This is a genomic window from Catenulispora sp. MAP12-49, from assembly GCF_041262705.1.
Classification (GTDB): domain Bacteria; phylum Actinomycetota; class Actinomycetes; order Streptomycetales; family Catenulisporaceae; genus Catenulispora.
Genome location: NZ_JBGCCP010000032.1, coordinates 55,889 through 109,968, shown reverse-complemented (window position 1 = coordinate 109,968; position 54,080 = coordinate 55,889). Strand labels below are relative to the sequence as shown.

The 54,080-nt window shown below is 68.8% G+C and carries 64 protein-coding genes and 1 pseudogene (1 of these 65 cut by a window edge); 56 read left to right on the top strand and 9 right to left on the bottom strand.

What is annotated here, in order from left to right:
- Window positions 1-17 precede the first annotated feature (17 nt).
- The 3 genes from rplL (at window position 18) to ABIA35_RS38610 (ending at window position 8,382) form a co-directional block, all read left to right on the top strand.
- Window positions 18-401: a 50S ribosomal protein L7/L12 gene (gene rplL / locus ABIA35_RS38620; protein ID WP_370337299.1), complete on the top strand. Its 384-nt coding sequence runs from the start codon at window positions 18-20 to the stop codon at window positions 399-401.
- A gap of 593 nt (window positions 402-994) precedes the next feature.
- Window positions 995-4,471, top strand: coding sequence for a DNA-directed RNA polymerase subunit beta (rpoB, locus tag ABIA35_RS38615; protein WP_370337301.1), 3,477 nt, complete (start codon window positions 995-997; stop codon window positions 4,469-4,471).
- A gap of 32 nt (window positions 4,472-4,503) precedes the next feature.
- A complete protein-coding gene (locus ABIA35_RS38610) occupies window positions 4,504-8,382 on the top strand; it encodes a DNA-directed RNA polymerase subunit beta' (protein WP_370337303.1) in 3,879 nt (1,292 codons plus the stop codon).
- A gap of 92 nt (window positions 8,383-8,474) precedes the next feature.
- Here ABIA35_RS38610 and ABIA35_RS38605 read toward each other — a convergent pair whose 3' ends face one another.
- Entirely contained in the window at window positions 8,475-8,825 is a 351-nt protein-coding gene (locus ABIA35_RS38605) for a hypothetical protein (protein ID WP_370361220.1), read from the bottom strand.
- Between the two features lie 111 nt (window positions 8,826-8,936).
- Between ABIA35_RS38605 and ABIA35_RS38600 the strand changes: the two genes are divergently transcribed.
- The 7 genes from ABIA35_RS38600 (at window position 8,937) to ABIA35_RS38570 (ending at window position 15,139) form a co-directional block, all read left to right on the top strand.
- Window positions 8,937-9,350, top strand: coding sequence for a hypothetical protein (locus tag ABIA35_RS38600; protein ID WP_370337307.1), 414 nt, complete (start codon window positions 8,937-8,939; stop codon window positions 9,348-9,350).
- A 543-nt stretch (window positions 9,351-9,893) separates the two neighbouring features.
- Window positions 9,894-10,268 carry a 30S ribosomal protein S12 gene (gene rpsL / locus ABIA35_RS38595; RefSeq protein ID WP_012785148.1) on the top strand — a complete coding sequence of 125 codons (375 nt, stop codon included), beginning with the start codon at window positions 9,894-9,896 and terminating at the stop codon, window positions 10,266-10,268.
- Window positions 10,268-10,738: a 30S ribosomal protein S7 gene (rpsG, locus tag ABIA35_RS38590; RefSeq protein WP_012785149.1), complete on the top strand. Its 471-nt coding sequence runs from the start codon at window positions 10,268-10,270 to the stop codon at window positions 10,736-10,738. Before rpsL ends, rpsG begins: the two co-directional genes overlap by 1 nt.
- Window positions 10,739-10,775: 37 nt before the next feature.
- Complete coding sequence (fusA, locus tag ABIA35_RS38585) at window positions 10,776-12,893, top strand: elongation factor G (protein ID WP_370337310.1); 2,118 nt, start codon at window positions 10,776-10,778, stop codon at window positions 12,891-12,893.
- A gap of 88 nt (window positions 12,894-12,981) precedes the next feature.
- A complete protein-coding gene (gene tuf / locus ABIA35_RS38580) occupies window positions 12,982-14,175 on the top strand; it encodes an elongation factor Tu (protein ID WP_370337312.1) in 1,194 nt (397 codons plus the stop codon).
- A 168-nt stretch (window positions 14,176-14,343) separates the two neighbouring features.
- The gene (locus ABIA35_RS38575; protein ID WP_370337314.1) at window positions 14,344-14,562 is read left to right on the top strand and encodes a hypothetical protein; all 219 of its coding nucleotides are present in this window, start codon (window positions 14,344-14,346) and stop codon (window positions 14,560-14,562) included.
- Window positions 14,563-14,572: 10 nt separating this feature from the next.
- On the top strand, window positions 14,573-15,139 hold the full coding sequence (locus tag ABIA35_RS38570; protein ID WP_370361219.1) for a hypothetical protein: 567 nt from the start codon (window positions 14,573-14,575) through the stop codon (window positions 15,137-15,139).
- Window positions 15,140-15,148: 9 nt separating this feature from the next.
- Here ABIA35_RS38570 and ABIA35_RS38565 read toward each other — a convergent pair whose 3' ends face one another.
- Complete coding sequence (locus tag ABIA35_RS38565; RefSeq protein WP_370337318.1) at window positions 15,149-15,334, bottom strand: type II toxin-antitoxin system prevent-host-death family antitoxin; 186 nt, start codon at window positions 15,332-15,334, stop codon at window positions 15,149-15,151.
- A gap of 143 nt (window positions 15,335-15,477) precedes the next feature.
- On the opposite strand from ABIA35_RS38565, the gene ABIA35_RS38560 reads away from it, so the two are divergent.
- From ABIA35_RS38560 to ABIA35_RS38435, 26 genes are all read left to right on the top strand, one after another.
- Window positions 15,478-15,663 (top strand): hypothetical protein, encoded by a 186-nt coding sequence (locus ABIA35_RS38560; RefSeq protein ID WP_370337627.1) that lies wholly within the window; start codon window positions 15,478-15,480, stop codon window positions 15,661-15,663.
- 557 nt (window positions 15,664-16,220) lie between these two features.
- Window positions 16,221-16,529, top strand: coding sequence for a 30S ribosomal protein S10 (gene rpsJ, locus ABIA35_RS38555; protein WP_012785157.1), 309 nt, complete (start codon window positions 16,221-16,223; stop codon window positions 16,527-16,529).
- Window positions 16,530-16,540: 11 nt separating this feature from the next.
- Window positions 16,541-17,188: a 50S ribosomal protein L3 gene (gene rplC, locus ABIA35_RS38550; RefSeq protein WP_370337320.1), complete on the top strand. Its 648-nt coding sequence runs from the start codon at window positions 16,541-16,543 to the stop codon at window positions 17,186-17,188.
- Between the two features lie 2 nt (window positions 17,189-17,190).
- Window positions 17,191-17,844, top strand: coding sequence for a 50S ribosomal protein L4 (gene rplD, locus ABIA35_RS38545; RefSeq protein WP_370337323.1), 654 nt, complete (start codon window positions 17,191-17,193; stop codon window positions 17,842-17,844).
- Window positions 17,841-18,176 carry a 50S ribosomal protein L23 gene (gene rplW / locus ABIA35_RS38540; protein ID WP_370337325.1) on the top strand — a complete coding sequence of 112 codons (336 nt, stop codon included), beginning with the start codon at window positions 17,841-17,843 and terminating at the stop codon, window positions 18,174-18,176. The genes rplD and rplW overlap by 4 nt, the downstream gene beginning before the upstream one ends.
- Window positions 18,176-19,012: a 50S ribosomal protein L2 gene (gene rplB / locus ABIA35_RS38535; RefSeq protein WP_370337327.1), complete on the top strand. Its 837-nt coding sequence runs from the start codon at window positions 18,176-18,178 to the stop codon at window positions 19,010-19,012. The genes rplW and rplB overlap by 1 nt, the downstream gene beginning before the upstream one ends.
- Window positions 19,013-19,024: 12 nt before the next feature.
- A complete protein-coding gene (rpsS, locus tag ABIA35_RS38530) occupies window positions 19,025-19,306 on the top strand; it encodes a 30S ribosomal protein S19 (RefSeq protein ID WP_370337329.1) in 282 nt (93 codons plus the stop codon).
- Complete coding sequence (rplV, locus tag ABIA35_RS38525) at window positions 19,299-19,691, top strand: 50S ribosomal protein L22 (RefSeq protein WP_012785163.1); 393 nt, start codon at window positions 19,299-19,301, stop codon at window positions 19,689-19,691. Before rpsS ends, rplV begins: the two co-directional genes overlap by 8 nt.
- Window positions 19,691-20,572: a 30S ribosomal protein S3 gene (gene rpsC / locus ABIA35_RS38520; RefSeq protein ID WP_370337331.1), complete on the top strand. Its 882-nt coding sequence runs from the start codon at window positions 19,691-19,693 to the stop codon at window positions 20,570-20,572. The genes rplV and rpsC overlap by 1 nt, the downstream gene beginning before the upstream one ends.
- The gene (gene rplP, locus ABIA35_RS38515; protein ID WP_012785165.1) at window positions 20,572-20,991 is read left to right on the top strand and encodes a 50S ribosomal protein L16; all 420 of its coding nucleotides are present in this window, start codon (window positions 20,572-20,574) and stop codon (window positions 20,989-20,991) included. The genes rpsC and rplP overlap by 1 nt, the downstream gene beginning before the upstream one ends.
- On the top strand, window positions 20,991-21,215 hold the full coding sequence (gene rpmC, locus ABIA35_RS38510; RefSeq protein WP_194896210.1) for a 50S ribosomal protein L29: 225 nt from the start codon (window positions 20,991-20,993) through the stop codon (window positions 21,213-21,215). The genes rplP and rpmC overlap by 1 nt, the downstream gene beginning before the upstream one ends.
- Window positions 21,212-21,493 carry a 30S ribosomal protein S17 gene (rpsQ, locus tag ABIA35_RS38505; RefSeq protein WP_370337334.1) on the top strand — a complete coding sequence of 94 codons (282 nt, stop codon included), beginning with the start codon at window positions 21,212-21,214 and terminating at the stop codon, window positions 21,491-21,493. Before rpmC ends, rpsQ begins: the two co-directional genes overlap by 4 nt.
- Window positions 21,494-21,579: 86 nt before the next feature.
- Window positions 21,580-21,948, top strand: coding sequence for a 50S ribosomal protein L14 (gene rplN, locus ABIA35_RS38500; protein ID WP_012785168.1), 369 nt, complete (start codon window positions 21,580-21,582; stop codon window positions 21,946-21,948).
- Between the two features lie 12 nt (window positions 21,949-21,960).
- Window positions 21,961-22,320, top strand: coding sequence for a 50S ribosomal protein L24 (rplX, locus tag ABIA35_RS38495; RefSeq protein WP_370337618.1), 360 nt, complete (start codon window positions 21,961-21,963; stop codon window positions 22,318-22,320).
- A 1-nt stretch (window position 22,321) separates the two neighbouring features.
- A complete protein-coding gene (gene rplE, locus ABIA35_RS38490; RefSeq protein WP_370337336.1) occupies window positions 22,322-22,894 on the top strand; it encodes a 50S ribosomal protein L5 in 573 nt (190 codons plus the stop codon).
- Between the two features lie 4 nt (window positions 22,895-22,898).
- Window positions 22,899-23,084 (top strand): type Z 30S ribosomal protein S14, encoded by a 186-nt coding sequence (locus tag ABIA35_RS38485; RefSeq protein WP_012785171.1) that lies wholly within the window; start codon window positions 22,899-22,901, stop codon window positions 23,082-23,084.
- 94 nt (window positions 23,085-23,178) lie between these two features.
- A complete protein-coding gene (rpsH, locus tag ABIA35_RS38480) occupies window positions 23,179-23,577 on the top strand; it encodes a 30S ribosomal protein S8 (protein WP_012785172.1) in 399 nt (132 codons plus the stop codon).
- Window positions 23,578-23,595: 18 nt separating this feature from the next.
- Window positions 23,596-24,138 carry a 50S ribosomal protein L6 gene (gene rplF / locus ABIA35_RS38475; RefSeq protein WP_370337339.1) on the top strand — a complete coding sequence of 181 codons (543 nt, stop codon included), beginning with the start codon at window positions 23,596-23,598 and terminating at the stop codon, window positions 24,136-24,138.
- Complete coding sequence (gene rplR, locus ABIA35_RS38470; RefSeq protein ID WP_370337341.1) at window positions 24,138-24,521, top strand: 50S ribosomal protein L18; 384 nt, start codon at window positions 24,138-24,140, stop codon at window positions 24,519-24,521. The genes rplF and rplR overlap by 1 nt, the downstream gene beginning before the upstream one ends.
- A gap of 31 nt (window positions 24,522-24,552) precedes the next feature.
- Window positions 24,553-25,188, top strand: coding sequence for a 30S ribosomal protein S5 (rpsE, locus tag ABIA35_RS38465; RefSeq protein ID WP_370337343.1), 636 nt, complete (start codon window positions 24,553-24,555; stop codon window positions 25,186-25,188).
- Window positions 25,189-25,193: 5 nt separating this feature from the next.
- Window positions 25,194-25,376 (top strand): 50S ribosomal protein L30, encoded by a 183-nt coding sequence (rpmD, locus tag ABIA35_RS38460; protein ID WP_012785176.1) that lies wholly within the window; start codon window positions 25,194-25,196, stop codon window positions 25,374-25,376.
- 1 nt (window position 25,377) lies between these two features.
- Window positions 25,378-25,818, top strand: coding sequence for a 50S ribosomal protein L15 (gene rplO / locus ABIA35_RS38455; protein WP_370337345.1), 441 nt, complete (start codon window positions 25,378-25,380; stop codon window positions 25,816-25,818).
- 819 nt (window positions 25,819-26,637) lie between these two features.
- Window positions 26,638-27,984, top strand: a complete 1,347-nt coding sequence (gene secY, locus ABIA35_RS38450) for a preprotein translocase subunit SecY (protein ID WP_370337347.1) — start codon at window positions 26,638-26,640, stop codon at window positions 27,982-27,984.
- Window positions 27,985-28,075: 91 nt separating this feature from the next.
- Window positions 28,076-28,753 (top strand): adenylate kinase, encoded by a 678-nt coding sequence (locus tag ABIA35_RS38445; RefSeq protein WP_370337349.1) that lies wholly within the window; start codon window positions 28,076-28,078, stop codon window positions 28,751-28,753.
- A gap of 45 nt (window positions 28,754-28,798) precedes the next feature.
- Window positions 28,799-29,626, top strand: a complete 828-nt coding sequence (gene map / locus ABIA35_RS38440) for a type I methionyl aminopeptidase (protein ID WP_370361218.1) — start codon at window positions 28,799-28,801, stop codon at window positions 29,624-29,626.
- Between the two features lie 85 nt (window positions 29,627-29,711).
- Entirely contained in the window at window positions 29,712-30,470 is a 759-nt protein-coding gene (locus tag ABIA35_RS38435) for a sensor domain-containing protein (RefSeq protein ID WP_370337353.1), read from the top strand.
- 78 nt (window positions 30,471-30,548) lie between these two features.
- Here ABIA35_RS38435 and ABIA35_RS38430 read toward each other — a convergent pair whose 3' ends face one another.
- The 3 genes from ABIA35_RS38430 to ABIA35_RS38420 form a co-directional block, all read right to left on the bottom strand.
- Complete coding sequence (locus ABIA35_RS38430) at window positions 30,549-32,678, bottom strand: MMPL family transporter (protein WP_370361217.1); 2,130 nt, start codon at window positions 32,676-32,678, stop codon at window positions 30,549-30,551.
- Window positions 32,679-32,755: 77 nt separating this feature from the next.
- Complete coding sequence (locus ABIA35_RS38425; RefSeq protein ID WP_370337357.1) at window positions 32,756-33,433, bottom strand: response regulator; 678 nt, start codon at window positions 33,431-33,433, stop codon at window positions 32,756-32,758.
- Between the two features lie 101 nt (window positions 33,434-33,534).
- Window positions 33,535-34,659: a sensor histidine kinase gene (locus ABIA35_RS38420; RefSeq protein WP_370361216.1), complete on the bottom strand. Its 1,125-nt coding sequence runs from the start codon at window positions 34,657-34,659 to the stop codon at window positions 33,535-33,537.
- 115 nt (window positions 34,660-34,774) lie between these two features.
- On the opposite strand from ABIA35_RS38420, the gene ABIA35_RS38415 reads away from it, so the two are divergent.
- The 8 genes from ABIA35_RS38415 (at window position 34,775) to rplQ (ending at window position 39,704) form a co-directional block, all read left to right on the top strand.
- Window positions 34,775-35,398 carry a DUF1707 domain-containing protein gene (locus ABIA35_RS38415; RefSeq protein ID WP_370337361.1) on the top strand — a complete coding sequence of 208 codons (624 nt, stop codon included), beginning with the start codon at window positions 34,775-34,777 and terminating at the stop codon, window positions 35,396-35,398.
- A gap of 357 nt (window positions 35,399-35,755) precedes the next feature.
- The gene (gene infA / locus ABIA35_RS38410) at window positions 35,756-35,977 is read left to right on the top strand and encodes a translation initiation factor IF-1 (RefSeq protein WP_012785186.1); all 222 of its coding nucleotides are present in this window, start codon (window positions 35,756-35,758) and stop codon (window positions 35,975-35,977) included.
- 131 nt (window positions 35,978-36,108) lie between these two features.
- Window positions 36,109-36,222 (top strand): 50S ribosomal protein L36, encoded by a 114-nt coding sequence (gene rpmJ / locus ABIA35_RS38405; protein WP_009740505.1) that lies wholly within the window; start codon window positions 36,109-36,111, stop codon window positions 36,220-36,222.
- A gap of 186 nt (window positions 36,223-36,408) precedes the next feature.
- Complete coding sequence (gene rpsM, locus ABIA35_RS38400) at window positions 36,409-36,789, top strand: 30S ribosomal protein S13 (RefSeq protein ID WP_012785187.1); 381 nt, start codon at window positions 36,409-36,411, stop codon at window positions 36,787-36,789.
- Between the two features lie 74 nt (window positions 36,790-36,863).
- Window positions 36,864-37,274 carry a 30S ribosomal protein S11 gene (gene rpsK, locus ABIA35_RS38395; protein WP_012785188.1) on the top strand — a complete coding sequence of 137 codons (411 nt, stop codon included), beginning with the start codon at window positions 36,864-36,866 and terminating at the stop codon, window positions 37,272-37,274.
- A 20-nt stretch (window positions 37,275-37,294) separates the two neighbouring features.
- The gene (rpsD, locus tag ABIA35_RS38390; RefSeq protein WP_012785189.1) at window positions 37,295-37,921 is read left to right on the top strand and encodes a 30S ribosomal protein S4; all 627 of its coding nucleotides are present in this window, start codon (window positions 37,295-37,297) and stop codon (window positions 37,919-37,921) included.
- 111 nt (window positions 37,922-38,032) lie between these two features.
- Entirely contained in the window at window positions 38,033-39,058 is a 1,026-nt protein-coding gene (locus tag ABIA35_RS38385; RefSeq protein ID WP_012785190.1) for a DNA-directed RNA polymerase subunit alpha, read from the top strand.
- 121 nt (window positions 39,059-39,179) lie between these two features.
- Complete coding sequence (gene rplQ / locus ABIA35_RS38380) at window positions 39,180-39,704, top strand: 50S ribosomal protein L17 (protein ID WP_370337365.1); 525 nt, start codon at window positions 39,180-39,182, stop codon at window positions 39,702-39,704.
- A 73-nt stretch (window positions 39,705-39,777) separates the two neighbouring features.
- Here the strand turns inward: rplQ and ABIA35_RS38375 are convergent, their stop codons facing one another.
- On the bottom strand, window positions 39,778-40,254 hold the full coding sequence (locus ABIA35_RS38375; protein WP_370361215.1) for a hypothetical protein: 477 nt from the start codon (window positions 40,252-40,254) through the stop codon (window positions 39,778-39,780).
- 66 nt (window positions 40,255-40,320) lie between these two features.
- Here ABIA35_RS38375 and truA point away from each other — a divergent pair, with 66 nt between their 5' ends.
- On the top strand, window positions 40,321-41,175 hold the full coding sequence (gene truA / locus ABIA35_RS38370) for a tRNA pseudouridine(38-40) synthase TruA (RefSeq protein WP_370361214.1): 855 nt from the start codon (window positions 40,321-40,323) through the stop codon (window positions 41,173-41,175).
- Here the strand turns inward: truA and ABIA35_RS38365 are convergent.
- On the bottom strand, window positions 41,153-41,719 hold the full coding sequence (locus tag ABIA35_RS38365) for a DUF6886 family protein (protein ID WP_370337371.1): 567 nt from the start codon (window positions 41,717-41,719) through the stop codon (window positions 41,153-41,155). The two genes, truA and ABIA35_RS38365, sit on opposite strands and share 23 nt — an antisense overlap.
- Before the next feature lie 9 nt (window positions 41,720-41,728).
- Entirely contained in the window at window positions 41,729-42,214 is a 486-nt protein-coding gene (locus ABIA35_RS38360; protein WP_370337373.1) for an NADPH-dependent FMN reductase, read from the bottom strand.
- A 56-nt stretch (window positions 42,215-42,270) separates the two neighbouring features.
- Here ABIA35_RS38360 and ABIA35_RS38355 point away from each other — a divergent pair, with 56 nt between their 5' ends.
- From ABIA35_RS38355 to glmM, 4 genes are all read left to right on the top strand, one after another.
- On the top strand, window positions 42,271-43,932 hold the full coding sequence (locus tag ABIA35_RS38355; protein WP_370361213.1) for an ABC-F family ATP-binding cassette domain-containing protein: 1,662 nt from the start codon (window positions 42,271-42,273) through the stop codon (window positions 43,930-43,932).
- A 200-nt stretch (window positions 43,933-44,132) separates the two neighbouring features.
- Window positions 44,133-44,576: a 50S ribosomal protein L13 gene (rplM, locus tag ABIA35_RS38350; protein ID WP_370337377.1), complete on the top strand. Its 444-nt coding sequence runs from the start codon at window positions 44,133-44,135 to the stop codon at window positions 44,574-44,576.
- A 48-nt stretch (window positions 44,577-44,624) separates the two neighbouring features.
- Complete coding sequence (rpsI, locus tag ABIA35_RS38345; protein ID WP_370337379.1) at window positions 44,625-45,149, top strand: 30S ribosomal protein S9; 525 nt, start codon at window positions 44,625-44,627, stop codon at window positions 45,147-45,149.
- A gap of 147 nt (window positions 45,150-45,296) precedes the next feature.
- Window positions 45,297-46,640 carry a phosphoglucosamine mutase gene (gene glmM / locus ABIA35_RS38340; RefSeq protein ID WP_370337381.1) on the top strand — a complete coding sequence of 448 codons (1,344 nt, stop codon included), beginning with the start codon at window positions 45,297-45,299 and terminating at the stop codon, window positions 46,638-46,640.
- A gap of 140 nt (window positions 46,641-46,780) precedes the next feature.
- On the opposite strand, the gene ABIA35_RS38335 is transcribed toward glmM, so the two are convergent.
- Entirely contained in the window at window positions 46,781-48,100 is a 1,320-nt protein-coding gene (locus tag ABIA35_RS38335; protein WP_370337383.1) for an ATP-dependent 6-phosphofructokinase, read from the bottom strand.
- 231 nt (window positions 48,101-48,331) lie between these two features.
- On the opposite strand from ABIA35_RS38335, the pseudogene ABIA35_RS38330 reads away from it, so the two are divergent.
- The 7 genes and pseudogenes from ABIA35_RS38330 to ABIA35_RS38300 all read left to right on the top strand — a co-directional run.
- Window positions 48,332-49,309, top strand: a pseudogene (locus ABIA35_RS38330) (ABC transporter ATP-binding protein); the annotation flags it as partial.
- A gap of 247 nt (window positions 49,310-49,556) precedes the next feature.
- Window positions 49,557-50,513 (top strand): ABC transporter permease, encoded by a 957-nt coding sequence (locus tag ABIA35_RS38325; protein ID WP_370337385.1) that lies wholly within the window; start codon window positions 49,557-49,559, stop codon window positions 50,511-50,513.
- The gene (locus ABIA35_RS38320) at window positions 50,510-51,496 is read left to right on the top strand and encodes an ABC transporter ATP-binding protein (RefSeq protein WP_370337387.1); all 987 of its coding nucleotides are present in this window, start codon (window positions 50,510-50,512) and stop codon (window positions 51,494-51,496) included. Before ABIA35_RS38325 ends, ABIA35_RS38320 begins: the two co-directional genes overlap by 4 nt.
- A gap of 13 nt (window positions 51,497-51,509) precedes the next feature.
- Window positions 51,510-52,304 (top strand): ABC transporter permease subunit, encoded by a 795-nt coding sequence (locus ABIA35_RS38315; protein ID WP_370361212.1) that lies wholly within the window; start codon window positions 51,510-51,512, stop codon window positions 52,302-52,304.
- 28 nt (window positions 52,305-52,332) lie between these two features.
- On the top strand, window positions 52,333-53,172 hold the full coding sequence (locus ABIA35_RS38310) for a helix-turn-helix domain-containing protein (protein WP_370361211.1): 840 nt from the start codon (window positions 52,333-52,335) through the stop codon (window positions 53,170-53,172).
- A gap of 265 nt (window positions 53,173-53,437) precedes the next feature.
- Window positions 53,438-53,941 carry a SigE family RNA polymerase sigma factor gene (locus ABIA35_RS38305; protein ID WP_370337393.1) on the top strand — a complete coding sequence of 168 codons (504 nt, stop codon included), beginning with the start codon at window positions 53,438-53,440 and terminating at the stop codon, window positions 53,939-53,941.
- 14 nt (window positions 53,942-53,955) lie between these two features.
- Window positions 53,956-54,080, top strand: partial view of a hypothetical protein gene (locus ABIA35_RS38300; protein ID WP_370361210.1) — the 5' end (the start) only. 832 nt of this gene lie beyond the right edge of the window; 125 of the gene's 957 nt are visible here — the first part of the coding sequence; its start codon is at window positions 53,956-53,958; its stop codon lies off the right edge, out of view.

Here is a 54,080-nt window from a genome sequence, read left to right as displayed (position 1 = left end):
GAGAAAGGACGCCTACCATGGCGAAGCTCAGCAACGACGAGCTGCTCGAGGCTTTCAAGGAGATGACTCTGATCGAGCTCTCCGAGTTCGTGAAGCTCTTCGAGGACACCTTCGACGTCAAGGCTGCCGCCCCGGTCGCCGTGGCCGCCGCCGGCCCGGCTGCCGCCGCCGCCGAGGCCCCGGCCGAGCAGGACGAGTTCGACGTCATCCTCGAGGGTGCCGGCGAGAAGAAGATCCAGGTCATCAAGGTCGTGCGCGAGCTGACCTCGCTGGGTCTGAAGGAGGCCAAGGACCTCGTCGACGGCGCTCCGAAGCCGCTGCTGGAGAAGGTCACCAAGGAAGTCGCCGACAAGGCGAAGGAGGCCCTCGAGGCCGCCGGCGCCGGCGTCTCCGTGAAGTAGTTCTTCTTCACGGCGCGAGCCATTCGAAGGACCCCCGGGGTTTCCCGGGGGTCCTTCGTGTCTGTCGGCGTGACCAGTGTGATCACCGTGCGCGGCGGGCTTGCGACAGCACTGATCCCCGGACGCCTCTTGACGTCGGCCCAGCTACGCGGGATTCTGCGGTACGTCAGCGCGATACAGCTGGCCTCCCCGGCCACGGCAGCGCGAGGCAGGGCCGGGGAGGAAAAAAGGTGCGAAGGGCGGACTCGGGGCCCGTGTCGGCGGCGACAACTGTCGGTCGACCCGGCTAGTCTGTCCGTCTGTTGCCCGACGCGTCGGGGCCTCCGATGAGGGGGTCTGCCGGCCCGCGTCAGGCCTATTAAGGCACGGGCTGGACAGGCGTGGCCGAGATGGCTACACTGTTCGTTTGCGCTGCCTTTCTGCATGCCTTGTTCTGTCAACGGCCTCGTGAAACCCCGTCCACCACCCGGCACCGGTGCCCATTACACCGCCGCCGACCTGGGGTTTCGCTGAATCCGTCGGCGGGTAGGGATACAGGTCCACCGGTAGCGCTAAGGACAGCCAGTCCAGTCCGAGCCCCGGAAGGACCCCTCTTGGCCGCCTCGCGCACCGCCCAGAACATCACCAAGAACGCCGCCCGCCGCATCTCCTTCGCGAAGATCAAAGAGCCGCTCGAGGTTCCGAACCTGCTCGCGCTGCAGACGGAGTCCTTCGACTGGCTCGTCGGCAACGCCACCTGGAAGGGCCGCGTTTCCGAGCAGCAGGCCGCAGGCCTCGACGTGCCCACCACCTCGGGTCTGGAGGAGATCTTCGAGGAGATCTCCCCGATCGAGGACTTCCAGGGCACCATGTCGCTGACGTTCCGCGACCACCGCTTCGAGCCCGCGAAGTACTCCATCGACGAGTGCAAGGACCGCGACTTCACCTTCGCCGCCCCGCTGTTCGTGACCGCCGAGTTCACGAACAACGAGACCGGCGAGATCAAGAGCCAGACCGTGTTCATGGGCGACTTCCCGCTCATGACCAACAAGGGCACCTTCATCATCAACGGCACCGAGCGTGTCGTGGTGACCCAGCTGGTGCGCTCCCCGGGTCTGTATTTCTCGCAGGACATCGACAAGACCTCCGACAAGGACGTCTTCAACGCCAAGATCATTCCGAGCCGGGGCGCCTGGCTGGAGTTCGAGATCGACAAGCGCGACATGGTCGGCGTGCGCGTCGACCGCAAGCGCAAGCAGCACGTCACCGTGCTCCTGAAGGCCCTGGGCTGGGACGACGCCCGGATCCTGGAGGAGTTCGGCGAGTACGAGTCCATGCGCCAGACGCTGGAGAAGGACCACACCGCCGGCCAGGACGAGGCGCTGCTGGACATCTACCGCAAGCTGCGCCCGGGCGAGCCGCCGACGCGCGAGGCCGCCCAGACCCTGCTGGACAACCTGTACTTCAACCCCAAGCGCTACGACCTGGCCAAGGTCGGCCGCTACAAGATCGACAAGAAGCTGGGGCAGGCCAGCGGCATCGACAACACGGTGCTCACCGAGGACGACATCGTCAACGCGATCAAGTTCCTGGTGAAGCTGCACGCCGGCGAGACCGAGATGGACCCGCAGGTCGAGGGCGCGCCCTCGGTCGTCGTCGAAGAGGACGACATCGACCACTTCGGCAACCGCCGCCTGCGCAGCGTCGGCGAGCTGATCCAGAACCAGGTCCGCACCGGCCTGGCCCGCATGGAGCGCGTCGTCCGCGAGCGCATGACCACGCAGGACGTCGAGGCCATCACGCCGCAGACGCTGATCAACATCCGGCCGGTCGTGGCCTCCATCAAGGAGTTCTTCGGCACCAGCCAGCTCTCGCAGTTCATGGACCAGACCAACCCGCTGTCCGGTCTGACCCACAAGCGCCGGCTGAACGCGCTGGGCCCCGGTGGTCTGTCCCGTGAGCGGGCCGGCTTCGAGGTCCGCGACGTGCACCCCTCGCACTACGGCCGCATGTGTCCGATCGAGACGCCGGAAGGCCCGAACATCGGCCTGATCGGCTCGCTGGCCTCCTACGGCCGGATCAACGCCTTCGGCTTCATCGAGACCCCGTACCGCAAGGTCGTCGACGGCAAGGTCACCGACCACATCGACTACCTCACCGCGGACGAGGAGGACCGGTACGTCGTGGCCCAGGCCAACGCCCCGGTCCGGGACGACGGCTCCTACACCGACGAGCGCGTGCTGTGCCGCCGCAAGGGCGGCGAGATCGAGATGATGGCCCCGGCCGACATCGACTACATGGACGTCTCCCCGCGCCAGATGGTGTCCGTCGCGACCGCGATGATCCCGTTCCTGGAGCACGACGACGCCAACCGCGCCCTGATGGGCGCGAACATGATGCGCCAGGCCGTGCCGCTGCTGCAGTCGGACTCGCCGTACGTCGGCACCGGCATGGAGTACCGCTGCGCGGTCGACGCCGCCGACGTGGTGACCGCCGACAAGGGCGGCGTGGTGACCGAGGTCTCCGCCGACCTGGTGACCGTCGCCAACGACGACGCGACCACCAGCGTCTACCGGGTCGCCAAGTTCCGCCGCTCCAACCAGGGCACCTCCTTCAACCAGAAGGTGATCGTCGCCGAGGGCGAGCGGGTCGAGATCGGCTCGGTGCTGGCCGACGGACCGTGCACCCAGGACGGCGAGATGGCCCTGGGCAAGAACCTGCTCGTGGCGTTCATGCCGTGGGAGGGCCACAACTACGAGGACGCGATCATCCTGTCGCAGCGCCTCGTGCAGGACGACGTCCTGTCCTCGATCCACATCGAGGAGCACGAGGTCGACGCCCGCGACACCAAGCTGGGCCCGGAGGAGATCACCCGGGACATCCCGAACGTCTCCGAGGAGGTCCTGGCCGACCTCGACGAGCGCGGCATCATCCGGATCGGCGCCGACGTCGTCCCCGGCGACATCCTGGTCGGCAAGGTCACGCCCAAGGGCGAGACCGAGCTCACCCCCGAGGAGCGGCTGCTGCGCGCGATCTTCGGTGAGAAGGCCCGCGAAGTCCGCGACACCTCGCTGAAGGTGCCGCACGGCGAGCAGGGCAAGATCATCGGCGTCCGCATCTTCGACCGCGACAGCGGCGACGAGCTCCCGCCGGGCGTCAACCAGCTGGTCCGGGTGTACGTGGCGCAGAAGCGCAAGATCACCCACGGCGACAAGCTGGCCGGCCGCCACGGCAACAAGGGCGTCATCGCCAAGATCCTCCCGGTGGAGGACATGCCGTTCCTGGAGGACGGCACCCCGGTCGACATCGTGCTGAACCCGCTGGGTGTGCCCTCGCGCATGAACCCCGGCCAGGTGCTGGAGACCCACCTCGGGTGGATCGCCGCGACCGGCTGGGACATCGGCGAGGGCCAGGCCGAGTGGCAGGAGCGCCTGCGCTCCATCGGCGCGGACAAGGCCGAGGCCCGGACCAAGGTCGCGACCCCGGTCTTCGACGGCGCCCGCGAGGACGAGATCACCGGTCTGCTGGGGAACACCCTGAAGACCCGCGACGGGGTCCGGCTGGTGGACAGCACCGGCAAGGCCCGGATGTTCGACGGCCGCTCCGGCGAGCCGTTCCCGTACCCGATCTCGGTCGGCTACATGTACATCCTGAAGCTGCACCACCTGGTGGACGACAAGCTGCACGCCCGCAGCACCGGCCCCTACTCGATGATCACGCAGCAGCCCCTGGGCGGTAAGGCCCAGTTCGGCGGCCAGCGGTTCGGCGAGATGGAGGTGTGGGCGCTGGAGGCCTACGGCGCCGCCTACGCGCTGCAGGAACTGCTCACCATCAAGTCCGACGACGTCCTGGGCCGCGTGAAGGTCTACGAGGCCATCGTCAAGGGCGACAACATCCCCGAACCCGGCATCCCCGAATCCTTCAAGGTGTTGATCAAGGAAATGCAGTCGCTGTGCCTCAACGTCGAGGTGCTCAGCAAGGACGGCACCATGATCGAGCTGCGCGACACCGACGAGGACGTCTTCCGGGCGGCCGAGGAACTGGGCATCGACCTGAGCCGGCGTGAGCCGTCCAGTGTCGAAGAGGTCTGATCGAACGAGTCATCGAGGAGGATAGAAACCACATGCTTGACGTCAATTTCTTCGACGAGCTCCGTATCGGTCTGGCGACTGCCGACGACATCCGCACCTGGTCCTACGGCGAGGTGAAGAAGCCGGAGACCATCAACTACCGCACCCTGAAGCCGGAGAAGGACGGGCTCTTCTGCGAGAAGATCTTCGGCCCGACCCGGGACTGGGAGTGCTACTGCGGCAAGTACAAGCGGGTGCGCTTCAAGGGCATCATCTGCGAGCGCTGCGGTGTGGAGGTCACGCGGGCCAAGGTGCGCCGTGAGCGGATGGGCCACATCGAGCTCGCCGCCCCGGTGACCCACATCTGGTACTTCAAGGGTGTGCCGTCCCGGCTGGGCTACCTGCTGGACCTGGCGCCGAAGGACCTGGAGAAGGTCATCTACTTCGCCGCCTACATGATCACCGAGGTCGACAACGAGCGGCGCACCCGCGACCTGCCCTCGCTGGAGGCCAAGGTCTCCGTCGAGCGCCAGCAGGTCGAGAACCGGCGCGACGCCGACGTCGAGGCCCGGCAGAAGAAGCTGGAGGAGGACCTGGCGGCCCTGGAGGCCGAGGGCGCCAAGGCCGACCAGCGCCGCAAGGTCCGCGAGGGCGGCGAGCGGGAGATGAAGCAGCTGCGCGACCGCGCGCAGCGCGAGATCGACCGTCTCGACGAGGTCTGGTCCCGCTTCAAGTCGCTCAAGGTCCAGGACCTGGAGGGCGACGAGATCCTGTACCGGGAGATGCGTGACCGCTACGGCACGTACTTCTCGGGCTCGATGGGCGCCGCCGCGCTGCAGAAGCGGCTGGAGACCTTCGACCTGGACGCCGAGGCGGAGTCGCTGCGCGACACCATCCGCAACGGCAAGGGCCAGAAGAAGACCCGTGCCCTCAAGCGCCTGAAGGTGGTCGAGGCCTTCCGCTCGACCAACAACTCGCCGTCCGGCATGGTGCTGGACTGCGTGCCCGTGATCCCGCCGGACCTGCGTCCGATGGTGCAGCTGGACGGTGGCCGCTTCGCGACCTCCGACCTGAACGACCTGTACCGCCGCGTGATCAACCGGAACAACCGCCTCAAGCGGCTGCTGGACCTGGGCGCGCCGGAGATCATCGTCAACAACGAGAAGCGGATGCTGCAGGAGGCCGTGGACTCGCTGTTCGACAACGGCCGCCGCGGCCGCCCGGTCACCGGACCCGGCAACCGTCCGCTGAAGTCGCTGTCCGACATGCTCAAGGGCAAGCAGGGCCGGTTCCGCCAGAACCTGCTGGGCAAGCGCGTCGACTACTCGGCCCGTTCGGTCATCGTCGTCGGCCCGCAGCTCAAGCTGCACCAGTGCGGTCTGCCCAAGCAGATGGCGCTGGAGCTGTTCAAGCCCTTCGTGATGAAGCGGCTGGTGGACCTGAACCACGCGCAGAACATCAAGTCCGCCAAGCGGATGGTGGAGCGCGCGCGGCCGGTCGTGTGGGACGTGCTCGAAGAGGTCATCGGCGAGCACCCGGTTCTGCTGAACCGCGCCCCCACGCTGCACCGTCTGGGCATCCAGGCCTTCGAGCCGCAGCTGGTCGAGGGCAAGGCGATCCAGATCCACCCGCTGGTCTGCACCGCGTTCAACGCCGACTTCGACGGCGACCAGATGGCGGTGCACCTGCCGCTGTCCGCCGAGGCGCAGGCCGAGGCCCGGGTCCTGATGCTGTCCTCGAACAACATCCTGTCCCCGGCGCACGGCCGGCCGATCACCTCGCCGACGCAGGACATGGTCCTGGGCATCTTCTTCCTCACGATGGACCGTGACGGGATGAAGGGCGAGGGCCGGGCGTTCGGCTCGATCTCGGAGGCCATGATGGCCTTCGACAACCGCGAGCTGGACCTGCAGGCGCCGATCGAGCTGCGCATCTCCGAGGCCGTGCCGCCGCGGGGCTGGGTGGCGCCGGAGGGCTGGGAGACCGGTCAGCCGTTCCGCCTGAAGACCTCGCTGGGCCGGGCGCTGTTCAACGAGCTGCTGCCGCTGGACTACCCGTACGAGAACCGCGAAGTCGCCAAGAAGCAGCTCTCGGCGATCGTCAACGACCTGGCCGAGCGCTACCCCAAGGTGACGGTCGCGGCGACCCTGGACAACCTGAAGTCCGCGGGCTTCTACTGGGCGACCCGCTCCGGCGTCACGGTGTCCGTCGAGGACATCGTGGTCCCGCCGAAGAAGGGCGAGATCCTCGAGGGCTACGAGGCTCAGGCCGCGAAGATCCAGAAGCAGTACGAGCGCGGTCTGGTCACGAAGGAAGAGCGCAACCAGGAGCTCATCTCCATCTGGACCAAGGCCACCAACGACGTCGCCGACGCGATGCAGGCGAACTTCTCGAAGACGAACCCGATCTTCATGATGGTCGACTCCGGAGCGCGCGGTAACTTCATGCAGATGCGGCAGATCGCCGGTATGCGTGGACTGGTGTCGAACGCCAAGAACGAGACCATCCCGCGTCCCATCAAGGCGTCCTTCCGCGAGGGCCTGTCGGTCGTGGAGTACTTCATCTCCACGCACGGCGCCCGCAAGGGTCTGGCCGACACCGCGCTGCGCACCGCCGACTCCGGGTACCTCACCCGGCGTCTGGTGGACGTCTCGCAGGACGTGATCATCCGTGAGGAGGACTGCGGTACCGAGCGCGGCATCGTGATGCCGATCGCTTCCCGCGGCGCCGACGGCCGGCTGATCAAGGACGAGAACGTCGAGAACTCGGTCTACGCGCGCAACACCGCCGAGAAGGTCGTCGTCGACAAGAAGACGATCCTGGACGCCGGCGTGGACCTGGGCGACGTGGCGATCGACAAGCTGATCGAGCACGGCGTGGCCGAGGTCAAGGTCCGCTCGGTCCTGACCTGCCAGTCCAAGGTCGGCACCTGCGCGATGTGCTACGGCCGCTCGCTGGCCACCGGCAAGCTGGTGGACGTGGGCGAGGCCGTCGGCATCATCGCCGCGCAGTCCATCGGCGAGCCCGGCACCCAGCTGACGATGCGCACCTTCCACACCGGTGGTGTGGCCGGTGACGACATCACGCAGGGTCTGCCGCGTGTCATCGAGCTGTTTGAGGCCCGCACGCCCAAGGGCGTGGCGCCGATCGCCGAGGCGGCCGGCCGGGTCCGGATCGAGGACACCGACAAGACCCGCAAGCTGGTCATCACCCCCGACGACCCGTCGGTGGAGGAGGTCGCCTACCCGGTCAGCAAGCGCACGATGCTGCTGGTCTCCGACGACCAGCACGTCGAGGTCGGGCAGGAGCTCACCAAGGGCACCATCAACCCGCACGACGTCCTGCGCATCCTGGGCCAGCGCCAGGTGCAGATCCACCTGGTGGCCGAGGTCCAGAAGGTGTACCGCAGCCAGGGTGTGCCGATCCACGACAAGCACATCGAGATCATCGTCCGGCAGATGCTGCGCCGGGTGACGATCATCGAGGCCGGGGACGCCGAACTGCTCCCGGGCGAGCTGGTCGAGTTCAGCCGCTTCGAGACCGAGAACCGCAAGGTGATCGCCGAGGGCGGGCACGCGGCCTCCGGGCGTCCGCAGCTGATGGGTATCACGAAGGCCTCGCTGGCCACGGACTCGTGGCTGTCGGCGGCCTCCTTCCAGGAGACCACCCGGGTCCTGACCGACGCGGCGATCAACGGCAAGTCCGACTCGCTGCTCGGCCTGAAGGAGAACGTGATCATCGGCAAGCTGATCCCGGCCGGGACCGGCATGCCGCGCTACCGGAACATCAAGGTCGAGCCGACCGAAGAGGCGAAGGCCCAGATGTACACGCTGGTGGGCTACGACGACGACTACTCGTCGTACAGCTTCGGCAGCGGCTCCGGCCAGGCGGTTCCGCTGGAGGAGTACGACTTCGGCGGCTACAGCGGCTGAGGTCGGGCCCCTGATGGGCCTGTAGATCGCTGAAAGGGCGGTCGTTCCCCGGTGGGGGAGCGGCCGCCCTTTCGGCGTCACGCGACAGCGGCTCAGGCGAACCCGCGCCGCGCCCAGCCGCCGAACAGCCGGCGCTCCTGCTGCTTGGCACGCACGGCGGACACCAGGCTGAACGCGGACAGCGCGGGATCGCCGCGCAGTTCCTCGAGCTGCCGGCGCAGGACCTCCTCGGAGGATTCGGAGTCGGTGGGCACCAGCGCCCCGGACTTCAGCAGCTCTGTCAGAACTCGATCAAGGTGCTGCTCCAGTTTCCCGGCCGGCCGGTCGACCAGCTGGGCCACATGGGATATCGGCAGGCCTTCGCGGTAGCGGAAGACCAAGGCCGCGCGCGTGGTGACGGCCAGCGCGCCGAACTGCTTCTGGAAGACTTCTTGCTCTGTCATCGTTTTCCCCCGTCCTGAGGACCATTCCGCTACTTAGATGCGCGAGACGTGGTTCAGGTTCCTGATGGGTACTCTGAATGTGTCGCCTGTGGCCTGAAAATCGGAGTGCCGATGAACGAGCAGCCCGAGGTCGGGCGTCCCAACTACAGCGCCGGAGGCAGCCGGCCCTCGGCCGGTCCGGTGCCGCGTCAGGGCGGCGCCTACCCGCCGGACCAGGGCGCGCGGGTGGACCTGCGCGCGGTGGCCGCGATGGCGGCGGCGGCGCTGGCGTGGTCGTCGTGGACGCCGTTCTACAACCTGCCGATAGTCGTGGCGCTGGTGGCCGCGGTCCTGGCGGCGCGGTGGGGGACGCGGGCCAAGCGGAACATCCTGGCCTCGGAGGGGCGCCGGACCGGAGCGGGCCTGGCGGACCTGGCGCGGCTGCTGGGGATGGCCGATCTGGCGATCCTGGCCTACCTGATCTTCCACTACTACTTCGTCGCGCACGCCGGAATCAAGGGCGTCCTCACGCTGTTGCTCACGTGACGGTCCGTGGCGGGTGGGGCGGGGGAATACCTCCCGTGCCCCTGTCGTTGAACCCGATGCCGCCAAGTGTCCTCCGTCCCGTCAAGCCCGCACGCCACCGTGTCCGGCATGCGAGAATGGGTGGGTTCGCCGGCACGGCGGACCGTGGTGGGCCCGGGGATCGGACCAGCCGCCTTGATGGCGGCCGTCGCCGGTGCTAGGGTCCCTCCCCTCGTTTTGACCTCACAGGCATGCCCTGGGTAGGCTCGTCGCCGTGCCAGGGGTGTCCCCCCGGCTGCTCCTGCCTGCGCACCGTTCGTTCGGTGGCGTCGGCGCCAAGCCGCTCGCCGTTCCGCCGGAGGCAGCAGGGGTCTGTTGGTCGCGACACACCCGACCTCGTGGACCGGACGTCCCGGGTGATACCCGGACAGGACGGACCCGGTCCCGCAGGGGTGTGTGACAAGTGGACAAGCAGGAACTCGACGCGAAACCGAGAGGTAGTAGCTCTCCACGACCGGGGTCGCCCACGTGGAGCCGTAGAAGGAAAGGGAAGGCCAGCACCTAGTGCCTACCATTCAGCAGTTGGTCCGCAAGGGCCGGCAGGACAAGGTTGTGAAGAGCAACACTCCTGCGCTCAAGGGATCCCCGCAGCGCCGCGGCGTCTGCACCCGCGTGTACACCACCACGCCCAAGAAGCCGAACTCGGCTCTGCGCAAGGTGGCCCGTGTGAAGCTGTCCTCCGGCATCGAGGTCACGGCGTACATCCCGGGCGTCGGCCACAACCTGCAGGAGCACTCGATCGTGCTCGTGCGCGGCGGCCGTGTGAAGGACCTGCCGGGCGTTCGGTACAAGATCGTCCGTGGCTCGCTCGACACCCAGGGCGTCAAGAACCGCAAGCAGGCCCGCAGCCGCTACGGCGCCAAGAAGGAGAAGAGCTAATGCCTCGCAAGGGTCCTGCCCCGAAGCACCCGGTCGTCATCGACCCGGTCTACAACTCGCCCCTGGTCACCTCCCTGGTGAACAAGGTGCTGCTGGACGGCAAGCGCTCCACCGCCGAGCGCATCGTCTACGGCGCCCTGGAAGGCTGCCGCGAGAAGACCGGCACCGACCCGGTGATCACGCTCAAGCGCGCGCTGGACAACGTCAAGCCGACCCTGGAAGTCAAGTCCCGCCGCGTCGGCGGTGCGACCTACCAGGTGCCGATCGAGGTCCGCGCCGGCCGCAGCACCACGCTGGCCCTGCGCTGGCTGGTCGGCTACTCCCGGCAGCGCCGCGAGAAGACCATGACCGAGCGCCTGATGAACGAGCTCCTGGACGCCTCCAACGGCCTGGGTGCCTCGGTCAAGCGCCGCGAGGACACGCACAAGATGGCGGACGCGAACAAGGCGTTCGCGCACTACCGCTGGTAACCCCGGTAGCCGAGACCGCAGAAAGTAGCTGAGCGAAATGGCCCCCAACGCCGTTGACCTGGCCAAGGTCCGCAACATCGGGATCATGGCCCACATCGACGCGGGCAAGACCACGACGACCGAGCGCATCCTGTACTACACGGGTATGAGCTACAAGATCGGCGAGGTCCACGACGGCGCTGCCACCACCGACTGGATGGAGCAGGAGCAGGAGCGTGGCATCACGATCACGTCCGCTGCTGTCACCTGTCACTGGCCGGTGGACGACGTCGACAACACCATCAACATCATCGACACGCCCGGGCACGTCGACTTCACCGTCGAGGTGGAGCGCTCGCTGCGCGTTCTCGACGGCGCGGTCGCGGTGTTCGACGGTGTCGCCGGCGTGGAACCGCAGTCCGAGACGGTCTGGCGGCAGGCCGACCGTTACGGCGTCCCGCGCATTTGCTTCATCAACAAGCTGGACCGCACCGGTGCGGAGTTCCACCGCTGCGTCGACATGATCGTCACCCGTCTGCAGGCCACCCCGCTGGTCATGCAGCTGCCGATCGGTGCCGAGGCGGACTTCAAGGGCGTCATCGACCTGGTGAAGATGAAGGCCCTGGTGTGGAGCGCCGAGACCAAGCTGGGCGAGGCCTACGACGAGGTCGACATCCCGGACACCCACACCGAGGCCGCCGACGAGTGGCGCGGGCGTCTGCTGGAGACCATCGCCGAGGCCGACGACGAGATGATGGAGCTGTACCTGGAGGGCCAGGAGCCCACCACGGAGCAGCTGTACGCGGCCATCCGCCGCGCCACTCTGGCCGCCAAGCTGAACCCGGTGTTCTGCGGGACCGCGTTCAAGAACAAGGGCGTGCAGCCCCTGCTCGACGCGATCGTGCGCTACCTCCCCTCCCCGCTGGACGTTGAGGCCATCGACGGCCACAAGGTGGGCGATGAGGAGACGGTGCTGCACCGCAAGCCCTCCGACGACGAGCCGATGTCCGCGCTGGCGTTCAAGATCATGAGCGACCCGCACCTGGGCAAGCTCACGTTCGTGCGCGTCTACTCCGGCAAGCTGGAGTCCGGCGGCACGTACCTGAACTCGGTCAAGGGGCGCAAGGAGCGCATCGGCAAGATCTACCGCATGCACGCGAACAAGCGTGAGGAGATCGAGTCGGTGGGCGCCGGCGACATCATCGCCGTCATGGGTCTGAAGGACACCACGACCGGCGAGACGCTGTCGGACACCGCGAACCCGATCATCCTGGAGTCGATGACCTTCCCGGCCCCGGTGATCCACGTCGCGATCGAGCCGAAGACGAAGTCCGACCAGGAGAAGCTGGGCGTCGCGATCCAGCGCCTGGCCGAGGAGGACCCGTCGTTCCAGGTTCGGACCGACGAGGAGACCGGCCAGACCGTCATCTCCGGCATGGGCGAGCTCCACCTGGAGATCCTGGTGGACCGCATGCGCCGCGAGTTCAAGGTCGAGGCGAACGTCGGCAAGCCCCAGGTGGCCTACCGCGAGACCATCCGTCGCGCGGTGCCCAAGGTCGAGTACACGCACAAGAAGCAGACCGGTGGTTCGGGCCAGTACGCCTCCGTCATCATCTCGCTGGAGCCGCTTGCGGACGGCGTGCCGGGTGCCGAGGGCTACGAGTTCGTCAACGCCGTCAGCGGCGGGCGCATCCCGAAGGAGTACATCCCCTCGGTCGACGCCGGCTGCCAGGACGCGATGGAGTTCGGCGTGCTCGCCGGCTTCCCGCTGACCGGCGTGAAGGTGACGCTGCTCGACGGTAAGTACCACGAGGTCGACTCCTCCGAGATGGCCTTCAAGGTCGCCGGTTCGATGGCGTTCAAGGAAGCGGCCCGCAAGGCCGACCCGGCGCTGCTCGAGCCGATGATGGCGGTCGAGGTCACCACGCCCGAGGACTACATGGGCGAAGTGATCGGCGACCTGAACTCCCGCCGTGGCCAGATCCAGGCCATGGAGGAGCGGTTCGGTTCCCGGGTCGTCAAGGCCCTGGTCCCGCTGAGCGAGATGTTCGGCTACGTCGGGGACCTGCGGTCCAAGACGTCCGGCCGGGCCTCGTACAGCATGCAGTTCGACTCCTACGCCGAGGTTCCCCGGAACGTGGCGGAAGAGATCGTCAAGAAGGCGCGCGGCGAGTAGCCCAAGCCGGTTCACCTAAACAAATCTGTAGAGCCGCCGGGGGCAGCCATCCCTCGGCGGCACCACAACCGTCCAACAGGAGGACATCGTGGCGAAGGCGAAGTTCGAGCGGACCAAGCCGCACGTCAACATCGGCACCATCGGTCACATCGACCACGGTAAGACGACGCTGACCGCGGCCATCACCAAGGTTCTGCACGACGCCCACCCGGACCTGAACCCCTACACCCCGTTCGACCAGATCGACAAGGCGCCCGAAGAGCGTCAGCGCGGTATCACCATCTCCATCGCGCACGTCGAGTACCAGACCGACGCGCGCCACTACGCGCACGTCGACTGCCCCGGTCACGCGGACTACATCAAGAACATGATCACCGGCGCGGCCCAGATGGACGGCGCGATCCTGGTCGTGGCCGCCACCGACGGCCCGATGCCGCAGACCAAGGAGCACGTGCTCCTGGCCCGCCAGGTCGGCGTGCCCTACATCGTCGTCGCGCTGAACAAGTCCGACATGGTCGACGACGAGGAGATCCTGGAGCTCGTCGAGCTCGAGGTCCGCGAGCTGCTCTCGGAGTACGAGTTCCCGGGCGACGACCTGCCGGTCATCCGCGTCTCGGCGCTCAAGGCCCTGGAGGGCGACCCGGAGTGGTCGGCCAAGCTCCTGGAGCTGATGAAGGCCGTCGACGACTCGATCCCGCAGCCCGAGCGCGAGATCGACAAGCCGTTCCTGATGCCGATCGAGGACGTGTTCACGATCACCGGTCGTGGCACCGTCGTCACCGGCCGCATCGAGCGCGGCGTGGTCAAGGTCAACGAGACCGTCGACATCGTGGGCATCCGCAACGAGAAGCAGACCACCACGGTCACCGGCGTCGAGATGTTCCGCAAGCTGCTCGACGAGGGCCAGGCCGGCGAGAACGTCGGTCTGCTCCTGCGCGGTATCAAGCGCGACGACGTCGAGCGCGGCCAGGTCGTCATCAAGCCGGGCACCACCACCCCGCACACCGGCTTCGACGCCAACGTGTACATCCTGTCCAAGGACGAGGGTGGCCGCCACACGCCGTTCTTCAACAACTACCGTCCGCAGTTCTACTTCCGGACGACCGACGTGACCGGCGTCGTGACCCTCCCCGAGGGCACCGAGATGGTCATGCCGGGCGACAACACCGAGATGGCCGTCGAGCTGATCCAGCCGATCGCCATGGAGGAGGGCCTGCGGTTCGCCATCCGTGAGGGTGGCCGCACCGTCGGTGCCGGTCGCGTGGTGAAGATCACCAAGTAAGGCCTCCGCGGCCTCGGCCGCTGAGCAGTACTGCGGGAAGGCCCCCGGAGCTTCAAGCTCCGGGGGCCTTCCCGCGTCTACTTTCGAGTGAATTTCCTGAACGCCTCACACCTGCGAACAGCACTGGGGGAATTAACTAGATGTAATTCCCCGAACTCGGAGGTGGGCGTGAAGTACCCCCTGCAACCCGGCGAGACCTTCGACGCGTGGCTGGCCCGCGTCCAGCCGCTGCGCCGCGGCGAACTGACGGCGCGGGTCCGCGGCGCCGGCATCAGGCCCCTGACCCGCGAGGAGTTGGCGGCCTGGCCGACGCTGTTCGCCTCGGAGCGCGAGCACAAGGCGTTCCTGGCCTGGCTGCGCGTGGAGCGGCAGCGCCATGGCCGGTGAGGAACGCGCTTTGAGCGCCGAAGACCTCACTGCGCGGTGGCTGACGGCCGAGGAGGTGCTGGGCCGGCACCCCGGCCTGAGGGCCGACAGCCATCGCGGGCCGGAAGTGGTTTCGGCCGGCGAGTATCAGCAGTCCGCGCTGCGGTTGGTCGCCGAGGCTGATGCGGCGCCGGTCGGCGGGCATCCCGCGCCCGACCTCGTCGCCGCCGACACGGCTCAGGCCTCCCGCTGGTTCACCGCGGATCCGGCGCCGGGCCGGCTCGCCGGCCGCACCGTGGTCCTGCCCTTCGTCGCGCTGGCCGAGTTGGCGACCTGGCCCGAGCGGCTGCTGTGGGGCCACGCGCGCAGCGAGGACCTGAGCCGGTGGACCGATCCCGGGCGCGTGATCGCCGCCGACGACACCGTCTGCCGCGTCTGGGCCCGCATCACCGTCGCGGCGCAGCGTGCCGGGAGCGCGGCGTCCTCCGAGGACGCCTGGATCGCCGCCGGCTGCCTGTCCTACGGGCTGCCGCTCGCCACCCAGCACAAGCGGCGCTATCAGTACTTCGCCGCTCGGTACGGTCTCAGGCTGCTGTGAGCGCCCGGGCTAGACGGGCGACCCGCTCTGGGCCATCAACTTCTCGCATTCCTCCAGCCAGCGCATGTCCACGATCGCGACCACCGGCTCCCCGGTGTCGTCGGTGACGTAGACCGGGTGGCGCGTGACGCGGGCCTCCTCGACCAGGTCGGGGAACAGGGCGCGGGCGTCGTCGAGGGTGTAGGCGGCTTCCATGGCGTGACCGTATGCCGCACGTGGGCGGGAATCGCGGATCGACACGATGAGACATTCGTCTTGAACAAACGTCTTGCACGAACGTACGAGACGTTTGTACAGTCGTGTCGTCGAGCACGGCAGGGCATCCGAAGGGGCAGACCATGACCAGCACTCGCAGCATCCTGATATCCGGCGCGGGCATCGCGGGCCCCGCGCTGGCCCACTGGCTCCACCGGCACGGCTACCGGGCGACCGATCCACATGGACAGCTGGTCGACCGGCCGCGTGGTGCTCCTCGGCGACGCCGCGTGGTGCGCCGGCCCCGGCGGCCGATCCCGTGCGTTTGACGGAGAACACGTCCGTCGCCTGAATGTCGACAGTCGCCGATCGCTTCCCCACGGTGACCAGGCGAGGCCGCGCGACCGCCGCGAGCAGGGCGTGTGCCCCATATCACATCTCAAAATGACTCCCTGGTATCCCCACGCCCCGATTTCCCAAAACCCCCAGGCCTGGGCCATACTGTTGAGGTTGCCTGACCGTACGCGCCCGCATGCCGGGTGCTCGGGAGCTCCCGGCCGTCCTCGGCCAGGGCTCCACTGCTGGTAGGGCACTCTTGTGGAATCCGGATTCTGCAGGCGAGGCGATGAGTCGCGCCCACGGGATCTCCGCGCTTCACCGGGCGACACGCCCGACCGCGTGGACCGGAGGACATGGGACAAGAACGACAAGCTTCGCGGGACACACAGGCTGTGGAACGCGGCGAACCCGGTGGTCAGGTGGGTCCACAACCGCCCCGACCGCCGGTCGCGTTGATGCGAGCACTCCCCGGCACCGATCGGGGAGGGCCGACGCAGACGCCGGACAACAGGTCCAAGAAAGACGAAGGATAAGGAACCAAGCAGCCATGGCGGGACAGAAGATCCGCATCAGGCTCAAGGCCTACGACCACGAGGTGATCGACTCCTCGGCGAAGAAGATCGTCGAGACCGTGATCCGCACTGGTGCGCAGGTTGCCGGCCCGGTGCCGCTGCCGACTGAGAAGAACGTGTACTGCGTCATCCGCTCGCCGCACAAGTACAAGGACTCGCGCGAGCACTTCGAGATGCGCACGCACAAGCGACTCATCGACATCCTCGACCCGACCCCGAAGACGGTTGACTCGCTGATGCGTCTCGACCTCCCCGCGGGCGTCGACATCGAGATCAAGCTCTAGGCGGCCGGCACATGGGAAAGCAGATTAAGGGCGTCCTGGGCGAGAAGCTCGGCATGACCCAGGTCTGGGACGAGAACAACCGGGTCGTCCCGGTGACCGTCGTCAAGGCCGGGCCGTGCGTCGTGACGCAGATCCGCAAGCAGGAGATCGACGGCTACGAGGCCGTGCAGATCGCCTACGGTGCCGTGAAGCCGACCAAGGTGACCAAGCCCGAGGCCGGCCACTTCGCGAAGGCCGGCGTCACGCCGCGCCGCTACACCGTGGAGATCCGCACCACCGACGCCGCCGAGTACGAGCTCGGCCAGGAGATCACCGCCGAGACCTTCACGACCGGTCAGATCGTGGACGTCTCCGGCACCTCCAAGGGCCACGGCTTCGCCGGTGTCATGAAGCGCCACAACTTCCGGGGCCTCGGCGCGGGCCACGGCGTGCAGCGCAAGCACCGTTCGCCCGGTTCCATCGGCGCCTGCGCGACCCCCGGTCGCGTCTTCAAGGGTGTCCGCATGGCCGGCCGCATGGGCTCGGCGCGCGTGACCGTCCAGAACCTCACCGTCCAGGCCGTGGACGCCGAGAAGGGCCTGATCCTGGTCAAGGGTGCCATCCCCGGCCCCAACGGCGGGCTGGTCCTGGTCAAGACCTCGGTCAAGAAGGGAGCCTGACCATGACGCAGGTTGTCTCCGTCGACCTCCCCGGCGAGATCTTCGACGTCCAGACCAACATCCCGCTGATCCACCAGGTCGTGGTGGCCCAGCTGGCCGCGGCCCGTCAGGGCACGCACAAGACCAAGACCCGCGGCGAGGTGTCCGGCGGCGGCAAGAAGCCGTACCGCCAGAAGGGCACCGGCCGGGCCCGTCAGGGTTCGACCCGCGCGCCGCAGTTCGCCGGCGGTGGCGTCGTCCACGGCCCGGTGCCGCGCGACTACGCCCAGCGCACCCCGAAGAAGATGAAGGCCGCCGCCCTGCGCGGTGCCCTGTCGGACCGGGCCCGCGACGGCCGCGTGATCGTGGTGGACGCTCTGGTGGAGGGCACGACGCCGAACACCAAGTCCGCCGTGGCGCTGCTCAAGGGCGTGACCGAGCACAAGAGCGTGCTGGTCGTGCTGCAGCGCACCGACGAGGTCTCCTACAAGAGCCTCCGCAACGTCCCGACCGTGCACCTGATCGACGTCGGCCAGCTGAACACCTACGACGTGCTCGTCAACGACGCCGTCGTGTTCACCCAGGGCGCTTTCGACCAGTTCGTCGCCGGTCCCGCCAAGGGGAAGTCCGCGACCGCGGTGGCGAGCTCCCTCGAAGTTGAGGGGAGCGACGCGTGAGCAGCAAGTTCGCTGACCGCTCGGTCCTGGCCCGCGACATCATCATCAAGCCGGTGGTGTCGGAGAAGAGCTACGCCCTTCTGGACCAGAACACCTACACCTTCGTCGTCCACCCGGACACGAACAAGATCCAGATCCGCGAGGCCGTCGAGGAGATCTTCGACGTCAAGGTCCTGTCGGTGAACACGATCAACCGCCAGGGCAAGCGCAAGCGCACGCGCTACGGCGTGGGCAAGCGCAAGGACACCAAGCGCGCGATCGTGACCGTGGACCCGAACCCCGGTGGCGGCAAGAAGGGCCGCATCGAGCTGTTTGGAGGGCCGGTTTCCTAATGGGCATCCGTAAGTACAAGCCGACTACCCCGGGCCGTCGCGGCTCCTCGGTCGCCGACTTCGTCGAGATCACCCGGAGCACCCCGGAGAAGTCGCTGGTCGTCCCGGTCCACAGCAAGGGCGGTCGCAACAGCACCGGCCGTGTGACCGTGCGCCACCAGGGCGGCGGCCACAAGCGGGCCTACCGTCTGATCGACTTCCGCCGCCACGACAAGGACGGCGTGCCGGCCAAGGTCGCTCACATCGAGTACGACCCGAACCGCACCGCCCGCATCGCGCTGCTGCACTACGCGGACGGCGAGAAGCGCTACATCCTGGCACCGAAGAACATCAGCCAGGGCGACCGGATCGAGAACGGTCCCGGCGCGGACATCAAGCCCGGCAACAACCTGCCGCTGCGCAACATCCCGACCGGTACCACGATCCACGCGATCGAGCTCCGTCCGGGCGGCGGCGCGAAGATGGCCCGGTCCGCCGGCGCGAGCGTGCAGCTCGTCGCCAAGGACGGTGGCTTCGCGCAGCTGCGCCTGCCCTCCGGCGAGATCCGCAACGTCGACCTGCGCTGCCGGGCCACGGTCGGCGAGGTCGGCAACGCCGAGCAGTCGAACATCAACTGGGGCAAGGCCGGCCGCATGCGCTGGAAGGGCAAGCGCCCGACCGTCCGCGGTGTCGCGATGAACCCGATCGACCACCCGCACGGTGGTGGCGAGGGCAAGACCTCCGGTGGCCGCCACCCGGTGTCCCCGTGGGGTCAGAAGGAAGGCCGCACCCGCAAGCCGGGCAAGGCCTCCGACAAGTACATCGTCCGCCGCCGCAAGACCAACAAGAAGCGCTAGGAGGAGGTTTAGATGCCGCGCAGTCTCAAGAAGGGTCCCTTCGTGGACGCCCACCTGATCAAGAAGGTGGACGCCCAGAACGCGAAGAACACCAAGAACGTCATCAAGACCTGGTCCCGGCGCTCGATGATCGTGCCGGACATGCTGGGTCACACCATCGCCGTGCACGACGGCCGCAAGCACGTCCCGGTGTTCATCACCGAGGCCATGGTCGGCCACAAGCTGGGCGAGTTCTCCCCGACCCGCACGTTCAAGGGTCACGTGAAGGACGATCGGAGGTCGCGCCGTGGCTGAGAACAAGGCCAAGGACCTCGCGGGCAATGAGGCCATTGCCCAGGCGAAGAACATCCGCATGACCGCCATGAAGGTGCGCCGGGTCGTGGACATGGTCCGCGGCCAGGACGTCGAGCAGGCGCTGGACACCCTGCGCTTCGCGCCGTACGCCGCCGCCGAGCCGGTCTTCAAGTGCGTCGCGTCGGCTGCCGCCAACGCGCGCAACAACAAGCAGCTCCGCGGCTCGCTGGTCATCAGCGAGGCCTACGTGGACGAGGGCCCGACCCTGAAGCGGTTCCGGCCGCGTGCCCAGGGCCGCGCCTACCGCATCCGCAAGCGGACCTCGCACATCACGATCGTGGTCCAGGAGACCGCGGGCGTCGCGCAGAAGGGCAGGACCCGATAGTGGGCCAGAAGGTTAACCCGCATGGGTTCCGCCTCGGCATCACCACGGACTTCAAGTCCCGGTGGTACGCCGACAAGCTGTACAAGGACTACGTCAAGGAAGACGTCGCGATCCGCCGCCTCATGACCGAGGGCATGGACCGCGCCGGCATCTCGAAGGTGGAGATCGAGCGCACGCGTGACCGCGTCCGCGTCGACATCCACACCGCGCGTCCGGGCATCGTCATCGGCCGCCGCGGCGCCGAGGCCGACCGCATCCGCGGCAAGCTCGAGAAGCTGACCGCCAAGCAGGTCCAGCTGAACATCCTCGAGGTGCGCAACCCCGAGAGCGACGCTCAGCTGGTCGCGCAGGGCATCGCGGAGCAGCTGGCCCAGCGCGTGGCGTTCCGCCGCGCGATGCGCAAGGCGATCCAGTCCTCCATGAAGTCCGGCATCAAGGGCATCAAGGTGCAGGTCTCCGGCCGCCTGGGCGGTGCGGAGATGAGCCGCTCGGAGCAGTACCGCGAGGGCCGCGTGCCCCTGCACACGCTGCGGGCGAACATCGACTACGGCTTCTACGAGGCCAAGACCACCTTCGGCCGCATCGGCGTGAAGGTCTGGATCTACAAGGGCGATGTCACCTCGCTGTCGGCTCAGCGTGCGCTGAACGCCGCCGAGGCCCGCGCCGGGCGTCCGTCCCGCGACGGCGGCGACCGCCGCGGCGGCGGCCGTGACGGCGGTCGCGACGGCGGCCGTGGCCCGCGCCGTGACGGTGGCGGCGGCGGACGCGGTCCGCGCCGCGACGGCGGCGGTGGCGGCGGCCAGCAGTCCCAGGCTCCGGCCCAGGCGCAGGCTCCGGCCGCCGCCGAGGCCCCGGCCGCTACCGAGTCTAAGGAGGCGTGATGCTGATCCCTCGGCGGGTCAAGCACCGCAAGCAGCACCACCCCGGTCGCTCCGGCGCCTCCAAGGGCGGCAACAACCTGGCGTTCGGCGAGTACGGCATCCAGGCGCTGACCCCGGCGTACGTGACCAACCGGCAGATCGAGTCCGCCCGTATCGCCATCAACCGGCACATCCGCCGTGGTGGCAAGGTGTGGATCAACATCTACCCGGACCGTCCGCTGACCAAGAAGCCGGCCGAGACCCGCATGGGTTCCGGTAAGGGTTCGCCCGAGTGGTGGGTCGCGAACGTCAAGCCCGGCCGAGTGCTCTTCGAGCTCTCGTACCCGAACGAGGAGCGCGCTCGCGAGGCTCTGCTTCGCGCCACGCACAAGCTCCCGCTCAAGTGCCGGATCATCAAGCGTGAGGCAGGTGACATCTGATGGCGACCGGGACCACCGCGCGCGAACTGCGCGAGCTCGGCGACGCCGAACTGCTGGAGAAGCTCCGTGAGAGCAAGGAGGAGCTGTTCAACCTCCGCTTCCAGCAGGCCACCGGCCAGCTTGAGAACCACGGCCGCATGCGCGCCGTGAAGAAGGACATCGCTCGCATCTACACCTTGATGACAGAGCGTGAGCTCGGCATCAGTACTGAGGAGGCGAAGTGAGCGAGCAGACGGTGGAGACCACCGAGGAGCGTGGCGCGCGCAAGGTGCGCGAGGGGTACGTCGTCAGCGACAAGATGGAGAAGACCATCGTCGTCGAGGTCGAGGACCGCAAGAAGCACCCGAAGTACCGCAAGGTCGTGCGCCGCACCACCAAGCTCAAGGCCCACGACGAGCAGAACACCGCCGGTGTCGGCGACCGCGTTCTGCTCATGGAGACCCGGCCGACCTCGGCGACCAAGCGCTGGCGCCTGGTCGAGGTTCTCGAGAAGGCCAAGTAACCAGTCCGTTCGGCCAGGCACAGGGGAAAGCTGCCGGCACCGTTCGGCAGCCCCCTGTGAACCGGCACGACGAAGGAGATAGATAAGTGATCCAGCAGGAGTCGCGGCTCCGGGTCGCCGACAACACGGGTGCGAAGGAAATCCTCTGCATCCGCGTTCTCGGTGGCTCCAGCCGCCGCTACGCCGGAATCGGCGACGTCATCGTCGCCACCGTCAAGGACGCCCTGCCCGGCGCGGGCGTCAAGAAGGGCGACGTCGTCAAGGCCGTCATCGTGCGCACCGTCAAGGAGCGCCGGCGTCCGGACGGCTCGTACATCCGCTTCGACGAGAACGCGGCCGTCCTGATCAAGGACGGCGGGGACCCGCGCGGGACCCGCATCTTCGGCCCGGTGGGCCGCGAGCTGCGCGAGAAGCGCTACATGCGCATCGTCTCGCTCGCCCCGGAGGTGCTGTAAGCCATGGCGTCGATGAACATCAAGAAGGGTGACCTGGTCCAGGTCATCACCGGTAAGGACAAGGGTCTGCAGGGCAAGGTCATCCAGGCCTTCCCGGAGACCTCGAAGGTCCTCGTCGAGGGCGTCAACCGGATCAAGAAGCACACCAAGGTCGGCCAGTCCGTCCGCGGGAGCAAGACCGGCGGCATCATCACGATCGAGGCCCCGGTCCACGTCTCCAACGTGATGCTGGTCGTCGAGCACGAGGGCGCCAAGGTCGTCACGCGCGTGGGCTACCGCCGCGTGGAGGAGGAGCGCACGCTCGCCGACGGTTCCAAGAAGACCGTCACGCGCAGCGTCCGCTACGCCAAGCGCACCGGTAAGGACATCTGACATGACCGTGACTGAGACTGAGACCTCGGTGCAGCCGCGTCTGAAGCTGCGCTACCGCGAGGAGATCGCGCCGGCGCTCAAGGAGCAGTTCGGCTTCCCGAACGTCATGCTGATCCCCGGTCTGACCAAGATCGTGGTCAACATGGGTGTGGGCGACGCCGCCCGCGACTCCAAGCTGATGGACGGCGCTGTCAAGGACCTGGCGGCGATCACCGGCCAGAAGCCGACCGTCACCCGGGCCCGCAAGTCCATCGCGCAGTTCAAGCTGCGCGAGGGCCAGCCCATCGGCGCGCACGTCACCCTGCGCGGCGACCGGATGTGGGAGTTCTGCGACCGGCTGGTGTCGATCGCGCTGCCCCGTATCCGCGACTTCCGTGGCCTGTCGCCGAAGCAGTTCGACGGCCGTGGCAACTACACGTTCGGTCTGAACGAGCAGTCGATGTTCCACGAGATCGACCAGGACAAGATCGACCGCGTGCGCGGCATGGACATCACCGTCGTGACCACCGCCCGCAACGACGACGAGGGTCGCGCCCTGCTGCGCCTCCTCGGATTCCCGTTCAAGGAGGCGTGATCACATGGCGAAGAAGGCCCTGATCAACAAGGCTCTCGCAAAGCCGAAGTTCAAGGTGCGCGGCTACACCCGCTGCTCCAAGTGCGGCCGTCCGCACTCGGTCTACCGCAAGTTCGGCCTGTGCCGGGTTTGCCTGCGCGAGATGGCGCACGCCGGCGAACTGCCGGGCGTCACCAAGAGCTCCTGGTAACTACTACACGCCGCAGGTCCCCGCGTATGTGCACTCTGATCGGAGAGTGTGAGCAGCGCGGGGATACCACGGCGAGGAAGGCCTCAGGCCGACTATGACCATGACCGACCCGATCGCGGACATGCTCACCCGTCTGCGGAACGCCAACTCGGCGTACCACGACCAGGTGACCATGCCGTCGAGCAAGATCAAGACTCACATCTGCGAGATCCTCAAGCAGGAGGGCTACATCGCCTCCTGGAAGGTCGAGGACGCGGAGGTGGGCAAGTCCCTCACCATCGAGCTGAAGTTCGGCCCGAACCGTGAGCGTTCCATCGCCGGGATCAAGCGGATCTCCAAGCCGGGTCTGCGCGTCTACGCGAAGTCCACCGGCCTGCCGAAGGTCCTGGGCGGACTCGGCGTCGCCATCATCTCGACTTCGACCGGTCTGCTGACCGACCGCCAGGCCGCCCGCAAGGGCGTCGGCGGCGAAGTCCTCGCCTACGTCTGGTAAGGGAAAGGAGGAGAAGCAATGTCTCGTATTGGACGGCTGCCGATCCCGGTTCCCACCGGCGTCGACGTCACCATCAGCGGGCAGGACGTGACCGTCAAGGGACCCAAGGGCACCCTGTCGCACACCGTCGTGGCCCCGATCACGATCGCCAAGGGCGAGGACGGCAACCTGGTCGTCTCGCGCCCGAACGACGAGCGGATCGCCAAGGAGCGCCACGGTCTGTCGCGCACCCTGGTCAACAACATGATCATCGGCGTGACCCAGGGCTACACCAAGAGCCTGGAGATCTCCGGTGTCGGTTACCGCGTGACCGCCAAGGGCTCGGACCTCGAGTTCGCCCTGGGCTACAGCCACCCGGTTCCGGTCCCGGCTCCCGCCGGTATCACCTTCGCCGTGGAGAGCCCGACCAAGTTCTCCGTGTCCGGGATCGACAAGCAGCTGGTGGGCGAGACCTGCGCCTACATCAAGAAGCTGCGCAAGATCGACCCGTACAAGGGCAAGGGCATCAAGTTCGCCGGCGAGGTCATCCGCCGCAAGGCCGGAAAGGCTGGGAAGAAGTAATGGCTTTCGCAGTCAAGATCGGCAAGGGTCCGGCGAAGAAGCGCAACGCGGTCAAGCGCCGCCACCTGCGCGTCCGCAAGAAGGTCTCCGGCACGGCACTGCGTCCGCGCCTGGTGGTCACCCGTTCGGCGCGCCACATGGTCGCGCAGATCGTGGACGACGTCACCCGCGTGACGCTGGCGTCCGCCTCCACCATGGAGGACGGGCTGCGCGGCGGCGAGGGCGACAAGACCGCCAAGGCCAAGGAAGTGGGCAAGCTCGTCGCCGAGCGGGCCAAGGCCAAGGGTGTCGGCACGGTCGTGTTCGACCGCGGCGGCAACAAGTACCACGGCCGGGTGGCCGCGGTGGCCGACGGCGCGAGGGAAGCGGGGCTCGACCTGTGAGCACTCAGACTACGAACGGAAGGAGCCTCTGATGGCTGGTCCGCAGCGCCGCGGAGGCGGCTTCGGTGGGCAGAACAACCAGGGTGGCGGCGAGGGCGGCAACAACCGCCGCGAGCGTCGCGACCGTCGCGGCGACCAGGCGCCGGTTGAGAAGTCGGCGCACATCGAGCGCGTCGTCACCATCAACCGCGTGGCCAAGGTCGTGCGCGGTGGCCGCCGCTTCAGCTTCACCGCCCTGGTGATCGTCGGCGACGGCGAGGGCACCGTGGGCGTCGGCTACGGCAAGGCGAAGGAAGTCCGCGACGCGATCGCCAAGGGTGTCGAGGAGGCCAAGAAGAACTTCTTCAAGGTCCCCCGCATCCAGGGCACGATTCCGCACCCGATTCAGGGCGAGCGCGCCGCCGGCGTCGTTCTCCTGAAGCCGGCCGCCCCCGGTACCGGCGTCATCGCCGGCGGCCCGGTGCGCGCCGTGCTGGAGTGCGCGGGCATCCACGACGTGCTGAGCAAGTCGCTCGGCTCGGACAACCCGATCAACATCGTCCACGCGACCGTGGCGGCTCTGAAGGGCCTGGTGCGCCCCGAGGAAGTCGCCGCTCGCCGCGGGCTCCCGCTGGAGGACGTGGCCCCGGCCGCCCTCCTGCGCGCCCGCGCCGGTGTGGGGAGCTGAGAGACATGGCCCGTTTGAAGATCACGCAGACCCGCTCCAAGATCGGGACCAAGCAGAACCACCGGGACACCCTCCGGTCGCTCGGTCTGAAGCGGATCAACGACACCGTGGTGAAGGAGGACCTCCCGCAGTTCCGGGGCATGGTCCACACCGTTCGCCACCTCGTCAAGGTCGAGGAGGTCGACTGACATGACGCTGAAGGTCCACCACCTCCGCCCGGCCCCGGGCGCCAAGACCGCCAAGACCCGCGTGGGTCGCGGCGAGGGCTCCAAGGGCAAGACGGCCGGCCGCGGTACCAAGGGCACCAAGGCCCGCTACCAGGTGTCGGCCCGCTTCGAGGGCGGCCAGATGCCCCTGCACATGCGCCTGCCCAAGGCGCGGGGCTTCAAGAACCCGTTCAAGGTGACGTTCCAGGTCGTGAACCTGGACAAGCTCTCGGCGCTGTACCCGGCCGGCGGCGAGGTCACTGTCGAGGACCTGGTCGCCAAGGGCGCGGTCCGCGACAACGAGCTGGTCAAGGTGCTCGGCACCGGCGAGGTGTCGGTCGCGCTGCAGGTGAAGGCGCATGCCTTCTCCGCCTCGGCGAAGGAGAAGCTGGCTGCGGCCGGCGGCTCTGCTGAGGAGGTCTGAGTCCTTAGGGCTTGGGTCTTGGGTTGAGTGTTAAGGGTTAGAGGGGCGCTGCTCCGGGCTTGGGCTCGGGGCGGCGCTCTTTTTTGGGCTCAGGGGGTTGTGTGTGGGTTGCGTGGGTGCCTGAGATCAAAGGCAGGTGCCTCCGGCGGGTGCTCTACAGGGAGGGGCGCCCCCTGCGGACCTCCTGAAGGCGGCGGTCCGCGACTGTTCGGCTTTGTTTCGTGCGTGGGCGCGTCACGTATATAGGTGGCGGTAAGGGTTGGGCCTGGGGTGTGGTCGAACATTTTTGAGGAATCGTTTGGCATTCGGCCTCGGTTGCCCGCGTCTCGGTTGAAGCGCGTGTCGGCAACCGGCTTTCTGTTCCGGTGGCAAGCCGTGGCCGTTGTCGGTGGTTGTGCTGGCGCCTCGGGTGCGGGCTGGGCCGTGGCGTGTTCGGGGGTGCTCTGCCGCAAGTCAGCGCTTCGCGGCGCTGCTCTGGCGGGGTTCTCGGCGGTGGGCTGTTCTTGCCTGGTGGCAAGGTGTCGCTTGTGCTGGGTGTGCGCGTGTCGGGGGTGGTCGTTGGTGCTGGTCACGGGGTTGTGTGGGGTCCTTTGTGCTTGGTCCGACCCCGACCCCCAGTAGTGCCTCGGGCACCCTGTGCCGAAGGCCCCTAGCCGACGCTCGCCTTCGCCTCCCTGCTATGCGTAAGATGGCGCAGGTCGGCCATCACCCCGACCCGACTCCCGTGTGCCCTCCGAGCCCCGCGTACCTGCGCAGAGCCCGCGGCGCGCGGTCATCAGGACCCTTTGACAATCTGTCGCGTCAAGGCGCAGGAGGACCATGCTCACCGCATTCGCTCGGGCGTTTCGTACGCCCGACCTGCGCAAGAAGCTGCTCTTCACGCTGGCCATCATGGCCTTGTTCAGGCTGGGCGCCCACATTCCGGCGCCGGGTGTGGACACCCATACGCTGAGCCAGTGTGTGGGTCTGAGCAAGTCCAGTGGTCAGAGCAATGGCGCGCTGGGTCTGATCAACCTGTTCTCCGGCGGTGCGCTGCTGCAGCTGTCGATCTTCGCGCTGGGCATCATGCCGTACATCACCGCGTCGATCATTCTGCAGCTGCTGACCGTCGTGATCCCGCGGTTGGAGGCCCTCAAGAAGGAGGGTCAGGCGGGGCAGACGAAGATCACGCAGTACACCCGGTACCTGACCATCGGGCTGGCGATTCTGCAGTCGACCACGATGCTCACGCTGATGAAGAACAACCCGAGCGCCCTGCTGGGCCCGGGGTGCTCCGGCCAGAACGTGATCTTCCCGAAGGTGGACTGGGTCGGGATGGCCGTCATGGTCATCACGCTGACCGCCGGGACGACGCTGATCATGTGGCTCGGTGAGCTCATCACCGACCGCGGGATCGGCAACGGCATGTCGCTGCTGATCTTCACCTCGATCACCGCGAACTTCCCGTCCTCGCTGTGGTCCATCAAGCAGGGCTCGACCACCATGGACGGCTGGCCGGTGTTCTTCGGCGTGCTGCTGATGGGCATGGTCATGGTCGGTGCCGTGGTGTTCGTCGAGCAGGGACAGCGGCGCATTCCCGTGCAGTACGCCAAGCGCATGGTCGGACGGCGGATGTACGGCGGGTCCTCGACCTACATCCCGATGAAGGTGAACCAGGCCGGTGTCATCCCGGTCATCTTCGCCTCCTCGCTGCTACAGCTGCCGCTGATGGTCGCGAACTTCACGAACCCGAACGCCCAGAAGGGTTGGGCGCACTGGGTCAACAAGGAGTTCGGCATGACCACGAACGGCTACTCGCTGACCTACTCGATCACCTACTTCCTGCTGATCCTCGGCTTCGCCTTCTTCTACGTCTCGATCACCTTCGTGCCCGACGAGATCGCGGACAACATGAAGAAGTACGGCGGCTTCATCCCGGGCATCCGCGCCGGCAAGCCCACCGCCGAGTACCTGCAGTACGTCTCGACCCGCGTGACCTGGCCCGGCGCCCTGTACCTGGCGGTGATCGCGATCGTTCCGTTCATCGCCCTGGCCGAGCTGCACGCGAGCGGGAAGTTCCCGTTCGGCGGCACGACCATCCTGATCATGGTGGGCGTGGGCCTGGAGACGGTGAAGCAGATCGAGTCCCAGCTGCAGCAGCACAACTACGAAGGCTTCCTGAGGTGACGGCGGTGATGACAACGGCGTCGACGCGCCTCACCCGAAGCGGGCGGCACCGTGCCGCCCGTCCCATCGACGCCGAAGGGTTCCTCATCTAGTGCGTATCGTTCTCGTCGGTCCGCCGGGCGCGGGCAAGGGCACCCAAGCCTCGTTCATCGCCGGGCACCTGGACGTCCCGAAGATCAGCACGGGGGACATCTTCCGGGCCAACATCTCCCAGGGCACGCCCCTGGGAGTGAAGGCCAAGGAGTACCTGGATGCCGGGCAGTTGGTCCCGGACGAGCTCACCATAGACATCGTCCGCGACCGGCTCTCGCAGGCCGACGCGGCCGCCGGCTTCCTGCTCGACGGCTTTCCGCGCAACGTCGCGCAGGCCGAGGAGCTGGACAAGATCCTCGCCGACAACGGGGTCGCCCCCTCGGCCGGCAAGGCCTACCTGGACGTCGTGCTCGACCTGGAGGTCGACAACGGCGAGGTGATCAAGCGGATCTCCGGCCGGCGGCTGTGCCGCAACGACTCCGGGCACATCTTCCACGTGGACTACAGCCCGTCCAAGACCGGCACCACGTGCGACATCTGCGGCGGCGAGCTCTACCAGCGCTCCGACGACGCCGAGGACGTGGTGCGCACCCGCCTCGAGGTCTACGCGGCCGAGACCGCCCCGATCATCGACTACTACCGCGAGCAGGGTGTGCTGACCACGATCGACGCCACCGGCGAGGTCGACGTGATCACCCGGCGCGCCTTCGCGGCGGTCGACGCCGCCCGCGGCTGAACGACCCGCCGTATCCTCCCCAGCAGTCTCTAAGGAATTCCCAACATGCACGCCCACGGTGACGACGACGGCCTGATCGAGCTGAAGACCCCGGAGCAGTTCGAGGTCATGAAGCAGGCCGGAAAGGTCGTCTCACGAACCCTGGCGCTGCTGCGCTCGGCGGTCCGGCCGGGCATCACCACCGGTGAGCTGGACCGGATCGCCGAGGAATCGATTCGTTCGCTCGGCGCCGCGCCCTCGTTCCTGGGCTACGGCGACTTCCCGGGCTCGATCTGCGCCTCGGTCAACGAGGAGATCGTGCACGGCATCCCCGGCTCGCGCGTGCTGCGCGAGGGGGACCTGATCTCGATCGACTGCGGTGCGATCATCCCCGACGAGGCCGGCAAGGCCGCCGTCGGGCGCTGGAACACCAAGGGCTGGCACGCCGACGCGGCCATCACCGTCGCCGTCGGCGAGGTCGCCCCGGAACTCGCCGAGCTGTCCCGGGTCACCGAGCAGGCGATGTGGGCCGGCATCAAGGCGGTGAAGGAGGGGGCGGCGCTCAACGACGTCTCCACCGCGATCGACGAGTCCACCCGCTCGCACCCGCGCCGCTACGGCATCGTGCGCGACTACGGCGGCCACGGCATCGGCTCGGCGATGCACATGGCGCCGATGGTGTTCAACTACCCGGTGCGCGGCGAGCGCACGGTGCTGACCACCGGCATGGCCATCGCCATCGAGCCGATGCTGACCCTGGGCAAGAACAAGACCCGGGTACTGGCCGACGACTGGACGGTCGTGGCTAAGGACGGCTCCTACGCCGCACACTGGGAGCACACGGTCGCGCTGACACCGGACGGTGTCGTGGTGACCACTGCTCCGGAAGAGTGACCAGACGTGACCGACAGGGGTGAGCACGCCACGGGGTCCGTGGTGTCCGCCGCCTGGCGGCCCTGATTCCGGCGGACGATGAAGCATGGCTCGTGACCGATCGGCTGCCGCCCTGGCCGCCGCCGCGCTCCTGGCGCTCGGCGGCGTGGCCGGCTGCGGGGCCTCGAAGAGCTCCGCGAAGCCCGCGGCGGCGCCTGCCCCGGCGGCGTCCGTGCCGCCGACCCCGAGCCCGACTCCCGCGCCGCCGACCGCGGCCGATCTGAAGGCCCGGGTGCTGACCCAGGCCGACATGCCCTCCGGCTTCGTCGCCGACGACGACACCTCCGACGCCGACGGCGTCATGTCCTCGGCCGAGCCGGACTGCCGGTCGATGACCGATCTGATGAACAGCCAGGGCCACCCGGCCGGCGCCCGGGCCTGGGCCGAGGCCTCGTTCAGCCGCTCGCAGTTCGGCCCGAACATCGCCACCGGCCTGGCCGGCTTCGCCAGCCCCGAGGCCGCGCAGGAGCTGCTCGCCTCGGTCACGCAGGCGATGCGCAGCTGCACCAAGATCACCGAGACGGACAAGGACGGCAGCAGCTACGACTTCCTGGTGACGCCGCTGGCCTTCCCGCCGGCCGGGGACGCCAGCGCCGCGATCCGAGTGGTCGCCGATGTCGACGACCTGCCGGCCCAGGTGGACCTGGTGTTGGTGCGGGTCGGCGACACCCTGCTGTATGTGGCGGACACCAACTTCGGCAGTGCTGATCCGGACCTGACCCAGCAGGTGGTCACGCGGGCCGTGGCCAAGGCGGAGGACCCGGCGGAGCCGCGCTCCGCGCCGACCACGGTCTCAAGCCTCTAGTAAAGAGGGGCCGGGCGCGCACATCGCAGTGTCCTCGCACCTGCGGCATGCGCACCCGGCCGACGGCTGTTCTCCCGCTCAGACGCTCTGCAGCAGCTCCTCACGGGCCGGCTCCGGGGCTTCGGCGACCCCGAACCGGGCGTGCAGCCCGCGCAGTGCCCGTGGCGCCCACCAGGCGCGCTCGCCGAGCAGTGCCAGCACCGCGGGCACCAGCATCATGCGGACCAGGGTGGCGTCGATGAGCACTGCGAAGGTGAGTCCGAACCCGAACTCCAGGATCGGGGCCGCGCCGCCGGTCATGAAGCAGGCGAAGACGATCACCAGCAGCGCCGCCGCGCACGTCACCACCCGGCCGGTGTACCGCACGCCGGTGACCACCGCCTGCCGCGCCTCCTCGCCGGCCAGCCTGGCCTCCCGGATCCGGCCGAGGATGAAGATCTCGTAGTCCATCGACAGGCCGAAGGCGACGGCGATCATCAGCGGCGGGACCGTCACGTCCAGCGCGCCGAGGCCGCCCTTGAGCCCGGAGCCGAAGACCCCTGCGAAGTGCCCCTGCTGGAAGACCCACACCATCGCGCCCAGCGAGGCGCCGATGCTCAGCAGGTTCGTCAGCACCGCCTTGAGCGGGACCAGCAGCGAGCCGGTGAACAGGAACAGCAGGACGAACACCGACAGGAACACCACGCCGGCGGCGTAGGGGAGCCGGTCGACGAGCATCTGCCGGAAGTCCACCAGGTGCGCGCTGTCGCCGGTGACGGACGCGCCCTGGTGCTCGGCGCGGATGGTCTGCACCAGGCCGGTCGCGACCTTGCCGTCGACCGTTCCGGCGGGCGTCAGCTGGAGCACCGCGCTGCCGTCGGGCAGCATTTTCTGCGCGGACTGCACGACCCCCGGCAGCGACCGCAGGTGCGTCAGATAGGCCGGCTTCGTGGCGCCGCCGTCGACCAGCACGTACAGGGGGCCGGTCGCGCTCTGCCCGGGGAAGTGCGCCACGGTCAGGTCGTACACCTGCCGCGGCTCCGAGCTGGCCGGCAGCTCGCGGGCATCACCCGGGCTCAGCGACAGCGCGGTCACCGGCGCGGCCACGGTGACCAGGCCCGCGACGATGACCAGCAGGACCGGCAGCGGCCGGCGGGCCACGCCCGCCGCGAACTTCCCGAACCAGCGCCCCTCCGAGCGGTCGGCCTTCGCCGGCTTGATCCGGTGTCCGTACTTCGCCAGCAGGGCCGGCAGCAGAGTCACCGCGGCCAGCATGTCGACCGCCACCACGGCCGTGGCCGCCAGGCCCATGCTCCGCAGGAACGGCGCCGAGTAGACCACCAGGCCGACCAGGCTGACCGCGACGGTGAGCCCGGAGAAGAAGACGGTGCGGCCGGCCGCCGAGACCGTGCGGCGGACGCAGTCGGCGATGTCCGGGGTGGCCGCGCGCTCCTGCTTGAAGCGGGTCACCATCAGCAGCGCGTAGTCCACACCGAGGCCCAGGCCCAGCATCGTCGTGATCTGCACCGAGTACACCGACAAGTCGGTGGCGAAGCTGAAGCCGAACAGCACCAGCAGCGTGGAGGCGATGCCGCACACCGCCAGCACCAGCGGCAGCGACGCGGCCAGCAGCCCGCCGAACACCACGACCAGCAGCAACAGCACGATCGGCAGCGAGATCAGCTCGGCCTTGCTCGCGTCGGACTGCGCGATGCTGTTCAGCGCGTCGCCGGCCAGGGGTCCGCCGCCGACCTTGACCTGGAAGTCCGGGGTCGCGATCGCGTGCAGGCGGGCCTGGACCGCGAGGCTGGCGACGTGCTCGTCGTGCGCGGCGATCCCGCTTACGAAGGTCACCGGGATCGCGACCGCCTGGCCGTCGCCGGTGGCGCCAGGAGTCTGATACGGGTCCGGCACCTGCGCGACGCCCGGGATCGCGCGCAGGTCCCCGACGGCGGCGGTGACCCGGTCCCGCAGGCCCGGGTCCGCGGCGATCACCCGGCCCGGGGTCGCCGAGACCACCAGGGCGTCGATGGTGTCGGCACCGGGATCGATCTTGTCCAGGCGGTCGGCGGTCACCTGGGACTGACTGCCCGGCACGTTCGCGCCGAGCCCCCCGAGCCTGCCGAACACGGTCCCGCCCAGGCCCAGGCCGACCACCAGGACCACGGCCCACACGGCGACCACGGTCCTGGGTCGGCGGATGGCCAGTTCTGCGGCGTTTCTCAACATGCCACCACTGTCCGGCGGCGCGGGCGTCCTGTGATCCCGCGCGGGAGGGGATCGGCGGACTCGGTAGATCGGGTGAGTCATCCCTCCGGAGAGGGAGTCACCAGCCCGCTGTCGTAGGCGAAGATCACCGCGTGGACCCGGTCGCGCAGCCCCAGCTTCATCAGGATGTTGCTGACGTGGGTCTTCACCGTGTGCTCGGTGACGTACAGGCGGGCCGCGATCTCGGCGTTCGAAGCGCCGCGGGCGATCAGCAGCAGCGTCTCGCGCTCGCGCGGGGTGAGGGCGTCCAGGCGGGCCGAGGGCGCGGCCGCCGGCTCGCCGGCCCGGGCCGGGCGGCGGGAGGTGACGTCGGCGATCAGCCGCCGGGTCACCGAGGGCGCCAGCAGCGAGTCCCCGGCCGCGACCACGCGGACCGCGTGCACCAGGTCGTCGCGGCGGACGTCCTTGAGCAGGAAGCCGGACGCGCCGGCGTAGAGCGCGTCGTACACGTACTCGTCGACGTCGAAGGTGGTGAGCATGAGGATCCGGCTGTCGCCGTCGGCGGTGATCTGGCGCGCGGCCTCGATGCCGTCCATCACCGGCATCCGGACGTCCAGCAGCACCACGTCGGGGCGCAGCGCGCGGGCCAGCGCCACGGCCTCGGCGCCGTCGCCGGCCTCGCCGGCCACCTCGATGTCCGGCTGCGCGTCCAGGATCATCGCGAACCCGCTGCGCACCAGTTCCTGGTCGTCGGCCACCACTACCCGAATCGCCACGCCCGCTTTCTATCAGGCCCGTGTGAAGACTGTCCTCAGCCCGGCCCCGGCTGCGGCGCTGACACCGGCTCCGACACTGCTCCGGTCTCGTGCCGGCTGGCTTACTGCCCCGCGGGGATGACCGCGGTCAGCGCGAACCCGCCGGTGTCCGGCGGCGAGGTCCAGCTCAGCGCGCCGCCCACCGGGGCCAGCCGCTCCCGCAGGCCGGTCAGGCCGTGTCCGCCGCCGCCGTCGGCCGTGCCTTCGGACACGCCACGGCCGTTGTCCGCCACGGTGATCTCCAGCGCGCTCGGCACCCAGCTCAACCGGACCTCGGCGCGCGAGGCCCTGGCGTGCTTGAGGGTATTGGTGAGCGCTTCCTGCACCACGCGGTAGGCGGCGGTCTCGGCGCCCGGCGACAGCGGCGCGGCGTCGCCGGTCTGCTCCAGGCGCACGTGGAGTCCGGCCTTGCGGACCCGGTGCACCAGTTCGTCGAGGTCGGCCAGGGTGGGCAGCGGTTCCCGGCCGCCGGCGGCGTCCTGGCTGAGCGTGCCGAGCAGGCCCCGCAGCTGGGCCATCGCGTCGCGGCCGGCGGTGGAGATGGCCTCGAAGGCCGCCTCGGCCCGCTCCGGCTTGTCGCGTACCAGCAGCGGCCCGGCCTCGGCCTGCACCACCATCAGTGCGACGGCGTGGCCGACCACATCGTGCATGTCCCGCGCGATGCGGGCCCGCTCGGCCCGCAGCGCGCGGTCGCCGCGCACCGACAGCGAGTCGCGCTCGGACTGCATGAGCACCCCGAGGAAGAGCGCGGTCAGGCTCAGGGTGAAGGTGACCAGGAAGTCCTCGGGGTTGCCCCACTGCTGGTGCAGGGCCTCGGCGACGACGTTGCCGGCCATGAACACCCCGACCAGGAACGCCCGGGTCCGGCCGCGCAACACCGCCCCGATCGTGTACTGGGTGACCAGGACCGCGTACGGGAACGGCTGGGCCGGGTGCACGGTGGCGGTGACGATCAGCGTCAGCGCGCCGGTGGTCAGGGCCGAGGGGACCGGGAGGGACTCCCGCCACAGCAGCGGCACGATCGTCGCCGTCTCCATCATGTACCGCCACGGTCCCCACGGCACGATGCCGGGTATCAGGTACGTGCCGCTGTTCAGGAGCAGCACGATCAGGGCCACCATGACGTCGTTGCGCCGCGGCCGCTGCGGGCGGATCTGGAGTCGGGACAGCGCGTCCGTGCTTCGCACGTGATAGATCATGCTCCACCGGGAGTAGTCGTACCTCCCTCCAAGGGGGGATCCTGAGGCCGCGATCCTGCGGTACAGTCGAGATATGTCGCGAGTCAGTTGGGGAGTCACGGAGATGACGACGCAGGGTGGGGCCTCGTTCGATCCCGATATGCGCGCCGGCGACGCCGACCGCGAGCGCCTCGTGGAGCAGCTGCGCGAGCACCACGCCGCGGGCAGGCTCACGCTCGAGGAGTTCGACGAGCGCATGACCAAGGCCTATGAGGCCAAGACGTACGGCGAGCTGCGCACGCTCACCCGGGACCTGCCGGTGGACCTGGCGCAGCTGAACTTCCAGCAGGCCCAGCAGCGCACCGCGCAGTCCCAGCAGCGGCCGGTCGAGGTGCGCCGCGACGAGTCCGGCCGGATGCAGATCAACATCGACAACCAGGCCATCCAGGACCGCATCAACCACCACCTGGAGCGTCAGCAGGACCGCTGGGCGCGGCACCAGAACCGGCACCAGGCGCACCGGGCCCGCCAGGCCGAGCGCTGGCAGCAGGCCGCGGCCGGCCGCCGGGATCGCGGACGCGGCCTGGCCTCCTTCAGTGCCTGGCTGTCGCTGTCGGTGCTGCTCACCGGCATCTGGCTGGTCACCAATCTGGCCGGCGGCGGCGACTGGGGCCACTTCTGGCCGATCTGGCCGATCGGGATCTGGGGTGTGCTGATGGTGGCGCGGGGGATCAACCGGCGGAACTGAGGGTGCGGCGGGTACCGCCCGCCACCGACTGACCTCGCCAGACCGCGACCGGGTGCCCGGCCGCGGTCTGTTTCGGTCTCCGCGTCGCTCCCGGTGTCCGTTGGTGTCCGTGCGGCGAACGAGGTGGGAATTTTCGCCACCCGCCCCCGGTTTTATCTTTCGCGCGGACGGGGTAGAAAGCCTCGGTTTCGCGTTCTGCAAGTGTTCGGCGTACACTGGCGTGTCGGCTCCGTATGGAGTGGTTCACGTGCGCCCCCGCGGCTGGGTCTATGAGCGCATCACTGCTGGACCACCACTTGCTCCTGTTGCCGGAACCGACACGGCAGTAGACACCCTTCTGAAGGAGATTGAAGGAACTTGGCCAAAAAAGAAGGCGCCATCGAGATCGAGGGCACCATCATCGAGTCCCTGCCCAACGCGATGTTCCGCGTTGAGCTGGCGAACGGCCACAAGGTCCTCGCGCACATCTCCGGCAAGATGCGGATGCACTACATCCGGATCCTCCCGGACGACCGGGTCGTCGTCGAGCTGAGCCCGTACGACCTGACCCGTGGGCGCATCGTCTACCGCTACAAGTGACCAGTAGGACCCCTCCGGCTCGCCAGGGGTCCCGTGCTGTTCGCGTCCTATCGAGGCTCACCACGCTCATGGTGGTGGGCTGCCTTTCGGTGTTTCCGCACCGGACGACCGATACCAGTTAAGGAACCAAAATGAAGGTCAAGCCCAGCGTCAAGAAGATCTGCGACAAGTGCAAGGTGATCCGTCGCCACGGCCGCGTCATGGTGATCTGCGAGAACCTGCGCCACAAGCAGCGTCAGGGCTGAGCTCACTGCTCAAGGCCGGCTCCGCAACAAGCCGGCTGAGGTAACCCGCAGCGTCCCGACCCCGCGTGCTCCCGCCATAGGGCTCGCGGATGAAACCTTCGGCCCGGAGGCCGAAGACCTGGTCAGGCACCAGGACCGGCGCTGCATCGACACCTCCGGAATGAAACAGAAACAGGAGCCTGCCTGATGGCACGTCTCTCTGGTGTGGACATCCCGCGCGAAAAGCGTCTGGAGATCGCCCTCACCTACATCTACGGCATCGGCCGGACCCGCTCGCAGAAGACGTGCGCGGAGACCGGCATCAACCCCAACACGCGCGTGAAGGACCTGACGGAGGACGACCTCGTCAAGCTCCGCCAGTGGATCGACACGAACTACCGCGTCGAGGGCGACCTTCGCCGTGAGGTCCAGGCGGACATCCGCCGCAAGATCGAGATCGGCTGCTACCAGGGCGTCCGGCACCGCAAGGGCCTGCCGGTGCACGGTCAGCGCACCCACACCAACGCGCGTACGCGCAAGGGCCCGCGCAAGGCCATCGCCGGCAAGAAGAAGGCCGGCCGGAAGTAGTCCAGCCACGGACCGGAACCTAACTGGTTGTCAGTGGCCCGGACCGATCACCTCATTCAGGAGAACCCAGCACAATGCCTCCCCAGAGCCGTAAGGCCGGCGCCAAGGCTCCCAAGCTGCGCCGCAAGGAAAAGAAGAACGTCGCCCACGGGCACGCTCACATCAAGAGCACGTTCAACAACACCATCGTCTCCATCACCGACCCGCAGGGGAACGTGATCGCGTGGGCGAGTTCGGGTCAGGTGGGCTTCAAGGGCTCGCGCAAGTCGACCCCGTTCGCCGCTCAGATGACCGCCGAGGCCGCCGCCCGCCGCGCCATGGAGCACGGCATGAAGAAGGTCGACGTGTTCGTCAAGGGTCCCGGCTCCGGCCGTGAGACCGCCATCCGGTCGCTTCAGCAGACCGGCCTGGAGGTCGGATCCATCAACGACGTCACCCCTTCGCCGCACAACGGCTGCCGTCCGCCGAAGCGCCGGCGCGTCTGAGCTAGGAGAGAAGAACAAACATGGCCCGTTACACCGGCCCCGACTGCAAGCGCTGCCGCCGAGAGAAGACCAAGCTCTTCCTCAAGGGCAGCAAGTGCGATGGCCCCAAGTGCCCGATCGAGATCCGTCCCTACCCCCCGGGTGAGCACGGCCGCGGTCGCACCAAGGAGAACGAGTACCTGCTCCAGCTTCGCGAGAAGCAGAAGACCGCCCGTATCTACGGCGTTCTGGAGAAGCAGTTCCGCGGTTACTACGAGGAGGCCAACCGCAAGGGTGGCAAGACGGGTGAGAACCTGCTCCGCATCCTCGAGTCCCGCCTGGACAACGTGGTCTACCGCGCCGGCTTCGCCAAGTCCCGCGACCACGCGCGCCAGCTGGTGCGCCACGGCCACATCCTGATCAACGGCCACAAGGCGAACATCCCCTCGATGCGGGTCACCCCGAGCGACATCGTCGAGGTTCGCAAGGAGAGCCTGGAGCTCACCCCGTTCGTGGTCGCCCGTGCCGAGGCCGGCGAGCGTGCCGTCCCGGCGTGGATCGAGGTCATCCCGTCGAAGATGCGGATCCTCGTGCACTCCCTCCCGGAGCGTGCTGTCATTGACACGCAGGTCCAGGAGCAGCTGATCGTCGAGCTCTACTCCAAGTAATCGGCAGTAGTAGTTCGAAACCTATAGGGAGTCCCTGCGCGGGACTCCCTATAGGGGCATCACCCCCGTGGTCGGCAAATAGCGGCCGACCCAGGCAATGGAGGTTCCACCGTGCTTATCGCACAGCGCCCCACCCTCACCGAGGAAATCATCGATGAGTACCGCTCGCGGTTCCTCATCGAGCCGCTGGAGCCGGGCTTCGGCTACACCCTCGGCAACTCGCTGCGCCGGACGCTTCTGTCGTCCATCCCCGGCGCCGCGGTGACGTCCATCCGGATCGACGGCGTGCTCCACGAGTTCACCACGATCCCGGGTGTGAAGGAGGACGTCACCGACCTCATCCTGAACATCAAGCAGCTGGTCGTCTCCTCGGAGATCGACGAGCCGGTGACCATGTACCTGCGCAAGCAGGGCCCGGGCACCGTCACCGCCGCCGACATCGCCCCGCCGGCCGGCGTCGAGGTCCACAACCCCGAGCTGATCATCGCCACGCTCAACGGCAAGGGCAAGCTCGAGATGGAGCTCACCGTCGAGCGCGGCCGCGGCTACGTCAGCGCGGTGCAGAACAAGCAGGCGGGCCAGGAGATCGGGCGCATCCCGATCGACTCGATCTACTCGCCGGTGCTGAAGGTCAAGTACGACGTCGAGGCCACCCGCGTCGAGCAGCGGACCGACTTCGACCGCCTGGTGCTGGACGTGGAGACCAAGCAGTCGATGCGCCCGCGCGACGCCGTCGCCTCGGCCGGTAAGACCCTGGTCGAGCTGTTCGGCCTGGCGCGCGAGCTGAACATCGAGGCCGAGGGCATCGACATGGGCCCGTCCCCGACGGACGCCGCCCTGGCCGCCGACCTGGCGCTGCCGATCGAGGACCTGGAGCTGACGGTCCGCTCGTACAACTGCCTCAAGCGCGAGGGCATCCACACCGTGGGCGAGCTCGTCGCCCGCAGCGAGGCCGACCTGCTGGACATCCGCAACTTCGGTGCGAAGTCCATCGACGAGGTCAAGGTCAAGCTGATGAGCATGGGCCTGGCCCTGAAGGACAGCCCGCCCGGATTCGACCCCTCGCTCGTGGTGGACAACCAGTACGACGAGGAAGAGGACCTGGACTCCGGCTACGCGGAGACCGAGGAGCTGTAAGGCTCCCCAGCCGGGCCGCCCCGCCAGGGTCGGCCCGGTTTCCGGCGCCGGGCACCCCGCCCGGCACCGGCTCAAGTTCCCGGGTACCTGACACGGCCCGAGACACCAAGGAGAAGAAGCAATGCCCCAGCCGAAGAAGGGCGCCCGCCTCGGCGGCTCCCCGGCCCACCAGAAGCTGATCCTGGCGAACCTCGCCAAGTCGCTGTTCGAGCACGACAGGATCACCACCACCGAGGCCAAGGCGCGCCTGCTGCGCCCCTACGCCGAGCGGCTGATCACCAAGGCCAAGAAGGGCGACCTGCACAACCGTCGCCAGGTCCTGGCCGTGCTCCGCGACAAGGACATCGTCTTCCGCCTGTTCGACGAGATCGCGCCGAACTACGAGAACCGCCCCGGCGGCTACACCCGCATCATCAAGGCCGGCAACCGCAAGGGCGACAACGCCCCCATGGCCGTGATCGAGCTGGTCGAGGCCCTCACCGTGCAGCAGACCGCGGTCCGCGAGGCCGAGGCCGCGACGAAGCGCGCGAGCAAGAAGACCGCCGCCCCGGCACCGGCCAAGGCCGAGCCCGAGGCCGAGGTCGTCGAGGAGGCTCCGGCCGCCGAGGCCGAGACCACCGAGGCTGAGGCTGCTGAGAAGGAGTAAGTCTCCTTCTGATGTTCGTGAGAGCCCGCCGTCTCTTCGGAGGCGGCGGGCTTTCGCGTGGGCGGGGGTGTGGTCAGTCTCCGGAGACGCCCCAGAAGGCGACCTCGGTAACGGTGCCGCTGTCATCGTGGAGCTGGACGCAGGCGCCGCTCCATCGGCCCTCGACTTCGACCCACCGACCCTCGCCGACCCGGTCGAAGTCGGCACGCGTGGGCTGGGCGGTGCTGAACAAGGCTTCGGCCTCGCCTGCGGGCAGGGGTGTGATGGGGCCGCGCGCGCCTACAGCGGACATGTCCAGGATCGAGTGGGTGCCGCTCGACGCGATGTCCGCCAGCTGGATGATCCGGGGGTCCTCGTAGTCGATCTCGTCCGGCGTCAGCGCGGCGATCTCTGCGAAGAGTCCTTCGAGCTCAGCGAAGGTGGCAGGCTTCGGGATCGAGTCGAACCAGAAGTAGTCACCCTCGTCGAATACCCGGCGGCGCAGGTTCGCCAGGGTCGTCGCCAGATCCGTGTCGAAGGGCTCTATGTAGTCCCATCCCGAAGCTCCCATGGCAGGGCATCCTGCCAGCGCCGACCGACAACGCCGACCCACAACCGCCTGCGCCACAATGGACCGATGAGCACCGACCCCGCCCCCGGCCATCTTCGCGTCCGCCTCGACCTGGCCTACGACGGCACCGCGTTCTCCGGGTGGGCCATGCAGCCCGGGCGGCGGACGGTGTGCGGGGAGCTCACCTCGGCGCTGTCCACGGTGCTGCGGCAGGACGTGACGCTGGTCGTCGCCGGGCGTACGGACGCCGGGGTGCACGCCAGTGGGCAGGTCGCGCATCTGGACGTTCCCGACGCGCTGTGGGGCGAGCACGAGGAGCGGCTGCTGCGGCGCCTGGCCGCCGTGCTGCCGGGGGATGTGCGGGTCTGGTCGGCGGCGCCGGCGCCGGCGGGCTTCGACGCCCGGTTCGCGGCCAAGGGGCGCCGCTATGCCTACCGTGTCACCGACGTCCCCTATGGGCCGCATCCGCTGCGCCGGAACGACGTCACGTGGCATCCGCGGGCGTTGGATCCCGTGCTGATGAACGAGGCGGCGGCTGCGCTGCTCGGGGAGCATGACTTCGCCTCCTTCTGCAAGAAGCGCGAGGGTGCCACCACCATCCGCTGCCTGACCCGCCTGGAGTGGACGCGCGAGGCGCCGACGTCGCTGACGCCCGGCGGGCTGCTGGTCGCCGATGTGCGGGCCGACGCCTTCTGCCACTCCATGGTGCGTTCGCTGGTCGGCGCGCTGCTGGCGGTGGGGGAGGGGCGGCGGCCGGTGGGCGATCCGGGGCGCATCCTCGCCGAGGAGGTGCGCTCGCCCGAGGTGAAGGTCGCGCCGCCGCAGGGGCTGACGCTGGAGGAGGTCGTCTATCCCGCCGACTCCGAGCTGGCCGCTCAGCAGGAGAAGACGCGGCGGATCAGGGTGCTGGGGGCGGACTAGCCGCACCGGCCGCCGGGGCGGGCCGGGCGTTCCGGAGCCGGATCCCGCTGAATCCCAGGGTCGTGGTGATCACCTGGTCCCAGAACGGCAGCAGCGTCGGGAGGACCCGGAGCTGGATGTCCGCCTCATCGAACAGCTCGAACAGGTCGCGCACGCGCTCCGCCGGCCCGAGCGGCACGACATCTGCCTCCGCCACATGTGCGTTCACGGGATCGCCGAACGGCCGGAACTCCTTAGCGTCGAGCCGGTACGCGTACAACTCCGTTGTCCGCATCCGCTCCAGCCAGCCGTACTCCACAGCGTGCACCCGCAGCCCGCCCCCGGGACCGATGATCCGCTCCCGGTCCTCCTCCGTGGTCTCCGGTGTCACCCATGCCATAGCGCGCGGACACTGTCGCGGAAACCAGTAGTCGGGCGAACGGTCGTAGGCGACCGCCCACACATACGACTCCGGCTGCCGCGCCGTGGCGGCGACGTGGGGCGAGAAGCGGGTGATCGTCGGGTCTTCCGAGAAATGCAGGACTTGGCCTGGTTCCGGTCGCATCCGTCTGTTCTACCGCAAGGCCTTCAGGACCGCGCCAATACGTTTTCCCGCATCGGGATCCGCTAGAGCGATCCGTACACAGGCGTCCTCCACAATCGCGGCACCGGTGTACTCCAGAACCGTCCGCAAGGTGGCGATGGCACCCTCACCGCGCCCAGGGTTCGCGGCATTGATCCACCCCGTCGGCTTGTCACAGATCTCGGTCCCGCCGACGGTCCAGTCCAGCAAGTTCTTAAAGGAACCCGGCAGTGTGCCCGCGTACTCGGGCGTAGAGACGAGAACCGCATCCGCCTCCGCTATAGCGCGGCGTAGTTCAACGACGGACTCGGGAAGCGGATCGGCGTCCAGATCCGGGTTGAAGTGAGGAAGCTCTCCCAGACCGTCATAGAACACCGCACTGTCCGGTTCCCCTACGACCTCCTGCACCAGCCGTAGCATGGCCTCGTTCGAGGACCCCTTGCGCACCGACCCGCACAGCAGCAGCACCTGAACCATGCCCCGACGCTATAACCACTCGCGCGACTAAGAAGGCCTGAGCGAGACTGCCACCTATGGGCCATATCGACGTCAACAGCCTCCAGTACCACCTCCCGGACGGCCGCATCCTGCTCGAGGACGTGTCCTTCCGGATCGGTGACGGCGACAAGGCGGCCCTGGTCGGCGCCAACGGGGCGGGGAAGACCACCCTGCTGCGGCTGATCGCCGGCGACATCGAGCCGACCGGCGGCGCCGTGGTGCGCTCCGGCGGGCTCGGCGTGATGCGGCAGTTCGTGGACCGCAAGCCGCAGGACGGCGAAGAGCCGCCGACCGTGCGCACCCTTCTGCTGTCCGTCGCGCAGCCCGCGCTCCAGAAGGCCGCGGCGGAGCTGGAAGCCGCGGAGTTGGCCATGATGGAGGACGACTCCGAGCCCACGCAGATGCGGTACGCACAGGCGCTCGTCGACTGGGGCGACGCAGGCGGCTATGAGGCGGAAACGCTATGGGACACCTGTTGCACCATCGCTATCGGCGTTCCCTATATCCAGGCTCAGTTCCGCCACGCCTCCACGCTCTCCGGCGGTGAACAGAAACGCCTCGTCCTGGAAGCCCTCCTGCGCGGCCCGGATCAGGTCCTTCTGCTCGACGAGCCGGACAACTTCCTGGACGTCCCCGGCAAGCGCTGGCTGGAAGAGGCCATCAACGAGACCGTGAAGACGGTCCTGTTCGTCACCCACGACCGTGAACTCCTGGCGCGCACCGCCAAGAAGATCGTCACCGTGGAGATCGGGTCCGGCGGCGGCATCGGCGGCTCCGTCTGGATCCACGGCAGCGGCTTCGCGAACTACCACGAGGCCCGCAAGGCCCGCTTCGATCGCTTCGAAGAGGTGCTGCGCCGTTGGGAAGAAGAGCACCGCCGCCTCAAGGACCTGGTGAACACCCTTCGCCAGCAAGCGAAGATCAGCCCCGACATGGCTGCCAAGTACCGCGCCATGTGCACGCGCCTGGAGAAGTTCGAGCAGGCGGGTCCGCCTCCGGCGCCGCCGCGCGAGCAACAAGTGAAGATGCGCCTTAAGGGCGGCCGCACTGGTGTCCGTGCCTTCGAGTGCGTGGACCTGGAGCTGAGCGGCCTCATGAAGCCGTTCTCCGCGGAGGTCTTCTACGGGGAACGCGTAGCGGTTCTCGGAGGGAACGGCTCAGGGAAGTCCCACTTCCTCCGCCTCCTCGCCGGCGAGGACATCGCGCACACCGGCAGCTTCAAGCTCGGCGCGCGCGTCGTCCCTGGACACTTTCGCCAGACGCACCGCCAGCCGGCGCTGGAGCAGAAGACTCTCCTGGAGATCCTGTGGGAGGAGTTCTCCTTCCAGCGCGACAACGCGGCCCCGACGCTCTCGCGCTATGCGCTGAACCAACAGGCGGAGCAACGCTTTGGCAATCTCTCCGGCGGACAGCAGGCGCGGTTCCAGATCCTGCGGCTGGAGCTGACCGGCTCCACGATGCTTCTGCTGGACGAGCCGACCGACAACCTTGACCTGATGTCGGCCGACGCGCTGGAGGCCGGTCTGGAGGCGTACCAGGGGACCGTGATCGCCGTCACGCACGACCGGTGGTTCGCCCGCGGCTTCGACCGCTACCTGGTCTTCGGCTCCGACGGCCGGGTCTACGAGGCGCCCGAACCGGTCTGGGACGAGCGCCGGCCGGACCGCAGGCCGGTCAAGTCGGGTGCGAAGTCATAAGCACCTCCTGCCATCGGGTAAAGTGGTGGCTTGGTGCATTCGACCCGCGCCCGTACGAGACCTTGACCCTGGCGTTGCATCCGGGGAAGAGCGGCAAGGTACGGCGAGGCAATATGCGCCTTTAGGCATGCCTTGTACTCACGACGACGGCGTGCTTCTTCACCGCGTAAACGTCTACGACACACGCCAGGAGCATTTCCGTGCGTACGTTCAGCCCCAAGCCCACTGACGTGCAGCGTCAGTGGCACGTCATCGACGCCCGTGACATCGTTCTCGGCCGTCTCGCCTCGCACACCGCGCAGCTTCTGCGCGGGAAGCACAAGGCGATCTTCGCGCCGCACGTCGACACCGGCGACTTCGTCATCATCATCAACGCCGAGAAGGTCCACCTCTCCGGCAACAAGCGCGAGGACAAGCTCGCGTACCGGCACTCCGGCTACCCGGGTGGTCTGCGTTCCGTCAAGTACGGCGACCTGATCGACAAGGACCCGCGCAAGGCCATCGAGAAGGCCGTCCGCGGCATGCTGCCGAAGAACTCCCTGGGCCGCCAGCAGCTGTCGAAGCTGAAGGTGTACCGCGGCGCGGAGCACCCGCACGCCTCGCAGAAGCCCGAGCCGTTCGTCATCACCCAGGTCGCGCAGTAGTCCCGGCCACTCCACTCTTCTTAGATTTCCCAGAAAGGAACTGTGGCTGTGACCGAGGTCGACACCACCACCACCGAGACCACTGACGAGTTCGCCGGCGAGGCGGGCACCGAGGAGGAGCTCACCGAGTACACCTCCGAGACCCCCGCGAGCGCGGCCGCGCCGGTCGTGCGCCGCACGGCCAGCACCTCGGGGCAGGGCCTGGGCCGCCGCAAGGAGGCCATCGCCCGCGTCCGCATCGTGCCGGGCACCGGTCTGTGGAAGATCAACGGCCGTACTCTGGACTCCTACTTCCCGAACAAGGTCCACCAGCAGCTGGTGAACGACCCGTTCAAGATCCTGGAGCTGGACGGCGCCTACGACGTCGTCGCCCGCATCGACGGCGGCGGCATCTCCGGCCAGGCCGGCGCGCTGCGCCTGGGTGTGTCCCGCGCGCTGAACGCGGCGGACCTGGAGAACAACCGGGCGGCGTTGAAGAAGGCCGGATTCCTCACCCGGGACCCGCGCGCCACCGAGCGCAAGAAGGCCGGTCTGAAGAAGGCCCGTAAGGCCCCGCAGTACAGCAAGCGCTAAATCACCGCCCGTCCGCGAACGGCTGCGGACCGCGTTGTCTACGAACGCCCCGGGAGCATCCGCTTCCCGGGGCGTTCGTACGATGTTTTCCCGGGAATATCGTTCCCTAGGGTTCCACCCTCCTGCCCCCTCTAGGAGCGCGCGCATATGACCAGGCTTTTCGGCACCGACGGCGTTCGCGGCATGGCCAACCGGGATCTGACAGCGGAACTGGCGTTGGACCTTTCGGTGGCCGCCGCGCACGTGCTCGGCGAGGTGGGGGCCTTCGAGGGGCACCGGCCCAAGGCGGTCGTCGGCCGCGACCCCCGCGCCTCCGGGGAGTTCCTGGAGGGCGCCGTGGTCGCCGGGCTGGCCTCGGCCGGCGTGGACGTCCTGCGCCTGGGCGTGCTGCCCACCCCGGCGGTCGCCTACCTGACCGAGATTTTGGGCGCCGACCTCGGCGTGGTCCTGTCGGCCTCGCACAACCCGGCCCCGGACAACGGCATCAAGTTCCTCGCCCGCGGCGGCGTGAAGCTCGACGACGCCCTCGAGGACGCCATCGAGGCCCGGATGAACGAGCAGTGGACGCGCCCCGTCGGCGCCGCCGTCGGCCGGGTCCGGGACTACCCCGAGGGCGGCGAGCGCTACATCGAGCACCTGCTGGGCACCCTCCCCAACCGCCTGGACGGCCTGAAGGTGGTCGTCGACGAGGCCAACGGCGCCGCCTACCGCGTCTCCCCGGAGGTGCTGCGCCGCGCCGGCGCCGAGGTGATCGCCACCCACGTCGAGCCCGACGGCCTGAACATCAACGACGACTGCGGCTCCACCCACCTGGCCAAGCTGAAGGCGGCCGTGATCGAGCACGGCGCGCACGCCGGCATCGCCCACGACGGCGACGCGGACCGCTGCCTGGCCGTCGACGCGGCCGGCGAGGAGGTCGACGGCGACCAGATCCTGGCGGTCCTGGCGCTGTCCCTGCGCGCCCGGGGCAAGCTGGCCGGCGACACCGTGGTGGGCACCGTGATGGCCAACTTCGGCTTCAAGCAGGCGATGCAGCGCGAGGGGCTGAACTTCGTCGAGACCGCGGTCGGCGACCGCTACGTGCTGGAGGTCATGCGCGCCGGCGGCTACGTGCTCGGCGGCGAGCAGTCCGGCCACGTGATCCTCACCGAGCACGCCACCACCGGCGACGGCACCCTGACCGCGCTGCACCTGCTGGCGCGGGTCGCCGAGACCGGCAAGCCGCTGGCCGAGCTCGCCGCGGTGATGACCAAGCTGCCGCAGGTGATGATCAACGTGAAGGACGTGGACAAGGCCCGGGCCGCGACGAGCGCGGAGCTGGCGCAGGCGGTGAAGGAGGCCGAGGCCGAACTCGGCGACAGCGGCCGGGTGCTGCTGCGGCCCAGCGGGACCGAGCCGCTGGTGCGGGTGATGGTGGAGGCCGAGGACGGCGAGGTGGCGCGGCGGCTGGCCGAGCACCTGGCCGGGGTGGTCAAGGCCACGCTGGGCTGAGGCCCGGCGGCGCGCGGCGCCACTGACTCGCACAAGCGTGTCAGTGGCGCGCGCTATACACGTACATGGGGGTGAATCGCCCTAACACAATGCCGGATGCCGGATGCCGGCGTTGCCCGCCCCCGCCCCGGCAGCCCCCCTCACAGCATCCGCTTGGGCTGCCCCGTCGTCTCCAGCACGTTCATCCAGAGCTGCCCGTGCGGGTCCACCACGTTCCGGCTCGCCGTCGCCAGCTCGATCGGCAGGTGCACCATCCGCCCGCTCCACTGGCCGACCACCATCGACGTGAAGCCCGCCATGCCTGCGTGCGTCGCGGCCTGCGCCAGGCGCGTGCAGTACACCGCGTCGAAGGCGTTCGCCGGGACCGAGCGGATCTCGTAGCCGGGGTCCACGTACCGCACCGACAGCGGCTCGTCCCCGAACGACTCGACGATCCGCCGCTTCAGCAGCGCCCCGATGTCGTTCAGCTTCGAGTTCCCCGAGGCGTCGGTCTGGTCCGAGGCCGGGAAGTGCTCCTGGCCGGCGCCCTCGGCGACCACGACCACCGCGTGTCCCTGCTGCTCGACCTTCTTCTTCAGCCGCGACAGGAACACGTCGACGTCGAAGGGGACCTCGGGGATCAGCGTGAAGTCCACGTCGTGGCTGGCCAGGGTCGAGTAGCAGGCGATGAAGCCGCTGTGCCGCCCCATCAGCTTCACCAGGCCGACGCCGTTCTCCGTCGAGGACGCCTCGATGTGCGCCGCGCGTATGGACTGCGCGGCCTGGCCGAACGCGGTGTGGAAGCCGAAGGAGCGGTCGATCCAGGGGATGTCGTTGTCGATGGTCTTCGGGATGCCGACCACCGCGATGCGCTCGCCGCGGGCGCGGGCCTCGTCGGCCAGCTTCTGGGCGCCGCGCAGGGTGCCGTCGCCGCCGATCACGAACAGGATGTTGACCCCGAGCCGGACCATCGTGTCCACGCCCACCTTGGGGTCCTGGTTGCCGCGGGAGGTGCCCAGGATGGTGCCGCCGCGGTTCTGGATGTCGGCGACCGTCTGCTCGGTGAGCTCCATCGGCTCCGAGCCGTCGGTGAGGCCCTTGAAGCCGTTGCGGAAGCCCAGGACGCGCTTGACGCCGTAGGCCCGCCCCAGGTGCAGGACCAGGCCGCGGATCACGTTGTTCAGGCCGGGGCACAGGCCGCCGCAGGTGACGATGGCGGCGGTGACCTCGGACGGCTCGAAGAACAGCTTCCGGCGCGGGCCGCCGGGGTTGAAGGCCGGCAGGCCGGCCACGTCCACGTCGCGCTTGTTCGCTATGCCCTGGACCACGTCGAGCAGGACCCGGTCGGTCTCGGTGACGTAGTGCCACGTCTCCTCGCGCTCGCCGAGCAGGTCGGCCAGCGGCGTGTCGACGGTGCGGTCTCCCAGGCGCGTGATGGCCAGATCATCGGAAGTGATGGTGAGAAGATCGGCCGTGTTCATGAGTTCACGCTAACAAGACTCAGCGGATCCGCCGCGACCGGTCCACCATCCGGCCCGCGCAGGCCGCGACGCCGATCGGACGCCGACTGGACGTCGATCGGACGCCGATCGGAGGGGGTGCGGGGGCTCCGGGCTACTCCCGGCGGGCTATGCCGTCATCCTTATGGCCTACGGGCATCGGCGACTTCAAGCTGAAGCGCGGCGGGCCCTCGGCTCTCTACCGTTGACACCATGACCACAGCCACGGCACCAACGGCCTCGCGGGGCGTCCCGGCCGCCTCCGCCGCCGTGATCGAGGCCTCGGGCCTCACCAAGCGCTACAACGGCGCGGCCCGGGGCGCGGTGACGGCGCTGGACGGCCTGACCCTGTCCGTCCCGGCCGGCGTCATCGGGCTGGTCGGGGCGAACGGCGCGGGCAAGTCGACGCTGATCAAGATCCTGCTCGGGCTGCTGTCCCCGACCTCCGGGTCGGCCGCGGTCCTCGGGTACGACGTCGTCGACCAGGCCGAGCGCATCAGGACCCTGGTCGGCTACATGCCCGAGCACGACTGCCTGCCGCCCGACGTGACCGCCACCGAGTTCGTCACGCACATGGGCCGCATGGCCGGCCTGCCCCCGACCGCCGCCAAGGAGCGGGCCGCCGAGTCGCTGCGCCACGTCGGCCTGCACGAGGAGCGCTACCGCCTGATCGGCACCTACTCCACCGGCATGAAGCAGCGCGTGAAGCTGGCCCAGGCCCTGGTCGGCGACCCGCGCCTGCTGCTGCTGGACGAGCCCACCAACGGCCTGGACCCGGCCGGCCGCGAGGCGATGCTGGACCTCGTCGAGCGCATCGGCGCCGAGTTCGGCATCTCCATCCTGGTCGCCTCCCACCTGCTCGGCGAGATCGAGCAGATCTGCGACTCCCTGGTCGCCATCGAGTCCGGCAAGCTCCTGCGCGCGGCCTCCATGTCGGCCTTCACCAAGGCCAGCGCGGTGCTGGCGGTCGAGGTCGACGAGGGCGCGGCGAAGCTGGCCGCGGCGCTGCGCGGCGCCGGGCTCACGCCGCACCGCGACGGCCGGGCCCTGCTGGTCCGCCTCGGCGCGACCGACGAGGAGTCCGACCGGGTGTACGACGCGATCCGGGACGCGGTGGCCGACCTGGGGCTGCCGCTGAACCGGCTGGAGCGGCGGCGGCACCGGGTCGAGGAGCTGTTCGCCGACGAGGAGTTCGACGAGTTGGACGGTCCTGACGAACTGGACGGTCCCGACGAGCGCGACGAGCCCGGCCTCGCCGCCGCAGCCCAGGGCTCCGCAGCAAACCCGGGCCCGGTCGCCGCCGCTGGAGCTGCTGGAGCTGCTGGAGGTCCCGCAGCCGCAGCACCTCCGGCATCGGCACCTGTCGCCGCCGCCGAAGCCGCAGCACCCCCGGCCCCCGCCGCCACAGCCGCCGAAGCCGCCGAGAGCGAGACCGACCATGAGTAGCGAAACCGCCACCGCCGGCTCGCCGTCCGGCGTCATCCACGACATCGGCTACCGCACCTACACCGGCGACCGCGTCGGCCGGCTGGGCATCGTCCGCGCCCTGTACTGGCACAGCCTGCGCTCGGCCTGGGGCCTGGGCCGCGGCCCGCGCGCCAAGATCGTGCCCTTCATGGCCCTGGTCATCATGTGCCTGCCGGCCATCGCCAACGCCTTCGCGGTCTCCCGGACCGGCGTGCACGCCATCCGCTACGACGAGTACATGTACAGCTTCCAGCTGGTCCTCGTCCTGTACCTGGCGGCCGTGACCCCGGAGCTGATCTCCCGCGACATCCGCAACCGCACCCTGCCGCTGTACTTCTCGCGGCCGCTGCGCCGGACCGACTACCCGATCGCGAAGGTCAGCGCGCTGATCACCGCGATGCTGGTGCTCACCGCGATCCCCGAGCTGCTGCTCTACGTCGGCACCATCGGCTCGCTGCACGGCGGCTCCGCCGTCTGGGCCGAGACGCGGGCCTTCATCCCCGGTCTGGAGCTGGCGCTGCTGTACTCCGTCGTGTTCAGCGTGCTGGCCGCGGTGCTGTCCTGCTACACCGGCCGCCGTGCCTTCGCCACCGGCGCCGTCGCGGTGTTCTTCTTCGGCTCGTGGGTCATCTCCTCGGCGCTGGTCCACCTGACCGGGTTCCGGCCGCACTACCACCACAACGCCGACGGCAGCGGGTACTTCGTGAACCCGGACTCGGTCGGCGCCGGCCCCAAGGCCTCCGGCCTGTTGAGCCCCGCCAACCTGCTTGAGGGGCTGAAGGAGTGGATCGTCGGCCGGGCCCCGAAGAACCCTGACGTGCCCTACCCCGGCGGCTTCGGCGTCGCGTACCTGGCCGTGGTCGTGGTGCTGTGCGCGCTGGCCTTCCTCCTCCTGATTCGCCGCTACCAGAAGGCGAGCCTGCTGTGACCATCGACGACATCCCCGTGCAGCGCGAGACCGCGCCGGCCCCGGTGCCGCCACCGCCGGGCGGCCCGGCCGAGATCGTGCTGGACAACGTGACCCACTGGTACGGCAACGTGGTCGCGGTCAACGACATCACCATGACCATCGGCCCGGGCGTGACGGGCCTGCTCGGTCCGAACGGCGCCGGCAAGTCCACGCTGCTGCACCTGGTCTCCGGCTTCCTGTCGCCCTCGCGCGGCACCGTCACCGTGGCCGGACAGACCGCGTGGCGCAATCCCGGCATCTACAAGGTGATCGGCCTGGTGCCCGAGCGCGATTCGGTCTACGCCTTCCTGACCGGCCGGCAGTTCGTCACCGCGACGGCCAAGCTGCACAAGCTGCCCGACATCGACGCCGCCGTGGCCCGCGCGCTGCACATGGTCGAGATGGACACCGAGGCCGCCGACCGCCGCATCGACACCTACTCCAAGGGCATGCGCCAGCGCATCAAGGTGGCCGCCGCGCTCGTCCACGACCCGCGCGTGCTGCTGCTGGACGAGCCCTTCAACGGCATGGACCCGCGCCAGCGCATGCACATGATGGACCTGCTGCACCGGCTCGGCGAGGCCGGCCACACCATCGTGTTCTCCTCGCACATCCTGGAGGAGGTCGAGCGGCTGTCCGGCACGGTGCAGGTCATCGTGGCCGGCCGGCTGGCCGCCTCCGGCGACTACCGCACCATCCGCCGGCTGATGACCAGCCGTCCGCACGTGTTCCAGGTCGCCTCCAGCGACGACCGGCGGCTTGCCGCCGCGCTGATCGGCCGGCCCTCGGTGAACGGCGTGGAGCTGAACCCCGCCGGCGGCCTGGAGGTGCGGGCCGGCGACTACGGCGCGTTCAGCCGGGAGCTGGCGGCCGTGGCGCGCGAGCAGGGCGTGCGGCTGCGCACGGTGCTGCCCGCCGACGAGTCGCTGGAGTCCGTGTTCACCTATCTGGTGGCGTCGTAAGGAGCTGACACAGATGTCTACCGTCTTCAACCCCACGATCGCCGCCATCACTTTGCGCGGCCTGCTGGGCCGGCGCCGCTCGCTGCTGATCGCGCTGCCCCCGGCGATCCTGCTGGCCCTGACCATCGGGCTGCGCGCCGCCACGAACATCAACAGCTCGCACGACTTCGGCTGGCCCGGCGTCGTCCTCGGCCAGATCGGGCTGGTCACGCTGCTGCCGCTGACCGCGATGATCATCGGCACCTCGGTGCTGGGCACCGAGGTCGACGACGCCTCGATCCTGCACCTGCTGGCCACCCCGGTCAGCCGGGCCACGGTGATGTTCACCAAGTGGATCGTGGCCTCCGGCGCGACCCTGGTGTTCGCCGTGGTGCCGATAGCGGCCGCGGCCTTCATCGGCACCTCCGGCTACGTCGACAACCCCGGCCCGCTGGACATGACGTTCACGCCGATCAAGGGCGACGCCAACGAGGCGGTCGGCGTCATCGTCGCCGCCGCGGTCGGGGCCCTGGTCTACAGCGCGTTCTTCCTGTTCCTGTCGGTGGTGACCAAGCGGTCGGTGGCCGTGACCCTGATCTACATCCTGGTCTGGGAGAGCCTGCTCACCCGCTATGTCAGCGGCCTGCGTCTGCTGTCCATCGGCCAGTACGAACTGGGCCTGGCCGACAAGATCGGGCACCTGCCGAACCTCGGCGCGAACCTCTCGATGAGCACATCGGTGATCATGTCCGTCGCGTTCACGGTCGTGGCGCTGGGCTACGGCACACGGCGCCTGCAGTCCTTCCGTGTATCAGGTGAGGCGGCCTGACACACACCTGCGGGAATAGGCTCCGCGCATGGAAAGCGTGCGTCGCGAGCCTGTTCCCGTTCTGCGCGGCCTCGTGCACCACTACCACGGTTTCCGCTTCCCGGACGTCGTCGAGCGCTCGCGCCTGGAGCTGCCCTGCGGCGCCGTCACGGTGCTGATCGCCTTCGCCGAACCGATCCGGATCGGCCTGGCCTCGGACGGCGGGACGCGGACCTTCCAGCGGGCTTCCTTCCTGTCCGCGGGCCGCGCGGTGGCCGCGATCGGGCGGCACCGCGGGCACATCCACGGCCTCGAGCTGACCCTCAGCCACCCCGGCGCGCACCACGTCCTCGGCCTGCGCATGGCCGAGCTGGCCGCCGGCTTCCCGACGCTCGGCGAGGTGCTGGGCCGCGAGGGCGAGCTGCTCGTCGAGCAGCTCGCCGGCCTGCCGGGCTGGGAGGCGCGGTTCGCCCGGCTCGACGCCTATCTGACCCGACGCGCGGCCGACTCCCGCGTCCTGCCGGCCTGGCAGGTGACGCGGGCCGCGCATCTGGTCGCGGCCGGCTGGCCGCTGCGCGACATCCAGCGGGACGTCGGCTGGGGCGAGCGGCATCTGCGCTCGCGGTTCCTGGAGCAGGTCGGGATGTCGCCGAAGGCGATGGCGCGGGTGCTGCGGCTTCAGGCCGCGCTGCGCGCGTACCTGGCCGGGTGCGGCTGGTCGCAGGCCGCGGTCCTGGCGCGCTACCACGACCAGGCGCACCTCGGGCACGACGTCAAGGCGATCACCGGGCTGACGCCGGGACGGTTGGCGGAGTTGCGGCGCGGTGCCCCACCGGGCTCCGCACTCGATCGGCTCCCCGGACGGGTGACCAGCGTGTTGTTGGGCTGACGCCGCGCCCGCGGTACCGGACGCGTCCGCCCCCGGCCGCGTCCGCCCCCCGGCACTCACGGCCGTCGCACTCTGATCCGAACCGAACCCGGCGCGGAGACCCTCCGTCTGTTTCCCACCGCCCCGGCGGCGGCCCACGCGTCAGGATCGCCGCCGCCGCGCGGCCGTGTCTTGTAGAAAACGGAGACATCCAGCTCACCGCTTCCAACCGATCCGACGGCCACGGCATTGAGTACTGGTGAGTCGGCCATGAACGGGAGGGTGGATGAGCGACGAGGAGGACTTCCGACAGTTCGCCGCGAGCCGCCAGAAGCAACTGCTGCGCAGCGCGTATCTGTTGTGCGGGGACTGGCACGGCGCCGAGGACCTGGTGCAGACCGCCTTCGGGCAGATGTACCGGTCCTGGCGCCGGGTCAAGCGCGTCGAGCATCCGGACGCCTACGCCAAACAGGTGCTGTACCGATGTCACCTGTCGGCGACGCGCAAGAAGCGGTTCGCGACGGTGCCGATCGACTCGGTGGCCGAACCGCTCGCGCCGGGCGACGGCTTCGGCGACGGCACCACCGGCGTCCTGCTGGAGGCGCTCGCCGGGCTTCCGGACCGGGCCCGGGCCGTGGTGGTGCTGCGGTTCTGGGAGGACTACTCGGTCGCGCAGACCGCCGACGCTCTCGGCATCTCGGAGGGGACCGTTAAGAGTCAGAGTTCGCGGGCCTTGGCGATGCTGCGGTCCCGGATCGGCGACTCGCTCAGTGACACCCGTCGAGACTGACGAAGGAGGAATCCATGACGGAGCATGAGCGCGATGATGTCAGGGCCCTGTTCCGGGGCGTCGATCTGGAGGACGTCCCCAGCACGCGCGACCTGATCGGCCCCGCGGTGGCTTGGGGGGACGGACGCCGCCGGCGCGA

What these genes read in the sequence shown, in the direction of transcription:
- ABIA35_RS38605 (WP_370361220.1), bottom strand. Translation starts at nt 8,825, where the DNA reads ATGACAGAGCAAGAAGTCTTCCAGAAGCAGTTCGGCGCGCTGGCCGTC.
- rplF (WP_370337339.1), top strand. Translation starts at nt 23,596, where the DNA reads ATGTCTCGTATTGGACGGCTGCCGATCCCGGTTCCCACCGGCGTCGAC.
- truA (WP_370361214.1), top strand. Translation starts at nt 40,321, where the DNA reads ATGAGCACCGACCCCGCCCCCGGCCATCTTCGCGTCCGCCTCGACCTG.
- ABIA35_RS38435 (WP_370337353.1), top strand. Translation starts at nt 29,712, where the DNA reads ATGGCTCGTGACCGATCGGCTGCCGCCCTGGCCGCCGCCGCGCTCCTG.
- rplE (WP_370337336.1), top strand. Translation starts at nt 22,322, where the DNA reads ATGACCGTGACTGAGACTGAGACCTCGGTGCAGCCGCGTCTGAAGCTG.
- ABIA35_RS38325 (WP_370337385.1), top strand. Translation starts at nt 49,557, where the DNA reads ATGAGTAGCGAAACCGCCACCGCCGGCTCGCCGTCCGGCGTCATCCAC.
- rpmJ (WP_009740505.1), top strand. Translation starts at nt 36,109, where the DNA reads ATGAAGGTCAAGCCCAGCGTCAAGAAGATCTGCGACAAGTGCAAGGTG.
- ABIA35_RS38565 (WP_370337318.1), bottom strand. Translation starts at nt 15,334, where the DNA reads ATGGAAGCCGCCTACACCCTCGACGACGCCCGCGCCCTGTTCCCCGAC.
- glmM (WP_370337381.1), top strand. Translation starts at nt 45,297, where the DNA reads ATGACCAGGCTTTTCGGCACCGACGGCGTTCGCGGCATGGCCAACCGG.
- rpsJ (WP_012785157.1), top strand. Translation starts at nt 16,221, where the DNA reads ATGGCGGGACAGAAGATCCGCATCAGGCTCAAGGCCTACGACCACGAG.
- rpsG (WP_012785149.1), top strand. Translation starts at nt 10,268, where the DNA reads ATGCCTCGCAAGGGTCCTGCCCCGAAGCACCCGGTCGTCATCGACCCG.
- ABIA35_RS38485 (WP_012785171.1), top strand. Translation starts at nt 22,899, where the DNA reads ATGGCGAAGAAGGCCCTGATCAACAAGGCTCTCGCAAAGCCGAAGTTC.
- ABIA35_RS38355 (WP_370361213.1), top strand. Translation starts at nt 42,271, where the DNA reads ATGGGCCATATCGACGTCAACAGCCTCCAGTACCACCTCCCGGACGGC.
- rplQ (WP_370337365.1), top strand. Translation starts at nt 39,180, where the DNA reads ATGCCCCAGCCGAAGAAGGGCGCCCGCCTCGGCGGCTCCCCGGCCCAC.
- rpsH (WP_012785172.1), top strand. Translation starts at nt 23,179, where the DNA reads ATGACCATGACCGACCCGATCGCGGACATGCTCACCCGTCTGCGGAAC.
- rplR (WP_370337341.1), top strand. Translation starts at nt 24,138, where the DNA reads ATGGCTTTCGCAGTCAAGATCGGCAAGGGTCCGGCGAAGAAGCGCAAC.
- rplP (WP_012785165.1), top strand. Translation starts at nt 20,572, where the DNA reads ATGCTGATCCCTCGGCGGGTCAAGCACCGCAAGCAGCACCACCCCGGT.
- rplC (WP_370337320.1), top strand. Translation starts at nt 16,541, where the DNA reads ATGGGAAAGCAGATTAAGGGCGTCCTGGGCGAGAAGCTCGGCATGACC.
- rpsD (WP_012785189.1), top strand. Translation starts at nt 37,295, where the DNA reads ATGGCCCGTTACACCGGCCCCGACTGCAAGCGCTGCCGCCGAGAGAAG.
- rpmC (WP_194896210.1), top strand. Translation starts at nt 20,991, where the DNA reads ATGGCGACCGGGACCACCGCGCGCGAACTGCGCGAGCTCGGCGACGCC.
- ABIA35_RS38335 (WP_370337383.1), bottom strand. Translation starts at nt 48,100, where the DNA reads ATGAACACGGCCGATCTTCTCACCATCACTTCCGATGATCTGGCCATC.
- rplB (WP_370337327.1), top strand. Translation starts at nt 18,176, where the DNA reads ATGGGCATCCGTAAGTACAAGCCGACTACCCCGGGCCGTCGCGGCTCC.
- rplX (WP_370337618.1), top strand. Translation starts at nt 21,961, where the DNA reads ATGAACATCAAGAAGGGTGACCTGGTCCAGGTCATCACCGGTAAGGAC.
- rplD (WP_370337323.1), top strand. Translation starts at nt 17,191, where the DNA reads ATGACGCAGGTTGTCTCCGTCGACCTCCCCGGCGAGATCTTCGACGTC.
- ABIA35_RS38360 (WP_370337373.1), bottom strand. Translation starts at nt 42,214, where the DNA reads ATGGTTCAGGTGCTGCTGCTGTGCGGGTCGGTGCGCAAGGGGTCCTCG.
- rpmD (WP_012785176.1), top strand. Translation starts at nt 25,194, where the DNA reads ATGGCCCGTTTGAAGATCACGCAGACCCGCTCCAAGATCGGGACCAAG.
- map (WP_370361218.1), top strand. Translation starts at nt 28,799, where the DNA reads ATGCACGCCCACGGTGACGACGACGGCCTGATCGAGCTGAAGACCCCG.
- ABIA35_RS38415 (WP_370337361.1), top strand. Translation starts at nt 34,775, where the DNA reads ATGACGACGCAGGGTGGGGCCTCGTTCGATCCCGATATGCGCGCCGGC.
- ABIA35_RS38365 (WP_370337371.1), bottom strand. Translation starts at nt 41,719, where the DNA reads ATGCGACCGGAACCAGGCCAAGTCCTGCATTTCTCGGAAGACCCGACG.
- ABIA35_RS38560 (WP_370337627.1), top strand. Translation starts at nt 15,478, where the DNA reads ATGACCAGCACTCGCAGCATCCTGATATCCGGCGCGGGCATCGCGGGC.
- rpsM (WP_012785187.1), top strand. Translation starts at nt 36,409, where the DNA reads ATGGCACGTCTCTCTGGTGTGGACATCCCGCGCGAAAAGCGTCTGGAG.
- rpsK (WP_012785188.1), top strand. Translation starts at nt 36,864, where the DNA reads ATGCCTCCCCAGAGCCGTAAGGCCGGCGCCAAGGCTCCCAAGCTGCGC.
- ABIA35_RS38600 (WP_370337307.1), top strand. Translation starts at nt 8,937, where the DNA reads ATGAACGAGCAGCCCGAGGTCGGGCGTCCCAACTACAGCGCCGGAGGC.
- rplO (WP_370337345.1), top strand. Translation starts at nt 25,378, where the DNA reads ATGACGCTGAAGGTCCACCACCTCCGCCCGGCCCCGGGCGCCAAGACC.
- rpsE (WP_370337343.1), top strand. Translation starts at nt 24,553, where the DNA reads ATGGCTGGTCCGCAGCGCCGCGGAGGCGGCTTCGGTGGGCAGAACAAC.
- ABIA35_RS38610 (WP_370337303.1), top strand. Translation starts at nt 4,504, where the DNA reads ATGCTTGACGTCAATTTCTTCGACGAGCTCCGTATCGGTCTGGCGACT.
- secY (WP_370337347.1), top strand. Translation starts at nt 26,638, where the DNA reads ATGCTCACCGCATTCGCTCGGGCGTTTCGTACGCCCGACCTGCGCAAG.
- rpsS (WP_370337329.1), top strand. Translation starts at nt 19,025, where the DNA reads ATGCCGCGCAGTCTCAAGAAGGGTCCCTTCGTGGACGCCCACCTGATC.
- fusA (WP_370337310.1), top strand. Translation starts at nt 10,776, where the DNA reads ATGGCCCCCAACGCCGTTGACCTGGCCAAGGTCCGCAACATCGGGATC.
- ABIA35_RS38430 (WP_370361217.1), bottom strand. Translation starts at nt 32,678, where the DNA reads ATGTTGAGAAACGCCGCAGAACTGGCCATCCGCCGACCCAGGACCGTG.
- ABIA35_RS38305 (WP_370337393.1), top strand. Translation starts at nt 53,438, where the DNA reads ATGAGCGACGAGGAGGACTTCCGACAGTTCGCCGCGAGCCGCCAGAAG.
- ABIA35_RS38375 (WP_370361215.1), bottom strand. Translation starts at nt 40,254, where the DNA reads ATGGGAGCTTCGGGATGGGACTACATAGAGCCCTTCGACACGGATCTG.
- ABIA35_RS38310 (WP_370361211.1), top strand. Translation starts at nt 52,333, where the DNA reads ATGGAAAGCGTGCGTCGCGAGCCTGTTCCCGTTCTGCGCGGCCTCGTG.
- ABIA35_RS38315 (WP_370361212.1), top strand. Translation starts at nt 51,510, where the DNA reads ATGTCTACCGTCTTCAACCCCACGATCGCCGCCATCACTTTGCGCGGC.
- rplL (WP_370337299.1), top strand. Translation starts at nt 18, where the DNA reads ATGGCGAAGCTCAGCAACGACGAGCTGCTCGAGGCTTTCAAGGAGATG.